Genomic DNA, 41141 nt, shown 5'->3' with positions numbered 1-41141 from the left:
GGCGAACGGGGGCGGGGAGGCCGCGAGCCGTGGGCTGCGAGGCTGGGGAGGCGTGAGGTTGTGGTGCTGTGCGGGCGGGTGGGACTCAAAGGGGCAGGCGGGAGGCGGGCGCAGGCGACGTAAGCACTGGAGGGAGGAGCACCGCGAGCGACTGAAGCGCGCAGCGAGCGTGCGCCCGCCTCCCGGCTGGGGCTTTGGAGAAGTCCACCACCGATCCATGACCACCGATTTATAGGCGATCGACGGTAGCCACGCCGTCCACTCGCGCTCTCGAATCACCGAATTGCCCAATCACTCACTACATGCATTCGTATCCGGACCGACGGGTACACAAGCGGGCCGCGCCCACGACCCGGTATGGACGATATCGACGTCGAGCCGGTGGATCGCGTCGAGGAACCGGAACGCGACGAACACGCCGAGAAAGATCCCGAGAGCGACGAGTCTGAGCTCCCGACCGAGACGGACGCCGCCACGGACCTCCCGGTGGGCGTCGACGCCCCGGACTACGTCCTCTACGGCGGGAAGGGCGGCGTCGGGAAGACGACGATGGCGGCCGCGACCGGGCTCGCCTCGGCGGCGGGCGGGGTCAACACCCTCGTGGTCTCGACCGACCCGGCCCACTCCCTCTCCGACACGTACGAGACGGAGATCCCGGCCGAGCCGGCGCGCATCCGCGAGGACATCCCCCTGTACGCCGCCGAGATCGACCCCGACGACGCGATGGAGGAGGGGATGTTCGGTGCCGACGGCGACCCGCTGGGCGGAATGGGCGAGATGGGGGACGCGATGGGCGGGATGATGGGCGGCGCGGGCGGCGCGGGGGACGGCGAGGGCGACGGCGGCCTCGGCTCTTTGCTCGGCGGAACGATGCCCGGCGCCGACGAGGCGGCCGCGATGCGCCAGCTGCTGGAGTACCTCGACGATCCGCGGTTCGACCGGGTCGTCGTCGACACCGCGCCGACGGGACACACCCTCCGGCTCCTCCAGCTCCCAGAGATCATGGACTCGATGATCGGCCGCGTGATGAAGCTCCGAAACCGCTTCTCCGGGATGATGGACGGGATCAAGGGGATGTTCGGCGGCGGGGAGGACGAGCCGGACCCCTCCGCCGACCTCGACGAGCTCCGCGAGCGGATCGAGCGCCTCCGGAGCGTGCTGCGGGACCCCGCGAAGACCGACTTCCGCGTGGTAACCATCCCCGAGGAGATGAGCGTCGCCGAGTCCGAGCGCCTCGTCGCGCGCCTCGACGAGTTCGGGATTCCGGTGAACACGCTCGTGGTCAATCGGGTGATGGAGGGCGTCGGCGACGTGACCGACGGGAGCGGGGCCGCGATCGATCCCGACTGGATCGTCGAGCCGAACCCGGACACCTGCGAGTTCTGTGCGCGTCGGTGGGAGGTCCAGCAGGACGCGCTGCGTCGGGCCACGGACCTGTTCCGCGGGCGCGACGTGAAGCGCGTGCCGCTGCTCGCCAAGGAGGTCCGCGGAGAGGCCGCGCTACGGGTCGTTGCCGCCTGTCTACGCTAGGGTCGCTCCTCCGACGGGCCGAACAGCCCCTCGCGGACTCGCGCTGCTACGCCCGAGAGGTACGCCTGTCCGAAGGTCGCGACGATCAGCGCTCCCGCGGAGTTGTACATGAGGTCGAGTACCGTATCGTCGAGTCCGAACTGGGCGAGCGGCATCGAGATCCCCGTCTCGTCGGCGACGATGTCGAGCGTGAACTCGAACAGCTCCCAGACGACCCCGAACGCGAGCACCACCACGAAAATGAACACGAAGGCGAAACGCGAGGGTATCTGGATCCGGTCGCTGTGGATGTCTATCGCGCGCAGTGTCGTGTATCCCGCGCCCGCGACCAACGACGCTGAGAGCGCGTGGGTGACGTGGTCCCACCAGCCGATCTGCGCGTAGAACCACGCCGACCCGAGCGTGTGGAAGAACACCGCCGCCGTGATCCACACGCCGAGCCACGGATCGAGCGGAATGTCGTAGTTGCGCTCGACCAGCGCCGGCACGAACGTGACGAACAGCCCGAGTCCGCCGTTAGTGATCGCCTTCGGATGGCCGAACGCGACGCCGTAGGCGACGATGGCGACCAGCAGGACCTGCATCACCCTCGTGAGTCGATTCTGCGTCCGGGTCGGCGGGCGGGCTCGAAGGGCGCCGCGGACGGTCATCGGCGCACCACCCCCCAGATGGCGCCCCGAAGCCGCGCCCCGCGCCGCCGGAAGTACGCGTCGAAGAGGACGCCGGCGGCGAGTCCCGCCAGCGTCACGTAGATCCACTCGATCATCAGCGCCTCGTTCGTCGTCAGGAACGAGGTGCCGAGCAGCCGATCGGCGTTCCACCGGAGCACCGTCCACGCGGCCGCCGTCGCCATCGTCGTCAGCACGACGAACAGGACGGCGAACCAGTGAGTGACCCGCAGCGACGTGAACATGTGGAGCTCGACGGTGACGATCAGCGCGAACGCGGCGATCGCCAGATACGTCGAGAACGTCCCCAGCTCACCGCCGAGAAGCGCCCGCACCAACACCGGCAGCAATGCGAGACCGAGCACCTCCCACGGGAGCATCACCCGCGGGTCGCGCGCCGCGACCGCCGGCGCGACCACGACCGCGGTGATGGCGGCGACGAGGACCATCGGGAGGAAGTCGAACCCGAGCAGGCTCTCGACGAACACCCCAACGAGGACTGCCACCATGGCCCACGCGATCACCGCGTTCGTCCGCCCGCTGCGGAACAGCCGCGCCAAGCGGTCCTCGATGGCGCCGCCGTCGGGAACGTCCGGCTCCGGATCGCCCGGATCGGGGTCGCCGAGAACGCGATCGAGCGGATCGGAACCGTCGGGACCCGGCTCGTCCGGATCTCGCCCCTCGATCTCGCCATCGGACTCCCCGTCGGAGGCGTCCGCCGCGGATCGGTCGGTGTTCATACTCTCCTTCAGGCCGGCCCCCACTATATGGGTTGCCTCCGCGAGAGAGCGAACGGACGCGCTTTTACCCGGCACGCGCCTTCGTCCGGTATGAACTGCAGGCGGTGTGGAACCCCGCTCCGCAAACCCGGGGACTACTGTCTCACCTGCAACACCGCCAACGCCGACGCCGTCGTCGTCGAGTTCTCGGCGGACCGCGCCCGGCTCACGATGCTCGACGAGGACGCGGTCGTCGGCGAGACGACCGTGACGACCCGGCCCGAGACCGACGAGCAGCTGACCGAGATCCAGCTCCGCAACTTCGCCGGGCGCGTCGCCGACGAGATCCGCCGGAAGCGACCAGACACCGTCTACGCCGCCGGCGACCGGGAACCCCTCCGCGAGACGCGCGCGCAGGTCCACCACGAGTTCTACCGCGTTCCCGACGCGGGTGTCGACGAGGGCTCCGGCGGGGACCGCGGTCGCACGAACGATGAGGGTCGCGGCCGCGAGAGCCCGGTCGTCTCGTGGGTGCTCGACCGCCGCGGCGACCGCGCGCTGGAGGTGGTCGAGACGCCGCCCCGCGAGAAGATCGGCGGGTCGCACTCGACGCTGATCGGCGACCGGAAAGGCCGGAAGGCGGTCAGTACGGTCGCGCAGCACCCCCACGTCAAGAAGATCGTCCCCGGTCCGATCGACGCCGGCGGCACCGGTTCGCGGACGGGGTTGCGCGCGAAGGCGACGCGCGCCGGCACGAACGGGAACGTCCGGCTCCTCCTGCGGGACGGCTCCAGCGTGCAGGAGAACCGGATCGTCACCACCGCGATGGACCGCGAGACCGGCGAGCGCGTCCGCGAGGACCTCAACGAGGCGCTTCGGGACGCGGAACTGCAGGACTGACCGCGCCGGCGCGACCGGGGGCGCACCGAGCGACGCCGCGGCGGTAACTCCCGGTAGGTATTTCCGCCGGCGCACGCGATCGCTTATAAATGCTGAGCGACGTGATGGAGGACTACCTGAAGGCGATCTACGTCCTCCAGTCCGAGCAGGGCCCGCCCGTCTCGACGTCGGCGATCGCGGAGTACCTCGACAAGACCTCGCCGTCGGTCACCGACATGCTGGGCAAACTCGAGGAGCGGGGGCTCGTCGAGCGCGAGCCGTATCGCGGCGCGGAGCTGACGGCGGAAGGCGAGGCGGTCGCCCTGGAGATCGTCCGCCACCACCGGCTGTTGGAGGCGTTCCTCGCCGAGCGGCTCGACTACGACTGGAGCGAGGTCCACGAGGAGGCGGACGCCCTCGAACACCACATCTCCGAGGCGTTCGAGCGGCGCGTGGCGGAGGCGCTCGGGGACCCCGCCGTCGACCCCCACGGGGACCCGATCCCGAGCGCGGACCTCGAACCCGTCGACGAGGGGAGCGGCGCGCGGCTCGCGGACCGCGAGGAGGGCGACCGCGTGCTCGTCACCCGCGTCTCGGACCGCGACGAAGACGAACTGGAGTACCTCGCCGACGCCGGGATCACCCCCGGGACAGATATCGAGGTCGTCGACGTCGCCCCGTTCGGGATGGTAACCGTGGCGACGCCGACCGGCGAGCAGAGCCTCCCGGTCGAGATCGCCCGCTCGATCCGGGTCGAGGACGCGGACTGACCGCGGTCCGGCTCCGCCCGACCGCAACACCTGCGCCCCACCGCCCACACTCGTACATCGGTGTCGGTTCCCCGCCCGTAACGCCCACGGTCCGTTCGCGGGACTTTTCACGAAAACGCCCCTCTCGGTCGGTGTGAGTCTCCTCGTAACGCTCGGCGCCGGCGTCGTCTTCGGGCTGGCGCTCGCGGCCCCGCCCGGACCGATGAACGCTGTGATCGCCGAGGAGTCCGTGCTGCGCGGTCGCTTCGCCGGCTTCCGGGCCGGCCTCGGCGCCGCGACCGCCGACGCGATCTTCTTCGTCCTCGCGTACGTCGGCGTCGTCGCGGTCGTGGAGTCGTTCCCGCTGCTCCAGGGCGCCATGGTCGCGGTCGGCGGCGTCCTGATGCTGTACTTCGCCGTCGGCGCGGCGCGCGGCGCCCGAGCGTCGTTCCGGCCGACCTCCGGCGACGAGCCCATCGTCGAAGAGGGGAAGGGGTTCCGCAAGGCGCTGGTGCTCGCCTTAACCAACCCGTACCAGGTGCTGTTCTGGCTGACGATCGGGGTCGGGCTCCTCCGTCCCGGCGAGCTCGACGTGCTCTCCCGGCTCCCCGTCGTCGGCGGGGACCTCGCCGGAACCCTCGTCGTCGCCACCGGCTCCCCGGCGCTCATCGGCGGCTTCTTCCTCGGCGTGTTGACGTGGATCGTCGGGTTCCCGACCGGGCTCGTCGCCGCCGAGCGCCGGATCGAGACGTTCGCGCCGATGGTCGCGGTCGGCTCCGCGATCGTCCTCGCCGGGTTCGGCGTCTACTTCCTCTACGACGCGGCGACGACGCTGGCGGCGCTCGGAGCCTGACTCTCCGACGGGCGAACCTGTCCGGCGTCCCGGCGACCGACATTGACAACGGCTTTCACTCGCGGGCGTGACCGCCCGGTATGTTCGAGAAGACCACGTGGATCAAGCTCCCGCGGAACGTGCTCGTGGGGCACGGCGTCCTCGACGACCTCGGGGAGGCGGTCGGCGAACTGTATCTCACCGGTCGCCCGCTGATCGTGACGAGCCCGACGCCCGACGACATCGCCGGGGACCGGGTGCGCGCCCAGTTCGACGACCCCGCGACCGCCGTCGTCGAGGAGGCCTCTTTCGACGCCGTCGAGGAGCTGAAGGAGACCGCGGAGGCGGTCGACCCCGGCTACCTGATCGCCCTCGGCGGCGGGAAGCCGATCGACATCGCGAAGATGGCGGCCGACCACCTCGGCGTCGGCTTCGTCTCCGTCCCCACGGTCGCCTCCCACGACGGGATCGTCTCGGGGCGGTCCTCGATCCCGGAGGGCGACACGCGCCACTCGGTCGCGGCCGATCCGCCGCTGGCGGTCGTCGCGGACACGACGCTGATCGCGGACGCCCCGTGGCGGCTCACCACCGCGGGCTGTGCGGACATCATCTCGAACTACACCGCGGTGAAGGACTGGCGGCTCGCCCGGCGGCTCCGCAACGTCGAGTACAGCGAGTACGCGGGGGCGCTCTCGGAGATGACCGCGGAGCTGCTCGTCGAGAACGCCGACATGATCCGCCCCGGGTTAGAGGAGTCGGCGTGGGTCGTCGTGAAGGCGCTCGTCTCCTCCGGCGTCGCGATGTCGATCGCGGGCTCCTCGCGGCCCGCCTCGGGCGCGGAACATCTCATCTCCCACCAGCTCGACCGGACCGCGCCGGGGCGGGCGCTCCACGGCCACCAGGTCGGCGTCGCCTCGATCATGACGGAGTACCTCCACAGCGGCGAGAACGGCGAGTGGGCCGCGATCCGCGACGCGCTCGCCGAGCTGGACGCGCCGACGACCGCCGCCGAGCTCGGCATCGACGACGCGGAGCTGATCGCCGCACTCACCAGCGCCCACGAGATCCGCGACCGGTACACGATCCTGCAGGGCGGGATCAACGAGGCGGCCGCGATCGAGGTCGCGACCGCGACGGGCGTCATCGACAGGTGACAGCCCCTCGGTGACCCGACCCGTCGACCGTCGGTGACCTGACCCCCCGACAGCCGGCGACCCGTTCCGCCCTCGAAAGCGAAATAACCGTCCCGCGACAACCCCGCGTATGTCCACCGCCAGCGTTCGCGACCGGGTCAAAGAGCGGGCCGGCGCGGTCACCGTGCTCCTCACAATCGTCGGCTACGGCGCGGTCGGCGGCGTGTTCCTCGTGCCGCAGTTTCAGGCGCTGTTCCCCGAACTGACGCGGAGCACCGTCGACCTCTTCGCGCACGCCATCGCCGCCGTCAACACCGTCACGATCGGCACGCTCTCGCTCGGGTGGTACTGGATCCGCAACGGCGAGGTGAAGAAGCACGCGGCGGCGATGACGACGTCGTTCGCCCTCATCCTCGTGTTCCTCAGCCTCTACCTGCCGAAGGTCGCCGGCGGGGGGACCCGAGAGTTCGTCTTGGAGTCGGCGTACGCGTGGGTCCCCCTCTGGGACTGGATCTACCCGGCGTACCTGATCATGCTCGCGATCCACATCATCCTCTCCGTCGTCGCCGTGCCCGTCGTCCTCTACGCCGTCGTCCTCGGCCTCACGCACTCGCCCGCCGAGCTTCGGAACGAGACCCCCCACCGGCGAGTCGGGCGGATCGCCGCCAGCGCGTGGCTCCTCTCGCTCGTGCTCGGCGTCGTCACCTACCTCATGTTGAACCACGCGTACGACTCGACGTTCGCGGCCGCGGAGGCCGCGACGGCGCTCGTCCCGGTGGTCCCCGGGACGTAACTCGTCCCCCCTCCGCGGCCCCCTTCGACGCCACACCGCGGCGGCACCCACCCCCGTCCGCCGGCACCGAAACGTTTGACCCGCGCCACGGCCACCCACAGGCATGACCGACTGGATCGGCGACGTCTTCACCAGCGAGGCGGGTTGGAACCACCTCGAATCGCTCGTCGACATCGGCGACCGCATGACCGGGTCCGACGGCGAGCGCGCCGGGCTCGAACTGACACGCGACGCGCTGGCCGACGCCGGCGCGCGGGACGCGCGAGTCGAGGCGTTCGACATTCAGGGGTGGGAGCGCGGCGGCAGCGAGATCCGACGCGGCGACGACCCGGTCGCGAGCGGGCGCAACGCCTGCATCGCGCTCCCACGGAGCCCGAGCGGAGACGGGACCGGCGAGTTCGTCGACCTGGGGTACGGGGTCCCGGAGGACTTCGAGGCGGACCTGACGGGGAAGGTCGTGATGGTCTCCTCGACGACGCCCGACTCCGTCGACCGGTTCATTCATCGCCGCGAGAAGTACTACCACGCCGTCGAGGCCGGCGCCGCGGCGTTCGTCTTCGCGAACCACGTCGAGGGGACTCTCCCGCCGACCGGGAGCGTCGGCACCGCGGACGCGCCGATCGGCGAGATTCCGGCGGTCGGCGTCTCGAAGGAGGTCGGCGCCCGACTCGCGCGCCGCCGCGAAGGGGAGCCGCTCACCGTCGCCGTCGACTGCGAGACGGCCGACGCGACGAGCGGGAACGTGACCGCCGACCTGGGCCCCGACACCGACGAGTACCTCGTGGTCTCGTGTCACGTCGACGCCCACGACCTCGCGGAGGGGGCGATGGACAACGGCGCCGGCACGGCGACGCTCGTCGAAGTCGCCAACGCCGTCGCCGCCCGGGAGGACGAACTCGACACGAGAGTGCGCTTCGTCGGCTTCGGCGCCGAGGAGGTGGGGCTGGTGGGCTCCTCCCGGTTCGCCGCCGGTGTCGACCCCGACCGCGTCAAAGCGGTCGTCAACATCGACAGCAACGTGTTCGGTCGCACCCTGAAGCTCGATCACCACGGGTTCGACGCGCTGGCGGCGGCCGGGAAACGGGTGAGCGACCACTTCGACCACCCGATCACGCTCGGCGAGGAGCTGGTTCCCCACAGCGACCACTGGCCGTTCGTCGCGCGGGGAGTCCCCGGCTACATGGTCTCGGGGGAGACGGAGGGGCGCGGGCGCGGGTGGGGACACACCGGCGCGGACACGCTCGACAAGCTGGAGTCCCGAAACCTCCGCGAGCAGGCGATCCTCCTGACCGAACTGGTCGTCGACCTCGCCGGCGACGACGTGTCGACCGCGCGGCGGCCGACCGAGGCGATCGCGACCGCGCTCGAACGGGAGGGGAAGGCGACCGGGATGAAGATCACCGGCGACTGGCCGTTTTAGCTCCGCTCGCTCGCCGCGAACCGGGAAGTTTTCACACGCGCCGGCCACACTCCCGGCTATGGAACCGTCGGAACGCCGCGTCGCCGTCGTCGGCGACGACGATCGCGCGTCGGAGCTCCGAGACGCGGTCCGAAACGCCGGTGGGCGGCTCGCGGAGCCCGCAGACCCGATCGACGAAGCCGAGGCGGACACGGGTCCGGCAGCGGTCGGCGGCGAGCGCCCCGACGCGACCCTCGTCGTGGCGGTCGGCGACGCGGCGGTCCGCGACGCGGTCGTCGCAGCGCCGCGCGGGACGGTGATCCCGGTCGCCGATCGGCGGCTCGGCTTCGATCGCGACGGCGCCGTCGCCGCCCTCCGGCAGCTCCTCGACGGCTCGGAGACCGACGATGTCGTCAACCGCGTCACGCATCCGGTTCTCGCCGTCGACGACGGGGCGGGAACACCCGTGCGGACCGCGTTCGACGTCACCGTCGTCACCGACGAGCCGGCGCGGATCTCGGAGTTCGCGGTCGAGTTCGCTCGCGGCCGAGAGGAGTCGATCCGCGCGGACGGCGTCGTCGTCGCGACGCCGCTGGGAAGCGACGGGTACGCGAACGCCGCCGGCGGCCCCCTCGTAGAGCCGGGCGGCGGCCTCGCGGTGGCGCCGATCGCCCCGTTCAGCACTCGCACGGACGCGTGGATCACTGCGGAGCGCGTGCGGCTCACGGTCGAACGGGAGGGCGAGCCGATCGCGCTCGTGGTCGACGGGGAGCGGCGCGGGGCCGTCGAGCCGCACCGACCGATCGAGATCGAGGCGGTCGACCGGGTCGCGTTCGCGACGCCGAAGGGGGGTCGCGAGCGCGCTGATCGGAAACACTCTAATAACTCGTGACCGGATGTGTGGGTATGGACCCACTGCAGTTCCTCGTTCCGCTCGGCTGGCTGTCCGAAGTCGGACCGATGCTGCCGTACGCGATTCTCGTGATGGCGGTCGCAAACCTCGCGACCCGACACATCGCGCACCGGCACCACGTCGAACAGGGGAGCGACGGCGACAGCGTCGAACCGTACACGCCCCACGCGTTCACGAACATCGGACTGATGCTCTTGACGTTCCTGTTCGTGCTCAACGCCCCGATCAGCGGGACGATCCTCGCAGTGATCGTGATCACGATGCTGATCGCCGACCTGTTCGAGCTTGAGGCGCGCAACGTCGAGGCGCGCAACGACATGCCGATCGAGGCCCCGAAGAGCTCGATCGCCGCGTCGTTGCTCCTGATGGTGTTCGTCGCCTACTACTCGCTGTTCTTCCTCGTCTCGGGGATCTGGAACCAGTTCGTCGTCGCGTAAGGCGACTGCCGCCCCGTATCGAGTTCTGTTCGTTGCCCGCCGTTCTCGAAGAGCGAAGCCTCACTGCGAAAGGCGAAGCCGACCGTCGAAGACGGGGCGTCGGCTGAACGACCGCCGGTAGCGGGCGATGACCCCCGCGCCGAGGGGTCGACGCGTCACGCGAGCCTCCGACCGTCGCCGTGTGCGAACCGTTTCTCCGCCGTGACCTGTCGGTCCCGCCGGACTCGCTGTGTCGGCGTCGACATACGACGGCGATCGGCGGCCTCGACGAACGACGGCAGAGACGGCCTTGACGACCGACGGCAGGATGGCCGAGACGGCCTCAACAGAGAAAGTGCGGCGCCGGCAGTGCGGGAGAAAACGGCGGGCAGAGCGTGAACGTCGAGGAGAGAACGGTCGCGTCCGGTTCGCGGTCAGTTCGCGGCTTCGGCTTCGTCGCTGAGCATGTCGCGGAGCTGGCGACTCACCGGGATGAGCACCCAGAACGTGAGCGCACCGAGGATCATCAGCCAGAACGAGGCGTCGCCGAGAACCAGCCCGATCTCGCCGTAGGCCGTGTTGACCCCTTCGGCCGGGTTGACGAGCTGGACGATCTCGTAGTACGAGGGTGTCCGGTACCAGCCGCCGAAGGTGAGCCATCCGAGACCGCCGAGCGTGAACAGGGTGAACCCCTTCATGAACTCGTCTGCCATTACCTCAGGTTTCGCTGGAATCACCTTGAGGCTTTCCCATCCCTTGCCCGCGGAACCGCGTGCCGAGAACGTACACCGCCGTTCCGGCGACGAGGAACGCGATTCCGGTGATCGCGAGGACCGCGACCAGCAGGTCGTCGGAGGGGTAGAGCCCGGCGTTGTTGAGCAGATAGACGATCGTCGTCCGGACGAAACTGATCTGCAGCGTCGCCGCGTCGATCAGCGTGAAGCCGATCAGATACGCGATCACGGCGGCGAGCGTGGAGAAGACGGTGACGGCCTTGTACAGCCGAAACGGAACGACGATCTCCCGACCGTCGGGACCCACGCGCGGGCCGGTGGGCTCGTTCCGTGGATCCTCGTCGGCGTCCTTCGCGACGGGATCGCCGGTCTCGTCGAACGCCTGTGTGTCGTCGTGGTCGGGTGGTGGTGACATCGGTGACGGAGACCGCAAAATCGAGGTGGTTCAGCCGGCTTACTTCGGCGGCCGCAGCATGTAGTACCGGCGGTTCAGGTCGTACATGTACCCTTCACGCATCGTCTTCAACACCGCGTAGGTGATGATGCCGCCGAGCACCGGCAGGATGAACGTGAGAGTGAGCAGCAGGTCGAGCGAGATCGGGAAGAAGTTCTGGATCGCGAGCGCCGCGAGCGTGAACGCCAGAACGACGCCCGTCACGCCGACGGCGGCCCAGAACGGCTGCTCGACGGGGCGACGCGCGCTCCCCTTGTTGAGGAACGGCACGAGCCCGATGACGCCGAAGATGACCCCGTGAGCGACGATCCCGAGCAGCTCGTTCGACATCACGATGTTGCCGCCGAGCACGGCCAGCTCGGGATTGATCGGGTTGAGCTTCAGCAGCCCGAACGACCAGTAGAGGTACCAGTCGGGGAGGATGATCGCCGGCGTCGCGCCGGGGTTGGCGGGCTCGCCGAAGTGGGCCGGCATCAGCGCCGCGACGAGGATCATGATCCCGACGAAGAAGCTCGTGATCGCGAGGTTCCGAAGCGTCTCGTGGGGCCACGTCGGGAAGCCGAGCACGTCGCGCTCGACGTACGTCGACTCCGTGCGGAGGTCCTCGTCCTCGCGGCGCGAGCGCTCGAAGTACTGGTAGGTGAGCTGTGCGAGCCCCTGCGAGCGCTCTTTGCGGTCCGACCAGGCGGGGGTCTCGTCGTCCGGCGGCACGGTGGCCGGCGGGCCGCCGTCCGTGCGCGCTTCTGCGTCGGTGCCTCCGTCCGTCATGGGAGTGTCGTTGTCGGTCATTGGATTAGTGCGGCTCCGCGATGCCCTGCACCCAGACGATGCCGACGTGGAGGGCGATGAGCCCCGTCACCACGAACGGCAGCACGAAGACGTGCAGGATGTACATTCTCACGAGCGTCGCCTGTCCGAGCGTGAAGCCGCCGAACAGGAGCTGTGCCGCCCACTCGCCCACGATGGGCGTCGCGAGCGCCATCTCGACGCCGATCTGCGCGGCCCAGAACGACAGCTGCTTCCACGGGAGCACGTACCCGGAGAAGCCGAACAGCAGCGTCAGACCGATGAGGACGATGCCGAGGATCCAGTTGACCTCGCGGGGCTCCTTGTAGGAGCCGGTGAAGTACACGCGAAGCATGTGGAGGAACACCGCCGCCACCATGAACTGGGCGGCCCAGCGGTGGATGGAGCGGAGCATGTACCCGAACTGAACGTCCTTCATGATCATCACGAGCGAGTCGTACGCGGCCGTCGGGTCGCCCTGCGCGGCGGCGCCGGCGGTCGACGGGGCGTAGTAGAAGCCCAGTAGCGCGCCGGAGACGGCGGCGACGAGGTACGCGACGATCGACAGGGACCCGAGCGAGTACAGGGGGTACCAGTACCAGAACTTGTTGTCGAGGTCGTACTGTTCGGTGTGGCTTTTCGGCATCTGGAGGTTCGCGCGGTAGTACATCGTCTCCAGCAGCTCGAGGTAGTCGACGATGCGAAGCCGCTTGTCGAGCCAGATGAGCGTGGTGAGGAACGCGGTCTCGATGACCGTCAGGTCCTGTTTTTTGAGCCACGCGTTGTGGTCCATCTCGTCTTGTTTTTTGAGGCTCATTGTCGGGTTACTTCTTGTAGTACGGGTAGACGGCCTGTTTGATCGTCTCGGTCAGGTCTCCGGTGTCGACCTCGACGCCGTCTTTGTCCTCCTCGCGGACGTAGAGGTCCTCCCACTTGCGGCGGCGCTTCTTCACGATCATCACGTCGGGGAGGAACTCCTTGCGGTAGAGGAGGAGGATGAAGGCGAGGTCGATGAAGATCATCGCCAGCAACGCGCCGGCGAACATGTTCCCGAACTCGGTCGAGGCCCACGAGGACATGAGCCCGTACACGAACAGGGAGACGAACACGACCTCGACGACGGTGAGGAGCACGATCGCGATCGCGGCGGCGGTGCTCTCCCGGGCGGGCTCGTACCGGTGGATGTCGCCGTACGAGGAGCCGCCGGAGCTCATTGGTTCCCTCCGTGGCCGGTGTGAGCCGACTCACCGTACTTCAGCAGGTAGAACGTGAACACGAACGTCAGCGCGATGCCGAGGATCGCCGCGATGCCGACCCAGTGGGCGTGCAGCGGAACGCCGACGTGAGCGATGTTCTCCGGCCATCCGGTGTTCCCGCCCGTCTCGACGGTCGGAACGTCCCCACCGACGGCGATCCCGCCGTGCATCCCGACCGCGGTGTGGGGGACGCAGTGATAGTGAGTGATGCCGGCGTCTTCCTCGCTGGTTTCGTACTCGTAGGTGTGCCCCTCTTCGCCGATCGGGTCGCCGCTGTCGAGGCTGGCCGGGCCGCCGCCCTCGACGGTCTGCACGTTGTGGTCGCCACCGCTCCCGGTCCACTCGAAGATGATCGTCGTCCCGGGATCGACCCACAGCAGCGTCGGGTCGAAGGCGAGCCCCTGATCGCCGGCCCCGACTTGAACGGTGACCTCGCTCTCGCCGCGGGCGTCCTGGTAGGACCCGACGTTCCCGCTGCTGGCTCCACTCGGCCAGTCCGGTTCTGCCTCCTGTGCGGAGGCCGTTCCGGTCGCCCCGGCCGAGGCCGCCACCGCGGCGCTGGCACCGCCGGCCGTCCGCACAAATTCCCGCCTTTTCATACAGGTTTACTCGGGACGGGGTGCGCTTAAACCCACCGACTGAATCCGTTGGCGGGGATGGGTTTACAAGGCTTGTGTCCCGCGAAATCGGCAGTTCACTCGTTGCGATCGTTTTCGTTCACGACCCCGCCTTCGACCGGCACGAAGTCGGGACGCTCCTTGGCCTCTCGGAGGGCCCGGAGCCGCTCGCGATACTCCTCCGAACGGAACCGATCGGAGAGCCGCGCGTTCGCGACCATGACGAAAAGCAACAGCCCGATGAGCAGGAACACGATCCCCATCGCCGGCGCGACGATCGTGTTCAGATCGGCGACGAACGAGGCGACGAGCAGTGCCCCCCCGGCGAGCACCTGCACGACCGCGATCACCTGAATCATCAGGTTGCCGAACTCCCCGGACCCCTCCGGAACCGTGTCCGGGTGCGGGAGCGACCAATCCTCGGGGGGTTCGGGCACGTCGTGCGACTCCATCGCCGCCAGCGCGACGACCGGTTCGATGTCGCGGAGCACGGTCCCCTGCCCGGTCACCTCGCCCGTCGGCCTGACGATGGCGTACCCCTCGTCGGAGTAGACGAGGAGCCGCTCCTCCCCGTCCTCGCGGACGCGCTCCAACACGCCGAACACGTCTCGGCGCGCGATCCGAGACTTCAGCTCCGCCTCGGCGCGTTCGAGCAGCCGGTCGCCGGTGATCCACGACTCCGGATCGAACGCGGCGTCCCACTCCTCGGCGCTCATCCGGGCCATGTCCGCGGGGCCGAAGTCGTCGAAGTCGTACTCCTCGTCGACCCGCTGACGGAGCGCGGCGAGATCGTCCGCGCCGTCGGGAGCGTCGCCGCCGTCCCCGTGAGATGCGTCGGCTCGGGGAGACCCGCCGTCGCTATCGGGCCCGTCCGGTTCCCGGTCCGGCCGCGACCCCGGATCCGGTTCCGTCGAGGTGTCCTCCATTGCTCGGTGGTACGTGCTCCGGAGGCTAACTGTTTTCGTCTACGGGCGCGGTGACGCGTGTCGGGACGCCGCGCCCGCGGAGCGCGGATCGCGGGGCTTTACGCGACGGAGACCCAACCGCGGGTAATGGTCGACGAGTCGGTTATCGCGGCGGCGGCCGGGCTGTCGGTGACGGCGAGCCTCCCGTTCCTGCTGTACGGAGCGTGGATCATGATCGACACCGAGACCGTGACGTGGACCGTCCTCATGCGCCACCTGCGGTACATCGGCGTCGGGCTGGCGCTCACGACCGTCCCCATCGTCGGATGGATGCTCCCGCGGCTCTTCGATCGCCTCTCCGGGCTCGCCGTGATCCACGCGTTCCTCGGGGTGCAGGCGTACGCGCTGTTGGCGTTCGCGCTCACCGGCATCGCCAGAATCCTGCAGGCGAAGCGCAACGCCGACGCCTACGAGGACCCCGACGTGGACATCGACGAGATCCACGAGGACATGGGCCACTGGCGCGCCCGGCTCCGAGCCGGCGTGGCCGGCTTCATGCTGCTCTGGCTGTGCGCGTGGGTGACCGGGCTCTACCGGTTCTATGCGATCCACGTCGCACCAATGGTCTGAGGGGGCGGTTTGGCGGGCGCTCGCCTCCCGCGTTCGGGCGAGCGACGGGGCGCCCGAAGCATCGATCGCACCGATCGACAGGTTCAATCCCGTTTTCGCCGTAGGAGGGGGTATCGTGGCAGTCACCTTCGACCTGTTCGGGACCCTCGTCGACGTCGAGTACCCGTCCGACCCCGCGGAGATCGTCGCGCGCGAGCTGGAGTCGCGCGGCGTCGAGGTGCCGGACGACTGGCACGTCGCGTACGGCGAGCGACACGTGGACGCCCCCTCGGGCGCCGAGGTCCCCCTCCCCGCTCACGTGGCACACGCGCTCGACTCCCGCGGCGTCGAGGCCGCCGACAACGTCGTCCGGCACGCCGTCGTCGCGGCGTTCGACCCGGACGTGAGCCGGCGCGACGGCGTGCTGGAGGCCGTCAGCGACGTGAGCGACCGCGGGCCGGTCGGGCTCCTCTCGAACTGCGCGGTGCCCGAACTCGTCCCCAAGACGCTGATCCGCGCCGGGCTCCGCGGCGAGTTCGACGCGGTCACGACCAGCATCGGCTGCGGCTGGCGGAAGCCCCACCCGAAGGCGTTCGAGGCGGCGTCCGAGGCCCTCGACATCGCGCCCGGGTCGCTGGTTCACGTCGGCGACGACCCGGCGGCGGACAGCGGGGTCGAAGACGTTGGCGGCCGGTTCGTGGACGTGACGGAGACCCCGCTCGACGAGTTGGCGGCGCACCTCGAAGCCGAGCCCTGAAACCGGCGAACGCGCTATTCGTCGCCCGAGTCGCTGCCGATCCGATCGCTCCACTCCGGAGCGATCCGCTCCTCCGCGAGGAGCTTTTCCAAGTGCGCGACGACCGTCGCCCGCGCGAGGTCCGCGACGCCGGTCAGGTCTTTCTCGTAGGCCCCCGCCACCACGGCGTCCACGCCGTCGGCGCCGGCGTCGACCGCGTCGAGAACCGCCCGCTCGCGGTCCGCCCGGTGGTCGATCAGCCGCTGACAGGCGGACTCCGCGTCGTTGATGGCGGGGCCGTGTCCGGGGTAAAGGCGCCCGTAGCCGGTGTCGCGGACCCGCTCGAGACTCCCCAGGTACGCTCGGAGGTCGCCGTCGGGAGCCCCGACGACGACGCTCCCCTCGGCGACGGTGAGGTCGCCACAGAGGAGGTCGCGGGGACCGCCGTCCGCGGCGTCGCCGTCGGCGCTCTCGTCGCCGCGCTCGCCCGCCGACGCGACGGCGAATGCGACGTGATCCGGCGCGTGTCCGGGCGTCTCGACCGCGCGGACGGGAGTGTCGCCGACGCGGTCGCCGTCGCGGAACGTCCCGTCCGGCTCGACGCCGGTCGCCCTCGCGAACCGGTCGACGTGGTCGGCGTGCGCGAACACGGGCACGCCGGTCTGCTCCGCGTACGCGGCGACCGCGCCGACGTGGTCGGGGTGCGTGTGCGTGACGGCGATCGCGTCGACCGCGACGGACTCCGGTTCGCCGTCGCCCACTCGCTTTCGGCCCCTCTCCCCCGCACCGCCGACGCCGACCGCCGCGTCGAGCGCGTCCGTCCGCGCCGCGGGGTCGACGAGGAGGCCGGCGGCGAGGTAGGCGTTCGTCGTCCCGCCGGGCGCGCGGGTGTCGACCGGGACCTCGACGCGGGCCACGCGCGGGCCCGAGTCCGGCGCCGTCATTCCTCAGTCCCCGCGTCCGACGGAGGAGCCGTCGCGTCGGTCGAGCCCGGAGCGCGCGGCGGGACCCGGCCCCGATCCGGCGCGGTCTCGTCCCGGGATCGGGACGTTCGTGTCGTCGGCGACGGCGAACCGCGAGAGGTCGGCGACGCCGGCGTCGACCGCCTCGACCGAGCCGTACGGGCGGCCGACGACGATGTCGCCGGCCTTGCTCCGGTTGATTCCGGGGATCGCGGTCAGCTCGTCCATCGACGCCGCGTTGACGTCGAGGGGGTACGGAACGCCCGTGACCGAGCGGTAGCCGTGGTCCGTGATCGCCACGTCGATGGCGGTGCCGAGCTCCCGCTCGCCGGGGACGGCGACGAGGAGCGCGTAGGTGCCGAGCTGGCGTCCGAACGTCTTGCCGTCCTGGTGGTACTCCAGGTGCACGTCGGGGAGCACCGTCCCCGGCGGGACGACCCGGTCGAGCATCGGGTTGTCGACCGTTTCGCGGACCTCGCGTTTGTACGCCTGGAACTGGTCTTTATGCTCCTGTGCCACCTCGGCGCCCGTCTCGGCCATCTCCGTGCCCGCGAACGCCATCACCTGTCGGATGTTGATCCGCCGGAGCATGAGCCCCTCGTCGTAGACGCTCTGGAGGAACGCCTTGTTGTGCTCGTACGTCTCCGGGCGCTCGCCGGTGAGGCCGTGAACGAGGTTGATCCCGGGGAGGAGCTTCGGCAGCCGCGGGGAGGCGTCCGGGCCGGTCGAGGGGCCGGTCACCCGGTCGTCGCCGCCGGGCGTCGTCGCCGGCGCGTCGCCCGGCCGCCACCCGCCTTCCTCGTTGACGACGCGGACCGCCTCCAGGCACTCCTCGGCGGTGACGAGCAGGTTGTTCTCCTCTTGGACCACCGGATCGGCCGATTCGAGCCCGAACGCCGCGGTGTCGCCGGGCGTGTTGTGCGCGGCGATCACGCGGATCGCCTCGCGAGAGGCCTCGGGGTAGTCCGTGATCGTCACCGGGTTCATGTTGTCGAGGTGGAGCGTCCGCAGGTCGGGCGCGACCTCGCGGATCCCGCCGTACAGTTCGCGGAGCGCGTCCGGATTCGGCGCCTCGCCGTCGCCGCCGAACGCGAGGATGTCGGCCTGCCGGCCGAGACGGAAGTGCCTCACGCCGCGGTCCGAGAGCGCGTCGACCTCGTCGACGACCGAGCGCGCCTCGCGGAACGCCGGACTCCCGTACAGCGGCTCCGTGCAGAACGAACAGCGGTAGGCGCACCCGCGGGAAGTCTCCATCTCGCAGATGAGGTAGTCGGGGTGGTTGGGGTGTTGCTCGACGACGAACGCCCCCTTCTCGGCCCACCGGTCGATCTCGGCGTTGTCGCGCATCCGGTTGCCGAACCCCTCTAACCCCTCGCTGACGAGGTCGTACGCGGCGGCCTCCACGTCGCCCATGGCGACGAAGTCGTAGTCGAGGTCGTCGCGCTCGGTCTCGGTCGCGCCCGCGTTCTCCTCGCCGACGCCGAACCGCACCGGCCCGCCCAGCAGGGTGACGCCGTCCGCGGTCCACCCCAGCTCGCGCACCTCGTCCGGCTCCGCGGGGGTCCCGCCGACGTACTTCCCGGGGACGGTCATCCCGCCGACGTACACCATGAGGTCCGCGTTCGCGACGGCCGCGTGTTTCCCCCGATCCTCGCGAAGTTCGTCGATCGTGTGGTACGTGATCTGCGACTCGGGGACGCCCGCGTCGACGAGCGCGCCGGCCGTGTACCGCGGGTACGTCGAGATGTACGGCGGCACGCCGAAATGCGCCGGCTCGTCGACGTAGCCGTCGACGATGGTGACGGAGAGGTCGTTCGGGTCGGGAGGGAGCGAACCCCAGCCCGACGCGGGCGAATCGGTCATGTTACGCCACCGTAGTCGGCCGAGACGGGAAAAGCGTGCGGAACGTCGGGGGAGCGAGCCGCCGGCGTCGGGAGCGGGACGCTGGCCGTGTCCCCCCGCCGAGCGTCCCGCCGCCCGGACGGTGCCGGTCCCGAGAGGACCGAACCGACACTCCCGCAAACATTATGATAGCGACAGTTAACAAGCGAATATGTCGGCCCCCACCGAGGAGACCGTCCGCGTCCTCAGCGTTCCGGAGCGGGGCGAGAGTCGGATCCTCGACGGGGACTGGGTGGACGACGGGTTCGATGTCGCAGTCGAGCCGAGCGCGGAGTCGGCTGCCGAGCGACTGCGTCGAGAGCGGTTCGACTGCGTCGTCTCGGGGTATGACCTCCGGGAGAGCGACGGGCTCGAACTGCTCAGAAACGTCCGCGACCGCGACCCCGGAGTCCCGTTCGTGCTCGCGACCGCATCGGGGTCCGAGCGCGTCGCGAGCGAGGCCGTCGCTGCCGGCGTCGCCGACTACGTACCCCTCGGGCAGCGGGAGACGGACGACGACGCCACCGGCGGCGGGGGCGACCCGGCGCCGGTCACCGACGGCGAGACGCTGCGCACCCGCGTTCGCGCGGCCGTCAAACGGGTGCGGGACCGCGGCGAGGGCAGCGAGCGCGAACGCGACAGGCGCCGGTTGGAGACGCTCATCGGCAACCTCCCCGGCTTCGTCTATCGCTGCCGGAACGCGCCGGGGTGGCCGATGGAGTTCGTCCGCGGCGAGAGCGAGCCGATCACCGGGTACACCACGGAGGAACTCGCGAGCGACGCGGTCGTCTGGGGTGAGGAAGTCATCCACCCGGACGACAGAGAGCAGGCGTGGGAGACCGTCCAAGCGGCGATCGACACGGGCGAAGAGTTCGAGGCGGCCTACCGGATACGAACGCGCGACGGCGAGGTCCGCTGGATGTGGGAGCGCGGCTGCCTCGTCGAATCGACCGTCGACGGGACCGCGGTGTTGGAGGGGTTCATCACGGACGTAACCGAGCGGAAGCAGTACGAGGCCGAGCTCGAACGGCGGAACCAGGAGTTAGAGGCATTCACGAGCGTCGTCTCGCACGATCTCCGGAACCCCCTGTCCGTGGCGAAGGGGCGCGTCGAGCTGGCGCGGGAGCGGCACGACGACCCCGACCTCGACCACGCCGCCCGCGCGCACGACCGGATGGAGACGCGGATCGAACAGCTCCTCACGCTGGCGCGGAACGGCGAACGGGTGACCGACACGGAGCCGGTCGACCTCGACGCCGCCGCCGCGCGCTGCTGGTCGGGGGTCGCCACCGACGACGCGACGCTCGACGCCGACGTGGACCTGACCGTCGAGGCGGACCGCGATCGGCTCGTCCAACTGCTCGAGAACCTCGTGCGGAACTGCGTGGAGCACGGCTCCACTGGCAGCCGGGCGGAGTCCGGCGACGCCATCGGCCACGGCGGCGACGCCATCGACCACGGCGGCGACGCCGTCTCCGTGCGCGTCGGCGAACTCGACGACGGAGAGGGGTTCTTCGTCGCCGACGACGGCCCCGGGATCCCGGACGGGGTGCGCGACCAGGTGTTCGACGCCGGCTTCACCACCGCCGCGGACGGGACCGGGTTCGGGCTCGGCATCGTCTCGCGGATCGCGGAGGCGCACGGCTGGACCGTCGAGGCGGTCGACGGGGCCGACGGCGCCCGGATCGAGGTGCGCACCGAACCCGCCGCCTGAGGCGGGGAGGAGACCGCCGCCGCCACGCCGTTTAAGCCCACGCCGCCACAACGTCTCCGTATATGCCATCGACGATGGAGGTCAAATGCGAGAGCGACGACTGCGAGCTCGACATGTTCGAGAACCACTACACCTACGACGTGCCCGACGACCACGCGGTCGATGACCTCTCGTGCCCGTACTGCGGCGGGAGTAACCTCGCCGAAATCGAGGTGTAACTCGTGAGCGGATTCGTCGAGACGGGCCGGTCGGTCGTCCGCCGCGCCCTCGAACGCGTCGGCCGCGGGTGGAGCAAGATGCAGGAGCGGCGGCCGCTCTCGTGCGATCTGCTGGAGAGCGACGACGCTTACCTCGTCGTCTTCGACGCCCCCGGCGTCCGCGGTGAGGACCTGAAGGTGACGTTCCTCGATCACACCGTCGAGGTCGAGCTCGACCGGTTCCGCGACTTCTACGACGGCTACGAGATGCTGTTTCCCGGGCGGGGCGTCTCGCTCTCCGGAAGTGCCGAGCTCCCCCGCGACGCGAACGTGACGCCGCAGGGCGCGAACGCGACGCTCACGCGGAACGGCACCCTCCAAGTGGAGATCCCGAAGAAGGACGACGGCCGCGACGTGGCCGTGGTGGAGGAAGATGAGGAGGCGGACCCCGACGCGGAGGCCGACCCGGCCGCCGACGCCTGATCCGGAGTTCTCGGCAGCCCCTCGCGCGGACGCTCTCGCGTACCCCCTCGTCCTGTCCCAGTCGCTCGTTCTCTGCCGCTCGCTCTCAGTCGCTCACTCCCTCGCTCGGCTCTCGACCGACATCCCCTCCGCGATGTCGAACGCCTCGTCGCCGTCGAACCGGTCGGGATCGAACGCGTCGATCCACGGGGATTCGGGAGAGTCCGCGTCGACCCCCTCCAGCGACGCCAACACGCCCTCCGCGACGAGCTCCCCGGTCGCCGGCGCGCGCATGAACCCGTGGCCCTGCCAGCCGGCGGCGACGAAGACGCGGTCGGCGGGGTCGCCGACCGGCCCGACCAGCGGGTCGCCGTCGGGCGTGGCCGTACAGAGGCCGGCCCACGCGCGCTCCACGCGGAGGCCGTCCGCGCCGTCTGCCCCGCCCTCGCCGACCGCGGCGAGCCGCTCGCGGAGCGTCGCCGAGACCGACTCGACGAACCAGTCGTCGCCCGTTCGGTCGTACTCGTCCGGATCGGCCGGGACCGGCTCGGTGCCGTCGCCGGCGAGCAGCCCGGTCGGGTGCGGTCGGACGTACGCGCCCGCGGTCGCGTCGTACACCATCGGCCCGTCGTAGCTCGCCGCGCCGCCCGCACCGAGCCCGGCGGTCAGCGCCTGCACGCGGTAGGGGACCACGGGGACCTCGATCCCGGCGCCGCCGAGGAGGTCGGCGGTGTGCGCGCCGGCGGCGACGACGACCGCGTCGAACCCTCCGCTGTCGGCGGGTCGATCCACGGCGCCGACCCGCAGCTCGGGACCGTCACCCGCGAGCGAGACGGCGGTGTCGGTCTCGACGGCGACGCCCGCCCGGCGTGCGCGCTCGCCCATCGCGGCGACGTAGCTCGCGGGGTCACACCAGCCGGCGCCGTCGGCCACCGCGGCGACGGCGAGGTCGTCAGTGACGAGGGGAAACCGGTCGGCGAGGGCCGCGGGGTCGACGAGCGAGACGGCGCGGTCGTGTGCGCGCATCCGGTCGACCATCGCCGGCACGGCCTCGGCGTCCGCGTCGCCCTCGCGGACGGCGATGACGTAGGGGCACGACGTGAACGAGAACTCGGGGAGCGAGCGGTCGAGCGCCCGGAACCGCTCCATCGCCCGGGCGGCTAACGCGGCGTCGACGTCCTCGGCGTACGCGTCGTACAGCACGCCCGCGGCGCGCCCGGAGCTCCCGGCGCCGAGGCCGCCGCGGTCGTACAGCGTCACGTCGGCGCCTCGGGCCGCGAGGTCGGCGGCCGCGGTGACGCCGACGGCGCCGCCGCCGACGACCGCGACCGCCGGTCCCTCGCCCTCGCCGTGGCGGGCGCTCCCCGACGGCGTGTCTCGGCTCATGCCGACGCGTCGCGGTGCGTCGTGTTAAAAACGGCGGCGCTCGCTACGAGAGGAACTCGTCGATCCCGCGCGCCGGGTAGCCGACCACGTGGTCGACGCCGGCCTCGCGGAGGTCGGCGACGCGCTCGCGGACGGTGTCGGGCGACCCGACGAGCGCGAAGTCCCGCGCGGCCGCCGAGAGCACCTCGCGGGTGCGACCGGTCGCCGAGGCGTCCGTGGGAGGCGCGTCGTCGGCCCCGTCTCCGTCCGGAAGTGCGCGAGCGACCGGCCGACGACGGGAGACGTACGCGCCCACGGCGTCGAGGACGGCGTCCTCGTCGTCGGTCAGGACGGTCGGCGCGTAGACGGCCAGTTCGCCGTCGAACCCGGCGGCCCGGAGCGCGCGCACGTCGCGGTCGGTCGACCGGGAGAGCAGTTCGAACTGGGTCCCGCCCGCGGCCAGCGCAACGCGCTCGACGCCCTCCGTGCCGACCCACGCGTCGGGGGCGTCGCGCCGCGCGGCACCCAGCCGCGGTGCGACCGCGCGCGACGACTCCGCCTCCGAGAGGTAGGCGCCGTGGCCCGCGACGAGCACCCGGCGGGCCGCGTCCGGGATCCGATCGACCAGCGAGTCGTCGCCGAGCGGGTCGAACCCGTCAACCCGGACCGGCGTGGTGACGTACAGCTCCGTCTCGTCGGCCACGTCGGCCAGCGTCTCCGCGTCCGGGAGGTGTTCGCGGCCCTCGTAGTCGATCGTCACCCGGTCGACGGGGAGTGCTGCGGCCCGCGACACGTCGCACTCGGCGGGCTTCAGCGCCACGGCGTCGATGCCGGTGCGAGCGACCGCCTCGCGGCCGGTCAGCATCGGGCGATCACCTCGATCGCGGGCGCGGCTGCTCTCGGGTGCGAGGCGTCGGTTCGGGGCGCGGTGTCGATACTCACGGAGAAGACCTCATCACGATCGCGGAACGCGATCCATCGCCTGTGCGGCCATGACTAGCAGCGAGTAATCGCGTGCGTCTGATAAACCCGTCGCGACGCAGCAATATTTCCGTCGCCGCGCCGTCGCCGCTGGGACGAGGAAAGCCGTATCGGGAGGAAAGCCGTATCGGGAGGAAGCGGGATCGAGGGAGGCCGGTTACACGCAGGGTCACCGGTGACACGCGCGTCCCCGCCCACGTTATGGGGCTCGCGTCCGTACGGGCGAGCATGAATCAGCTCGTCGACGGCGAGTGGCGGACCGACACGTACGAGGCGACCGACGAGGAGGGCTCGTTCCAGCGCGGCGAGACGGCGTTCCGGAACTGGATCGCCGGCAGCGACGTGCCCGACCACATCGACGCCGAGCCGGACGACCGGTTCCAGCCCGAGGCGGGCCGGTACCACCTGTACGTCTCGTACGCCTGTCCGTGGGCGCACCGGACGCTGCTCGCGCGGTCGCTGCTCGGGTTGGAAGACGCGATCGGGGTCTCGGTCGTCGACCCGTACCGGGGGGAGGACGGCTGGCAGTTCTCCCCGGAGAAGGAGGGGTGTACCCCCGACAGGCTTCACGGCAGCGACTACCTCCGCGAGCTGTACGTCGAGGCCGACCCGGACGCCACCTGCCGGGTGACCGTCCCCGTGCTGTGGGACACCGAGGAGGAGACGATCGTCAACAACGAGTCCCGCGAGATCCTCCGAACCCTCTCGACCGCGTTCGATGATCTCGGCAACGACGCGTCGCTTCTGCCCGGCCCCGACGACGAGGCGACCGTCGAAGCGGTCGACGAGGTGATCACCGAGATCTACGAGCCCGTCAACAACGGCGTCTACCGCGCCGGGTTCGCGACCTCGCAGGCGGCCTACGACGAGGCGATCGACGACCTGTTCGGCGCGCTCGACCGCTGGAACGACCACCTCGCGGAGCAGCGCTACCTCGTCGGCGACTCGCTCACCGAAGCGGACATCTGCATGTTCACGACGCTGGTCCGGTTCGATCAGGTGTACCACACGCACTTCATGTGTAACAAGAAGTTCATCCACCAGTACGAGCAGCTCTGGCCGTATCTGCGCGACCTCTACCAGACCGAGGGGGTCGCCGAGACGGTGATGATGAGCCACATCAAGGAGCACTACTACACGACTCACCCGGACGTAACTCCGACGGGTATCATCGCTCGCGGGCCGGACCTCGACTGGGAAGCGGGGCACGACCGCGACCGGCTCGGGGGCGAGGCGCCGACGCCGGACGCGGCGGACTGAGGCGAAACGGGGCGGGCGGCGCGGATCGCGAATCGAACGTCGAGAAGGCGGGCCGGGTCAGGCCACCGCAGCCGCGATCTCCTCCTCGGTGAGGAACACGTCCTCGCCGGTCTCCGCGTCGAACAGGTGGATGTTCGCTTCCTCGAACACCACGCCCACCTCGTCGCCGGTCTCGGGCAGGATGTCCGGGGTCGACCGCGCGAGGAAGTCCTCGTTGATCGCGAGGTGGACGTAGTTGTCGGAGCCGATCGGCTCGACGACCTCGACCGTCGTGGTCAGGGTCTCGTCGCCGGTCGGGTTCTCCACGATCCGGATGTTCTCGGGGCGGACGCCGAGCGTGTACGGGGCGTTCTCCAGCTCGTGGCCCGCGACGTACTCGTCGCTGAGTTCGAACGCGAGCCCGTCGTCGTCGCTCCGGATCGTCGCCGACGAGCCGTCGGTCTCGACCTCCACGTCGACGAAGTTCATCGAGGGCGAACCGATGAAGCCGGCGACGAACTTGTTGACCGGGTTCTGGTACACCTCGGTGGGCTTGCCGACCTGCTGGAGCTTCCCGTCGTTCAGGATCGCGAGGCGGTCGCCCATCGTCATCGCCTCCTCCTGGTCGTGGGTGACGTACATCGCGGTGACGCCGAACTCCTTCTGGAGCTTCTGGATCTCGGCGCGCATCTCGGTGCGGAGCTTGGCGTCGAGGTTCGAGAGGGGTTCGTCGAACAGGAACACTTCGGGTTCGCGGGCGATGGCGCGGCCGAGGGCGACGCGCTGTTTCTGTCCGCCGGAGAGCTCGTCCGGCTTGTCGTCGAGCAGGTCCTCGATCCCCATCATCTGGGCCATCTCGGTCACGCGCTCGCGGCGTTCGTCCGGAGCCATGTCGGTGCTCATCTTGAGCCCGAACTCCATGTTCCCCATGACCGTCTTGTGGGGGTACAGCGCGTAGTTCTGGAACACCATCGCGACCGGACGCTCCTTCGCGTGGACGTCGGTGACGTCCTCGTCGTCGAACCTGACGGCGCCCGACGTGGGTTCCTCCAGACCCGCGACCATCCGGAGCGTGGTCGTCTTCCCGCACCCCGACGGCCCGACGACGGTCACGAACTCGCCGTCCCCGATCTCCAGGTCGATGTCGTCGACGGCGACGATGGTCCCCCGGTCGAACTCCTTCCGGAGCGTATCGAGCGTGACTCGTGCCATTTCCCTGAGAACGGTCCTACTGGCATATTAGTTCTTTGCTGTTTTTTCGATATGTGAGGAACGATCTCATCCCAAATATTTCTATCAGGCGCATCGCGGAGTACTCGGGCGTCAAGCCGCGTTTATCGGGGTTCTGCGAATCCGACCCAAAGTACTAAATGTATGAATATGTAATTCATCGTTTGTTGTGAACACATGAACGAGAAACGTAGAACGCTTCTGAAAGCGGTGGGGGGATCGACGGCGCTCACGGCGCTCGCGGGCTGTATCAGCACCGGCGGGGACGGATCGGACGGCTCCGACGGGTCTGACGGGAGCGACGCGTCCGACGGCAGCGACGGCTCCGACGGCGGAAGCGGGGGCACCGCCCGGCTGTGGGTCGACCTTTCCGACGCCGAGGACGAGGCGATCACCGGCTACATCGACCAGTACGAGTCGGAGTCGGGGAACACGATCAACAAGGAGGCGCCCGGCGGCGAGCTGGACCAGCAGCTCGAGACGGCGATTCCGGCCGGCGACGGTCCCGACTCGTGGATCTGGGCCCACGACTGGGTCGGCCGGTTCGCGGTCCGCGAGGACCCGCCGTTCCTCTACGACGCGAGCGACGACGTCGACGTTTCGCTCGACAGCTACACCGAGACCGCTCGTCAGGCGGCCCAGTTCGACGGGTCCCTCTACGGGCTTCCGTTCGCCTCGGAAACCGTGGCGCTGTTCTACAACGAGGACATGGTCGACGAGCCGCCCGAGACGATGGAGGAGATGGTCTCGATCATGGACGAGCACCACGACCCGGAGAACGGACAGTACGGGCTCTCGTACCCCGTGACGGACCCCTACTTCGTCAGCGGGTTCATCCAGGCGTACGGCGGGAACATCTTCGACGAGGAGGAGCTGGAGGTGACCGTCGACAGCGACGCGTGTAAGCGAGGCATGGACGCGCTCGAAACGCTGTCCGAGTACGTCCCGTCCGACCCCGGCTACGAGTCGCAGATCGTCGCGTTCGCGGACGGCCTCGCGCCGTTCGCGATCAACGGTCCGTGGGAGCTCGGCAACCTGCAGGGTGAGATCGACAATCTGGGCGTCACGACGCTCCCGACCGTCGACGGGAACAACCCGCGCTCCTACTCCGGGATCCAGCTGTTCTACTTCAGCGCGATGCTGGCCGACGCGGAGCAGTCGACGGTCGACGCCACGACCGGCCTCGCCGAGTGGTACACGACCAACGAGGACGTCATCCAGACCAACGCCGAAGAGCAGGGGTACATCCCCGTGCTCGCCGACGTGGTGAACAACGACGACCTCTCCAACGAGGTCCAGGCGTTCGCCCAGCAGGTCGACCACGGCGTCCCCATCCCGACGCACCCCGACATGGACAGCGTCTGGACGCCCGTGACCGAAGCGTTGGAGCGCGTCTTCAACGACGAGCAGGACAGCGACGCCGCACTCGACCAGGCCGCCTCCGAGATCCGGGAGGCGCTGTAGGCCCCGTTCGGGACCATGGCCTCTTCGCAACTCGGCACCGACGTCAGCGGGCTGTCGCGCCTCCGGGCAGCGCTGCCCTTCTCCACCCGCGACTGGGGGCTCCTGCTCGTCGCTCCCGGCGCGATCCTCTTCTCCAGTTTCATGCTGTATCCGATCATCTACCTCTTCTACATCTCGCTCACCGACGCGACGTTCGCCGGGTCGGTGATCGGGGGCGGCGCGCAGCTGATCGGGCTGGAAAACTACGTCCAGCTGATCGCGGACCCGCAGTTCCGTACGTCGATGTTCACGACGTGGCTGTTCGTCGCCGTCTCGCTCGTGTTCAAGGTGTTTCTGGCGGTGGGGATCGCCCTGCTGTTGAATCACGTGCGCGTCGCCGGCAAACGGTACATGCGCGCGGCGGTGATCGTCCCGCTGGGGTTCCCCGGCATCTTCACGATCACCGTCTGGCGCGGGATGTTCAGCGACGCCCGCTACGGCGTCTTCAACACGATATTGGGCCGGTACAACGAACTCATGTCGTCGGTGTCGGCGCCGGAACTCCTCCTCTTCGACGTGCCGATCGGCTTCCTCAGCGGTCGGTGGGAGGCGTTCTTCGCGTACGTCACCACGGAGGTGTGGCTGGCGTACCCGTTCATGGTGATCATCATCGTGAGCGCGCTGCAGGACGTGCCCCGGTCGCTCCACGAGGCCGCGATGGTCGACGGCGCGGGGGCGCTCCAGCGGTTCCGCACCGTGACGCTCCCCGCGATCAAGGGGCCGGTGCTGTTCGCGTCGATCCTCACGGCCGCGACCTCGTTCCAGCAGTTCCTGATCCCGTGGGTGTTCAACCAGGGCGGTCCGTCGCGGCAAAACGAACTGATCATCGTCTACGGCTACCGCGAGGCGATCACGTTCAACCAGTTCGGCTTGTCGGCCGCGATCCTGATCGTCGGCATCGCGTTCGTCGGGCTGTTCATGTACGCCGCCGTCCGCTACGGCGGCCTCGCGGAGGGGGTGGGTGACGAATGAGCGCGATCCGCGCGTTCGCGTCGTTCGTCGCCGCCAAGCTGATCGCGCTCGCGACCGCCCCGCAGCGGTTCGCCGTCATGGTCCAGCGAGCCGTGTACGACGTTCGAACCGGGAAGCGCACCGCGTGGGACGTGACCAAGAGCGTCCTGATGACGCTGTTCGGGCTCGCGATGGTGCTCGTCCTGCTGTTCCCGCTGTTCTGGATCACGACCGCGTCGCTGGCGGAGGGGTCGCGGCTGTTCAACACGAGCGGGATCTTCCCCGATCCGACGACGTACAACCTCGGCGCGTACCGGTGGGTGATCTTCGAGTCCGACTTCTTCTTCGTCGACGGCGACTGGGGGTACCCCCAGCTCGTCCTCGGCGGGGAGAGCGGGCTGGTCAGCTTCCGATGGGCCGGCACCGAGACCGGTCCCGGCGCGCTGTTCAACAGCCTCTACATCGTCAGCGTGACGCTCGTCGCCGGCTTCGGGATGATCGTCCCGGCCGCGTACGCGTTCTCGCGCCGACAGTTCGTGGGGCGCAAGCGCATCCTCTACGGCTACGTGCTGTTCACGCAGATCGGCGCCGGGCTGTCGATCGCGACGCTCGTCGCCCTCTACTCGCTGTTCAGCACGTACGGACTCACGAACAACCTGTTCATCCTCGGGCTGTTCTACGCCGCGTCGGCGATCCCGTTCAACACGTGGCTGTTGAAGACGTACATGGACAACATCCCCGTCTCCTACGAGGAGGCGGCGATGGTCGACGGCGCGAGCTTCCTGGACACGATCCGGGAGGTCATCCTCCCGCTGACGAAGCCGGGGCTCGCCGTCGTGCTCATCTTCGTCTGGCTCGCCGGGTGGAACGAGTTCATCATCGCCCAGACGCTGCTGCGCCCCGAGAACTACCCGCTCTCGGTGGAGCTGTACAACATCGCGACCGAGGGGCGGTTCTCCACGCCGTGGACGCGGTTCGCGGCGTTCGCGAACCTGTTCGCGCTCCCCGTCGCGATCGTCTACTTCGCGGCGCAGCGCTCCGTCGAGGACGGCCTCTCGTTCGGCGGGATGGAAGGCTAAGCGGCTCCGTCCCGGTTCCGCCTCGGCTCGCTTTCGGTTCGCTTTCGGTCCGCTTTCAGTCCGCTTTCGGTCCGTTTTCTATCGGCTCGCCGTGCGACACACCTTCCGTCCGGCGTCGCCGCCGCCGACAACGGGTTCAAGTGCGCGCTCGGCCCACCAACGGGTAGCAATGGAGCCGCCGAACATCGAGCGGTTGGACGAGCGGACCGTCCAGCGCATCGCGGCCGGCGAGGTCGTCGAGCGCCCGGCCAGCGTCGTCAAGGAGCTGATCGAGAACAGCCTCGACGCGGGGGCGACGCGCGTGGCCGTGTCGGTCGAGGCCGGCGGCACCGAGGGGATCCGCGTCCGCGACGACGGCGTCGGCATCCCGGAAGGGCAACTGGAGGCCGCGGTCGCCGAGCACGCAACCTCGAAGATCGGCGACATCGAGGACCTCGACCGCGGCGTCGGCACCCTCGGCTTTCGCGGCGAGGCGCTGTACACCGTCGGCGCGGTGTCGCGGCTCACCGTCCGGTCCCGCCCGCCCGGCGCCGACGCGGGGGCGGAGATCGCCGTCGAGGGCGGCCAAGTGGGAGAGGTGCGTCCCGCCGGCTGCCCCGAGGGGACGACCGTCGAGGTCGACGACCTCTTCTACAACACGCCGGCACGCAAGAAGTTCCTCAAGCGGACCGCCACCGAGTTCGACCGGGTCAACACGGTCGTCACGGGCTACGCGCTCGCCAACCCCGGCGTCGCCGTCTCGCTCGAACACGACGGGCGAGAGACGTTCGCGACCGAGGGGAACGGCGACCTCCGGTCGGCCGTCCTCGCCGTCTATGGCCGCGAGGTCGCCGAGGCGATGGTCGACGTTGAGTGGGAGCCGAAGGGGAGCGACCCGGACTCCGCCGGTGACCCCGCTTCCGCCGCCAGCCCGCCCGTTCGAGGTGTCAGCGGGCTCGTCTCGCACCCGGAGACGACCCGGTCGACGCGCGAGTACCTGGCGACCTACGTCAACGGTCGGTACGTCACCGCGAGCGCCCTCCGTGAGGCCGTCCTCGACGCGTACGGCGGCCAGCTCGCGCCCGACCGGTACCCCTTCGCGGTGCTCTTCGTCGAGGTCCCGCCCGGCGACGTCGACGTGAACGTCCACCCCCGGAAGCTGGAGGTCCGGTTCGACGAGGAGCCGGCGGTGCGCGAAGCCGTCGAGGACGCCGTCGAAGAGGCCCTCCTAGACCACGGGCTGATCCGGTCGACGGCTCCGAGGGGCCAGTCCGCCCCGGACGAGACGGCGGTCGCCCCCGAGTCTCCGGAGACCGAGGCCGTCGGCGGCGCGGGGACCGACCACGAACGCGCCGCGCTCAGCGATCGGAGCGGACGGAATCGGAACGGGGGCAAGTTGGGGAGCGGCGAGGCGGGGCGCGGCGACGGTCCGAACGACGGCGACGATCAGAACGACGACGGCGGCGGTGAGGCCGCCGCGTCCGCGACCGGCGCGTCCGAACTGGACCCCACGGACGAGGAGGCGTGGGCGGTCGGCGACGTCGGGGCGGAAGCGGCCGAGTCGGTCACTCCCAGCGAGTCGGTTCCCCCCGACACGTCCGGCGGTTCCGCGACCGACCGCCCCTCGCCGCGGAACTGGCAGTCGGAGCCGGACGAGAGCGGTGGGGGCGGGAAGGACGACGACGACGGTTCTGACGCTTCCGGGCCCGATGCCGCCGACTCCGCGACGGACGACGCCGCCGACTCCGCGACGGACGCCGCTGTCGACACGTCGGGGGGACAACGGAAACTGGGGGCAGCGGCGGACTCGGGCTCGACCCCGACCGCCCAGCGGACGCTCGACGGCGAGGCGACGACCGCGGAGCGCACGTACGACTCGCTCCCGCCGCTGCGGGTGCTCGGCCAGCTCCACGAGACGTACGTCGTCGCCGAGGCGCCGGACGGGCTCGTGTTGATCGACCAGCACGCCGCCGACGAGCGCGTGAACTATGAGCGCCTGCAGGCCGCCTTCGCCGGCGGCGCGGACGCGCAGGCGCTCGCGGAGCCCGTCCGAATAGAGCTCACCGCTCGAGAGGCGGCGCTGTTCGAGGAGTTCGTCGAGGACCTCGCGGGAGTCGGCTTCCGGGCCGAGCGGGCGGGCGAGCGCGAGGTGATCGTCGAGTCGGTCCCGGCGGTGTTCGACGCCGCGCTCGATCCGGGCCTCGTTCGGGACGTGCTCTCCGCGCTCGTCGACGACGCGGCCGCCGGCGACGAGCCGGTGACCGACGTGGTCGACGAGCTGCTCGCCGATCTCGCCTGCTACCCCTCCGTAACCGGGAACACCTCGCTGACGGAGGGGGCGGTCGTCGACCTGCTCGACCGGCTCGACGCGTGCGAGAACCCGTACACCTGCCCGCACGGGCGCCCGGTCGTGATCCGCCTCGACCGCGACGAGATCGGCTCCCGGTTCGAGCGCGACTACCCCGGTCACGCCGGGCGACGCGGGGAGTGAGCCGCGAGGACGACGGTCGATCGGTCGCTCGCCGACCGCAGAGAGGTACGCTTTAGGCGGGCGCCGTGGACCCACGGGTATGGAACGCGTAGCGATCATCGGCGCGTCGATGACCCCGTTCGGGCAGCGTGACGCGTGGGTGCGAGAGCTGCTGGCGGAGGCGGGCGCGGCCGCGCTCGACGACGCCGGAATCGACGGCGACGACCTCGATCACCTGTACGTCTCGAACATGGCCAGCGGCGAGTTCGAGGGGCAGACCGGGGTCCCGAACGCCCTCGCCCACGATCTGGCGGCACAGCCCGCCTACACCGCCCGCATCGACCAGACCTCCTCCTCGGGGGGCGCCGGCGTGTACGCCGCGTGGCAGTCGGTCGCCTCCGGCGCGTCGGACCTCACCATGCTGGTCGGCGGCGAGAAGATGACCCACCGGACGACCGCCGAGGCGACCGACGTGATCGCGTCGCTCACCCACCCGGTCGAGTACAAACAGGGCGTGACGCTCCCCTCTTTCGCGGGACTCACGGCGCGGCTCTACCTCGACGAGTACGACGCGCCGCGCGAGAGCCTCGGGAAGGTGGCGGTGAAGAACCACGCGAACGGCGTGGACAACCCCCACGCGCAGTTCCGGAAGGAGGTCGACCTCGACACGGTGCTCGACTCGCCGATCGTCGCCGACCCCCTCCGCCTGTACGACTTCTGTCCGATCACGGACGGCTCGGCCGCGCTCGTGTTCTGTCCGGAGTCGGTCGCCGCGGAGTACGTCCCCGAAGACGAGTACGCGGTCGTCTCGGGGATCGGCGGCGCGACCGACACCCACGTCGTCCACGAGCGCGCGGACCCGACGACGATGGGCGGGGTCGTCGACTCCTCCGATATCGCCTACGAGATGGCCGGGATCGGGCCGGACGACATCGACGTGGCGGAGCTCCACGACATGTTCACCATCCTCGAGTTCCTCCAGAGCGAGGACCTCGGCTTCTTCGAGAAGGGCGAGGGGTGGAAGGCGGTCGAGGAGGGCGTCACCGACCGCGACGGCGACCTCCCGATCAACACGTCCGGCGGCCTCAAGTCGAAGGGGCACCCCCTCGGCGCCAGCGGGGTGGCACAGGTGTACGAAATATTCGAGCAGGTCACCGGCAACGCCGGCCCGCGGCAGGTCGAGGCCGACACGGGGCTCGCCTGCAACGTCGGCGGGTTCGGGAACTGCGTGACCACGACGATTCTGGAGGGTAACCAATGAGCGACAACGACGCGACCGACGACGCGAACGCGGGAGACGGGAGCGAAGAGACCGCCGAACCGACCTTCGAGGCCGCCGAGTACGCGGACGGCACCGTCACCTACCCGCCCCACACCGTGAGCCCGAACGGTGCCGAGCGCGTCGGAACGGTCGACCTCCGCGAGTACGAGGGGCACGTCCTCACGTGGACCACCTCGACGGCGACGCCGCCGGGCGTCCGCGAACCCAACACCCTCGCTATCGTCGAGTTCGAACTGGGCGACGAGTACGACGGCCCGGCCGTCCGCGCGCTCGGACAGATCGCCGGACGGGAGGACGACTCCGGGGAGACGTTCGACGTCGACATCGGCGACCGCGTCGAGCCGGTCTACGCCGGCGAACTGCGCGAACCGGGCGCCGGGATCCGCGAACCCGAGAGCCAGGCGTGGGACGGGTTCCGGTTCCGGCCGGTCGAGTAGTCGGCGACGCCGCGAGCCGCCGGCGCTGTCGCCGGCTCAACCTCTGAATCGCGCCGAGCCCGAGTCGGTGAGGGGGCCGAGCCGCGTTTCGTGGACGCCCTCAAGCGTGTACACGTCCGGGCGGTACCGGATCTCTCGAGTCACCCCGTGGGCGTCCCTGAGCCGGCGTCGCACCCGATCGACGTCCCTCCGGTCGAAGTAGTTCGGCGTGAACACGAGCACCGCGTGCTCCGTCTCGCCGAACGCCTCGCAGCCGGCGCGGGTCGAGACCTTCGCGTCCCAGAAGCGCCCCGCCGCGACATCGTCGACCACCGCCTCCCAGAGGTCGTCCACCGCCTCTGGCGGGCGCTCGACGAGCCACTTCCCGCTCAGGTACGTCGTTTCGAGAGCGAGCCGGTCCGCGTCGGCGACGGTCTCGGCGTCGGCCGGGAGCGACTCCTCGTCGGCCTCGATCGCCGGGAGGTGCGCCTCCGTCGTCGCCGCCGGCCGCGTCACATCGTGTTCCGGGAAGTAGCCGTCCCGGGCGTCCCGCGGAAATCCCGTTACGTGTTTGACCCGGAGCCAGTGCCACCCCGCCTCGTCGATCTCGGTCGGCGCGCGGTCGACGGTCATGGGCGTCGTTTCGTCCCGCGAGAGAAAAACGCTCCCGGCGCGGGAGGGCGGCGAGCCGGGGAGGAGCGTCGCCCCTTCAGATCCGTCGGAAGTCGCCGAGTCGCGTCCCGTTCAACAGGTAGGCGTCGCCGGACGGGAGGGCCTCCGGGAGAAACGGCGCCAGGAACGACTGGCCGTCGACGTTGATCCACGTCCCCCCGGAGCGCTCGTTGAACGCGGGAAAGACGACGAGTTCGGGCGGTTCGGAGGGAGCATGCTCGTCCCCCTCCACGAACGCCGCCGGATCGAGGGGTCCGCGGAGCCAGGCGCGCTCCACGCGCGACCCGCCGACCGCGTCTTCCAGCCGCAGTTGGGGATGCTCGTGGCCCATACACACCACGTCGGCGTCGAGGAGTGCGGGATCGGGCCACGTGTGGCCGTGGAGGACGCCGATTCCCGTGTCTCCGCGGGGGGACGCGCCGTTGGCGCCGCGGCTGCCGTCGCCGAGAATCCCGCCGCCGGCCCCGATCACGTCCAGATCGTCGGCGAACGCCTCCGCGACTCCGGCGTCGTGGTTGCCCTCGACGAGCGTCATGGGGACCCGGTCCGTCACCGCCCGGGCCAGCTCGACGAGCTCCTCGCGTTCGTCGCCCTCCGGCGCCGCGATCCGGTGTGCGAGGTCGCCGAGAACCACCAGTCGGTCGGCGTCGGTCTCGGCGATCAGATCGCAGAGGCGCTCGCGGCGCTCGGCGGCGCGGCTGTCGAGCTCGACGCCGCGCTCGTAGCGGAGCCCGACCTCGATGCCCGCGTGCACGTCGGCGACCAGCAGGGCGCGCTCGCTCCCGAGGTCGGCCACGGCCGCCGGCTCGCCGACCACCGGCTCGACGGCGGGCGACGCCCCCGGCGTCATCAGATCGGTTTGAGCATGCCGTCGCCCGGCTCGTAACACTTCCCGCTCATCAGCGCGTCCTGGATCGCGTCCTCGACCGCGTCGGCCGCGACCCCGTGATCGTCGGCGACGGCCTCCACGACCGCCTCGCGGTCGGCGCCGTCGCCGTCGTCGAGCGCGCCCATCGCGTCGACGACCGCGGCTTCGAGGTCGATGTCGGCGGCCGTTTCGCCCGCCTCGTCGCCCGCCGGCACCTCGTCCGCCGGCTGCGCGCCGGCGTCCGACTGCCCCGCGGCCGTGTCAGCGCTCTCGGCCGCGGCCGGCTCCTCCATCTCCTCGGGGTCGGGAACGTCGATGTCGGCCTCGCCGGGCTCGTCGACTTCGCTGCCGGTCGAGAAGTCGGTGCCGAACTCCGACTCGATCTCCTCGCGCTCCGCGTCGTCGAGTTCGTACATCTCGTCGGCGGCGGGCTCGGTCGGCGGCTCGTCGAGGTCGACGTCGGCGCTCTCCGCGCCGGCTTCGCCGGCGTCGCCCGCTCCGGCGTCGAAGTCGCCGAGTCCGTCGCTCTCGTCGGCGGGCTCGGAACCGAGGTCGGGTTCCGGCTCGGCGTCGAGGGACTCGGACTCCGTCTCCGAGGGGTCGGGCACGGACGCGGCGGACTCGGTCCCGGTGGGTGCGGAGTCGGAGTCGACAGCCGCGGCGTCGGCGGCGTCGGCGGCGTCCGCAGTGTCGACAGCATCGGCAGCGTCGGATGCTTCGGAGCCGATCGAGGCGGACTCCGTCGATTCGGAGTCGATCGTCTCGGTCGCCTCGGCCGTCTCGGTCGCTTCGGTCGCCTCGGCTGCCTCACTCGTCTCAGTCGTCTCGACCTCCGCGGCCTCGGAGTCCGTCTCAGAGACCGGTTCGGGCTGTTCGGAGTCGGACACCGCCGGATCGGCCGCCGACGAGTCGGCGACCGCGTCGGTCGGCGCCTCGATCGTAACGTCGGTCTCCGGGAGCGCGCCGATCGCGGCCTCGCCGCCCTCGTCGGGCGCGGCCTCGAGGGCGCGCACCTCGTCGCGGTCGCCGGCGATCAGCTCCAGGGCGTCGACGGCGAGCCGCCGGAGCGCCTCGACGTAGGCCGTCGAGGTGTCGTAGTGGGCGATCGCCTTCGGGATTCCGGCCGCCAGCGAGGCGGGCGCGCCGCCCGATTCGAGCGCCGCGCGGAGCGCCTCGCCCCGGAGGTCGGAGTCGAGCGCCGCCGCGAAGACGGCGAGCCGGTCGAGCGTGGCCTCCGCGGCGGAGACGACCCACCGGTCGCGAGTGTCGGCGTCGACCTCGTTGAGGCTCTCGGGCCGGACCGAGGTGAACACGCGGTCGGAGTCCTCGGGTTCGAAGGTGCGCGCCTTCCCCGTGAGCGCGACGAACGACGGCGGGTCGGCGCGCTCTAAGAAGGCCTGCGCCTCCGGCTGGTACTGCCCGGCGTAGGTGACGAACGCGCCGGTGGGATCGACGACCCGCCCGCGGCGCGTCTCGTCGTTGACGCGCTCGACCTCGGTGAGCACGCCGGCGACGAACAGTCGGTTCACGCGCGCGCCGGTCGGCGTGACCACGTAGTTCGGGGCGCGCTCCTCGTCGCTCTCGGAGTACGAGAGGGAGGCGTCGTCGAACTCGGCGGCGAACAGCCGGTGGGCGACCTCGCGGGCGCCCGGCCCGTCGTCGCTCATTCGCCCACCTCCGCGAGCGCGGCGCGGGCGTGGTCGGCGGGGTCGTCGTCCGCGAGCGCGAACTCGGTCGCGTCGAGGTTGGCGCCGTAGTCGTCGACCGAGAGGTTCCCGCGGACGCGGTACGCGCGCCCGACCAGCGAGTCGGCGATGTCGTCCGCGACGACCGCCTTGTCCATCGCGTCCTTCGCGGCGTCGAGGGCGTCGTCGAGCCCGCCGCCGTACACCTCGGCGGTCAGTTCGTCGTCGAGGACGACGGTGACGGTGTCGGTGCCGTCGTCGACGATCGCCTTCACGCGGAGGTCGTCCTCGCCGTCCACGTCGCCGTGGCTCCGACACTGGCCGTTCTGGACCACGCGGCCGCACTCCGGACAGCGCTCGATGAGCCCGGAGCCGTCCCGGATCTCGAGGACGTTGCCGACGATCTCCACGTCGAACATGCCGCCGGAGCCGACCGCCTCGGCGATCGACAGCCGGGGCGCGTCCTCGGCGACCTCGACGGGGTCCGGGAGCGGCGTCACCGTCGAGAACTCCGTGAGGTTGAGCGAGGGGACGCCGCGGAACTCGCGGACGTACACGTCCTCGATCCGGAGGTCGGTGCCCGGCTTCAGCTCGGAGCGGGGCTGCCAGTCGGTGAACGGCAGCTTCGCGGTGGCGTCGCCGACGACTCCTTCCAAGATCTCCGTCTCGCCGTCCCGCCCGGAGATCGTCTTCTCGTCGACCTCCAGCACGCGGACCTCGACGTTACGCCCGCGGTCGCCCGCGTCGATGTCGACGAGGCTCCGGTCGCCGCCGACCGCCCGATCGACCTCGACGGGCTCGTCGGCGATGGCGACGGTGGTGGAGTCGTTGAGGTTGAGTTCGGGCTCGCCCTCCCACTCGCGGACGCCGGCGTTGCCGATCGTCAGCGAGTCGCCCGGCTCGAAGCCGAAGTCCTGCCACGCGGTGTAGGAGATGACACCGGTCTCGTCGGCGATCTCCCCCTCGCGGATCGTGAGGTCGTCGCCCTGATACCGGATCGTGCGGGTCCCCTGCGTGAGCACCCTGACGGTGACCGTCACGCCGTCGTGGTCGGTGGTGATCTCGCCCACGTCGACGGCGTCGGGCGTCGGCGTCGAGCCGCCGCCACCCCCGCCGTGTTTCCGGCGGACGCTCTGTTTGGCCTCGTCGATCGGGACGCTGTACTCCAGCAGGTTCTGCAGGTCGGCTTTGACCTCCTCTTTGTCGACACCGAGGTCGGAGGCGAGCTCCTCGGCATGGCTGTTGACGTCCATCGGGTCGGAGTTCGACGCGACCGCACAAAAGGGTTCACCACCCCTCCCGGATCTCGGATCCGCGGTGCCCGTCGCCCGCCTCCGGGACCTCGTCGGCCGCGGGCGCCGGTAGTGCTAAACCGCCCCCGTCCGCAACGTGGGGCATGGACGAGATCGACATCGACGCGCGCGTCACGGGAGAGCGGACCGTCATCGACGTGAGCGGAACTCGTGACATCGCGGTCGTCGTGCGCTCGGCGAGCGGCGAGCGGATCTACCTCCCGCCGGAGGACTTCGACGAGCCCGTCTCCGAGTCGCCGTACACCTCGCCGTATCAGGGCGGGAGCGGCGTCGACGGCGAGGAGAGCCCGTACGGCGGCGAGTCCGGAAGCACACGGGGCGTGATCGACACCGCGGACGGCTTCCGGATCACCCACCCGGAGGCGGCCACCGAGTTCGACGTGTACCGCGGCGACGGCAGCGCTGTCGACGGCGACGCGGGCGACGCGAGCGGCGGCGACTAGCCGGCGAGTAGCGCCGGGCAGACGCGGTGAGCCGCGGTCGATACCAGTGGAAACGAGTTGAGAAACGCCGAGCGGAGTGCCGAGCGTCTTACGCCACGTCTTCGTAGACGGCGAGCGTGTCCTCGGTGACGTCCGACCACTCGCGCCGCTCGTACGCCGGGGGCTCCTCGCGGTCGAGCGCGGTCGCGATCCCGTCGACGATCGACTCCGAGTCGACTTCCACCTCGACGAGGCAGTCGTCCGGGAGCACCTCCGCGACGCCCGAGCGCGTGGCGACGACCTGCGTTCCGGACTCCAGCGCCTCGGTGATCGTGATGCCGAACGGCTCCGCGTACGAGGGGGAGACGAACGCGTCGGCGGCGGCGTAGTAGTCGCCCAGCTCCGCCTCCGGAACGTAGCCGACGAACTCGACGCGGTCCTCGATGCCGAGCAGCTCGACGAACCGCTTCAGCTGGTCGGTCTGGTGGCCCGATCCGCCGACGACGAGCGTCACGTCGTGGCGGTGGAGCTTCCGCATCGCGTACAGCAGGTGCGAGATCCCCTTCTGGTCCGTGTGTCTCCCGACGAAGAACAGCATCTCGCCGTGGATTCCGAGGTCTTCGCGGATGTCTTTCCCGGAGAACTTCGGCGTCGAGAAGCCGTTGTACACGACGCGGGAGTCGGCGTCGTACAGCTCGCGGATGTCCTCGCGCACGAGTTCGCTGACCGCGATGTTGGTGTCCGCGGCGTTCGCGAGGCGGCGCTCGGTCTCGACCTCGCGGGTCGGCGGGTCGATGTTGCGGTCGCTCGCCAGCGAGTGGAACGACGACACCCACGTCGCGTCCGACGCGCGCGCGGCCTGTCGGCCGGGGCCGTAGCCGAACCAGTCGTGCGTGTGGATCACGTCGTGGTCCGGAGCGAGATCCGCGAACCGGTCGCTGAGGCGGTCGACGCGGGCCGCAACGTCCCCCTTCCCCGTCTCGACCGGCTCGATCCCCGGCTCGTCGTCCGGCGCGAACTCCGCGGGCAACACGAGGGTGGCGTCCACCCCGAAGTCGTCGCGGAGCCCGGAGAAGAGTTCACCGACGTGAACGTCGAGCCCACCGGTGATGTTCGGCGGATATCCCCATCCCAGCATGAGTACGCTCGGCGGCATACCTCCCCGTTTCGGGAGTCGGCACTTAGGTATGCCCCTCGTTCGGCCGGGCGGCTCGCGGGAAAGAGCGGAGGGTGAAGGGCGAGAAAGCGGACGAAAAGACGCTCCGAAACGCTCGTCGGTCCCGGTTCAGGCCGCCTTCACGGCGTCGCGCAGCGCGTCCGTGCGGTCGGTGATCGACCCGGCGGCGTCGGCGAGCACGTCGAGCGGATCGCCGGACTCGGCTTTCACCGTCAACACCGGCTCCGTCTGGCCGCCGGACTGCTCGGGGTTCATGTCGTAGGTCGCGGCCGCGACGTCGTCGGTCTCCAGCAGGACGCCCTTCAGCACGTTCATGAACGTGTGGTCCTCGCCGGCGATCTCGATGCGGAGCTCCGTGTCGGTTTTCTCGATGACCCGCAGTTTCATGTTTGTCAGGTCGAGCGAGCGGCGTTTCAAGCTTTCGTCTCCCGAATATCGAGAGGTGCGACCGGTCCCCACGCGACCCGAAAGCGTATGCCGCCGGCTCCGGTTGCCGCCGTATGGAGATCCGACGCCTGCCGGCCACCGAGGCCGCCGTCGAGCGGTACGCGGCGGAGCTGTGGCTCCCGTATCACCGCGACCTTGCAGCGAATGTGGCGAGACACGCGCTCGCGGACCGACCCGACGGAGAGCTGATCGCCGCGGAGACCGAGTTCCAGCTCGGCCTGCTGCGGGAGAACCCGGACCGCCGGGTGTGGGTCGTCGCGGCCGGCTCGGACGCCGATCCGGGTGCGACCGACGGCGACGCCCTCGCCCCGACCGACCCCGCGCCCCCCGGCGTCCCGGAGCCGGACCGCGAGCTCGTGGCGTTCGTCTCGACGAGCGTCGACGAGTGCCCCACGGTGTTCGACCGTCCCGACCGGCTGGTGGTCGGCGACATCTACGTCCGGGAGCCGTACCGGGGGAGCGGCGTCGCGAGCCGGCTCCTGGAGCGCGCGGCGGCCGACGCTCGGGAGCGGGACTGCGGCGAGCTCCGGCTCGACGTCGACGTCGACAACGAGCGAGCGATGGCGTTCTACGAGAAACACGGGTTCGAACCGTACCGCGAGCAGCTGACGCGGGAGGTGGAGTAACTGTGTGACCGCCGTTTCGGTAGTACGGGATCGACGGTTAACGGTTTCAAAGCCCCACCTGCGAGGACTCGCGGTTGCCCCTTAGTCCCGCC

General features: G+C 70.2%; 43 protein-coding genes. 23 read left to right on the top strand and 20 right to left on the bottom strand.

All coding sequences use genetic code 11. The features are described from left to right. Positions 1-357: 357 nt before the first annotated feature. Positions 358-1530, top strand: a complete 1173-nt coding sequence (locus tag DJ69_RS06740; protein WP_099254914.1) for an ArsA family ATPase — start codon at positions 358-360, stop codon at positions 1528-1530. Here the strand turns inward: DJ69_RS06740 and DJ69_RS06735 are convergent. Further along, positions 1527-2114, bottom strand: a complete 588-nt coding sequence (locus DJ69_RS06735) for a hypothetical protein (protein ID WP_394338353.1) — start codon at positions 2112-2114, stop codon at positions 1527-1529. The genes DJ69_RS06740 and DJ69_RS06735 overlap by 4 nt on opposite strands. A 62-nt stretch (positions 2115-2176) precedes the next feature. Next, a complete protein-coding gene (locus DJ69_RS06730) occupies positions 2177-2938 on the bottom strand; it encodes a hypothetical protein (RefSeq protein WP_180271740.1) in 762 nt (253 codons plus the stop codon). A 90-nt stretch (positions 2939-3028) separates the two neighbouring features. Here DJ69_RS06730 and DJ69_RS06725 point away from each other — a divergent pair, with 90 nt between their 5' ends. The 8 genes from DJ69_RS06725 (at position 3029) to DJ69_RS06690 (ending at position 10052) form a co-directional block, all read left to right on the top strand. After that, complete coding sequence (locus DJ69_RS06725; protein ID WP_099254912.1) at positions 3029-3817, top strand: DUF2103 domain-containing protein; 789 nt, start codon at positions 3029-3031, stop codon at positions 3815-3817. Positions 3818-3906: 89 nt separating this feature from the next. After that, positions 3907-4566, top strand: a complete 660-nt coding sequence (locus DJ69_RS06720; RefSeq protein ID WP_099254911.1) for a metal-dependent transcriptional regulator — start codon at positions 3907-3909, stop codon at positions 4564-4566. Between the two features lie 133 nt (positions 4567-4699). Continuing rightward, positions 4700-5398, top strand: coding sequence for a LysE family translocator (locus tag DJ69_RS06715; RefSeq protein ID WP_099254910.1), 699 nt, complete (start codon positions 4700-4702; stop codon positions 5396-5398). Between the two features lie 80 nt (positions 5399-5478). Beyond that, positions 5479-6531, top strand: coding sequence for an NAD(P)-dependent glycerol-1-phosphate dehydrogenase (locus DJ69_RS06710; protein WP_099254909.1), 1053 nt, complete (start codon positions 5479-5481; stop codon positions 6529-6531). Between the two features lie 109 nt (positions 6532-6640). Next, positions 6641-7303 carry a DUF420 domain-containing protein gene (locus tag DJ69_RS06705; protein WP_099254908.1) on the top strand — a complete coding sequence of 221 codons (663 nt, stop codon included), beginning with the start codon at positions 6641-6643 and terminating at the stop codon, positions 7301-7303. A 103-nt stretch (positions 7304-7406) separates the two neighbouring features. After that, positions 7407-8723: a M28 family peptidase gene (locus DJ69_RS06700; protein ID WP_099254907.1), complete on the top strand. Its 1317-nt coding sequence runs from the start codon at positions 7407-7409 to the stop codon at positions 8721-8723. Between the two features lie 58 nt (positions 8724-8781). Continuing rightward, complete coding sequence (locus tag DJ69_RS06695; protein ID WP_099254906.1) at positions 8782-9594, top strand: NAD(+)/NADH kinase; 813 nt, start codon at positions 8782-8784, stop codon at positions 9592-9594. 14 nt (positions 9595-9608) lie between these two features. Beyond that, the gene (locus DJ69_RS06690; protein ID WP_099254905.1) at positions 9609-10052 is read left to right on the top strand and encodes a DUF7313 family protein; all 444 of its coding nucleotides are present in this window, start codon (positions 9609-9611) and stop codon (positions 10050-10052) included. Between the two features lie 413 nt (positions 10053-10465). Here DJ69_RS06690 and DJ69_RS06685 read toward each other — a convergent pair whose 3' ends face one another. The 7 genes from DJ69_RS06685 to DJ69_RS06655 form a co-directional block, all read right to left on the bottom strand. Then, entirely contained in the window at positions 10466-10744 is a 279-nt protein-coding gene (locus tag DJ69_RS06685) for a DUF7314 family protein (RefSeq protein ID WP_099254904.1), read from the bottom strand. A gap of 4 nt (positions 10745-10748) precedes the next feature. Further along, on the bottom strand, positions 10749-11180 hold the full coding sequence (locus tag DJ69_RS06680; protein ID WP_099254903.1) for a DUF7315 family membrane protein: 432 nt from the start codon (positions 11178-11180) through the stop codon (positions 10749-10751). Positions 11181-11219: 39 nt separating this feature from the next. Continuing rightward, positions 11220-12008 (bottom strand): cytochrome b family protein, encoded by a 789-nt coding sequence (locus DJ69_RS06675; protein WP_099254902.1) that lies wholly within the window; start codon positions 12006-12008, stop codon positions 11220-11222. A gap of 4 nt (positions 12009-12012) precedes the next feature. Next, a complete protein-coding gene (locus tag DJ69_RS06670) occupies positions 12013-12822 on the bottom strand; it encodes a cytochrome b (RefSeq protein ID WP_099254901.1) in 810 nt (269 codons plus the stop codon). A 7-nt stretch (positions 12823-12829) separates the two neighbouring features. After that, positions 12830-13219, bottom strand: a complete 390-nt coding sequence (locus DJ69_RS06665; RefSeq protein ID WP_099254900.1) for a DUF7318 family protein — start codon at positions 13217-13219, stop codon at positions 12830-12832. Continuing rightward, a complete protein-coding gene (locus tag DJ69_RS06660) occupies positions 13216-13860 on the bottom strand; it encodes a halocyanin domain-containing protein (RefSeq protein ID WP_099254899.1) in 645 nt (214 codons plus the stop codon). The genes DJ69_RS06665 and DJ69_RS06660 overlap by 4 nt, the downstream gene beginning before the upstream one ends. Positions 13861-13955: 95 nt before the next feature. Then, positions 13956-14804, bottom strand: a complete 849-nt coding sequence (locus tag DJ69_RS06655) for a DUF7319 domain-containing protein (RefSeq protein ID WP_099254898.1) — start codon at positions 14802-14804, stop codon at positions 13956-13958. Between the two features lie 126 nt (positions 14805-14930). On the opposite strand from DJ69_RS06655, the gene DJ69_RS06650 reads away from it, so the two are divergent. Next, positions 14931-15413, top strand: coding sequence for a DUF7321 family protein (locus tag DJ69_RS06650; RefSeq protein WP_099254897.1), 483 nt, complete (start codon positions 14931-14933; stop codon positions 15411-15413). 115 nt (positions 15414-15528) lie between these two features. Continuing rightward, positions 15529-16149 (top strand): HAD family hydrolase, encoded by a 621-nt coding sequence (locus DJ69_RS06645; RefSeq protein ID WP_099254896.1) that lies wholly within the window; start codon positions 15529-15531, stop codon positions 16147-16149. A gap of 14 nt (positions 16150-16163) precedes the next feature. Here the strand turns inward: DJ69_RS06645 and DJ69_RS06640 are convergent, their stop codons facing one another. Together DJ69_RS06640 and DJ69_RS06635 are read right to left on the bottom strand one after the other, a co-directional pair. Then, positions 16164-17072 carry an MBL fold metallo-hydrolase gene (locus DJ69_RS06640; protein ID WP_099254895.1) on the bottom strand — a complete coding sequence of 303 codons (909 nt, stop codon included), beginning with the start codon at positions 17070-17072 and terminating at the stop codon, positions 16164-16166. A 3-nt stretch (positions 17073-17075) separates the two neighbouring features. Continuing rightward, positions 17076-18953: a radical SAM protein gene (locus tag DJ69_RS06635; RefSeq protein WP_099254894.1), complete on the bottom strand. Its 1878-nt coding sequence runs from the start codon at positions 18951-18953 to the stop codon at positions 17076-17078. Between the two features lie 190 nt (positions 18954-19143). Between DJ69_RS06635 and DJ69_RS06630 the strand changes: the two genes are divergently transcribed. The 3 genes from DJ69_RS06630 (at position 19144) to DJ69_RS06625 (ending at position 21365) form a co-directional block, all read left to right on the top strand. Further along, a complete protein-coding gene (locus DJ69_RS06630) occupies positions 19144-20685 on the top strand; it encodes an ATP-binding response regulator (protein ID WP_099254893.1) in 1542 nt (513 codons plus the stop codon). Positions 20686-20747: 62 nt separating this feature from the next. Continuing rightward, a complete protein-coding gene (locus DJ69_RS18270; RefSeq protein WP_180271739.1) occupies positions 20748-20903 on the top strand; it encodes a DUF7559 family protein in 156 nt (51 codons plus the stop codon). A gap of 3 nt (positions 20904-20906) precedes the next feature. After that, the gene (locus tag DJ69_RS06625; RefSeq protein WP_099254892.1) at positions 20907-21365 is read left to right on the top strand and encodes an Hsp20/alpha crystallin family protein; all 459 of its coding nucleotides are present in this window, start codon (positions 20907-20909) and stop codon (positions 21363-21365) included. A 93-nt stretch (positions 21366-21458) separates the two neighbouring features. Here the strand turns inward: DJ69_RS06625 and DJ69_RS06620 are convergent, their stop codons facing one another. Together DJ69_RS06620 and DJ69_RS06615 are read right to left on the bottom strand one after the other, a co-directional pair. Next, on the bottom strand, positions 21459-22730 hold the full coding sequence (locus DJ69_RS06620; RefSeq protein WP_099254891.1) for an NAD(P)/FAD-dependent oxidoreductase: 1272 nt from the start codon (positions 22728-22730) through the stop codon (positions 21459-21461). A 43-nt stretch (positions 22731-22773) separates the two neighbouring features. Next, the gene (locus tag DJ69_RS06615) at positions 22774-23574 is read right to left on the bottom strand and encodes a DUF7388 family protein (RefSeq protein ID WP_099254890.1); all 801 of its coding nucleotides are present in this window, start codon (positions 23572-23574) and stop codon (positions 22774-22776) included. 344 nt (positions 23575-23918) lie between these two features. On the opposite strand from DJ69_RS06615, the gene DJ69_RS06610 reads away from it, so the two are divergent. Further along, complete coding sequence (locus DJ69_RS06610; protein WP_099254889.1) at positions 23919-24950, top strand: glutathione S-transferase family protein; 1032 nt, start codon at positions 23919-23921, stop codon at positions 24948-24950. A gap of 57 nt (positions 24951-25007) precedes the next feature. On the opposite strand, the gene DJ69_RS06605 is transcribed toward DJ69_RS06610, so the two are convergent. After that, entirely contained in the window at positions 25008-26141 is a 1134-nt protein-coding gene (locus DJ69_RS06605) for an ABC transporter ATP-binding protein (protein WP_099254888.1), read from the bottom strand. A 195-nt stretch (positions 26142-26336) separates the two neighbouring features. Between DJ69_RS06605 and DJ69_RS06600 the strand changes: the two genes are divergently transcribed. The 6 genes from DJ69_RS06600 to DJ69_RS06575 all read left to right on the top strand — a co-directional run bounded on the left by DJ69_RS06600 (position 26337) and on the right by DJ69_RS06575 (position 33860). Next, positions 26337-27623: an extracellular solute-binding protein gene (locus tag DJ69_RS06600; RefSeq protein WP_180271738.1), complete on the top strand. Its 1287-nt coding sequence runs from the start codon at positions 26337-26339 to the stop codon at positions 27621-27623. A 15-nt stretch (positions 27624-27638) separates the two neighbouring features. Then, positions 27639-28634: a carbohydrate ABC transporter permease gene (locus DJ69_RS06595; protein WP_099254887.1), complete on the top strand. Its 996-nt coding sequence runs from the start codon at positions 27639-27641 to the stop codon at positions 28632-28634. After that, on the top strand, positions 28631-29692 hold the full coding sequence (locus DJ69_RS06590; protein ID WP_099254886.1) for a sugar ABC transporter permease: 1062 nt from the start codon (positions 28631-28633) through the stop codon (positions 29690-29692). Before DJ69_RS06595 ends, DJ69_RS06590 begins: the two co-directional genes overlap by 4 nt. 169 nt (positions 29693-29861) lie before the next feature. After that, positions 29862-32162, top strand: a complete 2301-nt coding sequence (gene mutL / locus DJ69_RS06585) for a DNA mismatch repair endonuclease MutL (protein WP_099254885.1) — start codon at positions 29862-29864, stop codon at positions 32160-32162. 79 nt (positions 32163-32241) lie between these two features. Continuing rightward, positions 32242-33402 (top strand): thiolase family protein, encoded by a 1161-nt coding sequence (locus tag DJ69_RS06580; protein ID WP_099254884.1) that lies wholly within the window; start codon positions 32242-32244, stop codon positions 33400-33402. Further along, positions 33399-33860: a Zn-ribbon domain-containing OB-fold protein gene (locus tag DJ69_RS06575; protein ID WP_099254883.1), complete on the top strand. Its 462-nt coding sequence runs from the start codon at positions 33399-33401 to the stop codon at positions 33858-33860. Before DJ69_RS06580 ends, DJ69_RS06575 begins: the two co-directional genes overlap by 4 nt. A gap of 36 nt (positions 33861-33896) precedes the next feature. On the opposite strand, the gene DJ69_RS06570 is transcribed toward DJ69_RS06575, so the two are convergent. From DJ69_RS06570 to DJ69_RS06555, 4 genes are all read right to left on the bottom strand, one after another. Continuing rightward, complete coding sequence (locus DJ69_RS06570; RefSeq protein ID WP_099254882.1) at positions 33897-34472, bottom strand: putative phosphothreonine lyase domain-containing protein; 576 nt, start codon at positions 34470-34472, stop codon at positions 33897-33899. 76 nt (positions 34473-34548) lie between these two features. Then, the gene (locus DJ69_RS06565; protein WP_099254881.1) at positions 34549-35361 is read right to left on the bottom strand and encodes a metallophosphoesterase; all 813 of its coding nucleotides are present in this window, start codon (positions 35359-35361) and stop codon (positions 34549-34551) included. Continuing rightward, a complete protein-coding gene (locus tag DJ69_RS06560; protein ID WP_099254880.1) occupies positions 35361-37046 on the bottom strand; it encodes a hypothetical protein in 1686 nt (561 codons plus the stop codon). Before DJ69_RS06560 ends, DJ69_RS06565 begins: the two co-directional genes overlap by 1 nt. Continuing rightward, positions 37043-38317, bottom strand: a complete 1275-nt coding sequence (locus DJ69_RS06555) for a Single-stranded DNA binding protein (RefSeq protein WP_099254879.1) — start codon at positions 38315-38317, stop codon at positions 37043-37045. Before DJ69_RS06555 ends, DJ69_RS06560 begins: the two co-directional genes overlap by 4 nt. A 143-nt stretch (positions 38318-38460) precedes the next feature. Between DJ69_RS06555 and DJ69_RS06550 the strand changes: the two genes are divergently transcribed. Continuing rightward, positions 38461-38820 carry a DUF7510 family protein gene (locus DJ69_RS06550; RefSeq protein WP_099254878.1) on the top strand — a complete coding sequence of 120 codons (360 nt, stop codon included), beginning with the start codon at positions 38461-38463 and terminating at the stop codon, positions 38818-38820. An 88-nt stretch (positions 38821-38908) separates the two neighbouring features. Here the strand turns inward: DJ69_RS06550 and DJ69_RS06545 are convergent, their stop codons facing one another. Together DJ69_RS06545 and DJ69_RS06540 are read right to left on the bottom strand one after the other, a co-directional pair. Continuing rightward, positions 38909-39937, bottom strand: a complete 1029-nt coding sequence (locus tag DJ69_RS06545; RefSeq protein WP_099254877.1) for a glycosyltransferase family 4 protein — start codon at positions 39935-39937, stop codon at positions 38909-38911. Positions 39938-40084: 147 nt separating this feature from the next. After that, positions 40085-40363 (bottom strand): DNA-directed RNA polymerase subunit L, encoded by a 279-nt coding sequence (locus tag DJ69_RS06540; protein WP_099254876.1) that lies wholly within the window; start codon positions 40361-40363, stop codon positions 40085-40087. Positions 40364-40476: 113 nt separating this feature from the next. On the opposite strand from DJ69_RS06540, the gene DJ69_RS06535 reads away from it, so the two are divergent. Then, complete coding sequence (locus DJ69_RS06535) at positions 40477-41049, top strand: GNAT family N-acetyltransferase (RefSeq protein WP_099254875.1); 573 nt, start codon at positions 40477-40479, stop codon at positions 41047-41049. The last annotated feature ends 92 nt before the right edge of the window (positions 41050-41141 follow it).

Origin of the sequence: Halorubrum persicum, from assembly GCF_002727125.1 — an archaeon.
In the GTDB taxonomy this organism is placed as follows: domain Archaea; phylum Halobacteriota; class Halobacteria; order Halobacteriales; family Haloferacaceae; genus Halorubrum; species Halorubrum persicum.
This window is presented reverse-complemented; position numbering and strand designations above follow the sequence as displayed.

What these genes read in the sequence shown, in the direction of transcription:
- DJ69_RS06740 (WP_099254914.1), top strand. Translation starts at nt 358, where the DNA reads ATGGACGATATCGACGTCGAGCCGGTGGATCGCGTCGAGGAACCGGAA.
- DJ69_RS06735 (WP_394338353.1), bottom strand. Translation starts at nt 2,114, where the DNA reads ATGCAGGTCCTGCTGGTCGCCATCGTCGCCTACGGCGTCGCGTTCGGC.
- DJ69_RS06730 (WP_180271740.1), bottom strand. Translation starts at nt 2,938, where the DNA reads ATGAACACCGACCGATCCGCGGCGGACGCCTCCGACGGGGAGTCCGAT.
- DJ69_RS06725 (WP_099254912.1), top strand. Translation starts at nt 3,029, where the DNA reads ATGAACTGCAGGCGGTGTGGAACCCCGCTCCGCAAACCCGGGGACTAC.
- DJ69_RS06720 (WP_099254911.1), top strand. Translation starts at nt 3,907, where the DNA reads ATGCTGAGCGACGTGATGGAGGACTACCTGAAGGCGATCTACGTCCTC.
- DJ69_RS06710 (WP_099254909.1), top strand. Translation starts at nt 5,479, where the DNA reads ATGTTCGAGAAGACCACGTGGATCAAGCTCCCGCGGAACGTGCTCGTG.
- DJ69_RS06705 (WP_099254908.1), top strand. Translation starts at nt 6,641, where the DNA reads ATGTCCACCGCCAGCGTTCGCGACCGGGTCAAAGAGCGGGCCGGCGCG.
- DJ69_RS06700 (WP_099254907.1), top strand. Translation starts at nt 7,407, where the DNA reads ATGACCGACTGGATCGGCGACGTCTTCACCAGCGAGGCGGGTTGGAAC.
- DJ69_RS06695 (WP_099254906.1), top strand. Translation starts at nt 8,782, where the DNA reads ATGGAACCGTCGGAACGCCGCGTCGCCGTCGTCGGCGACGACGATCGC.
- DJ69_RS06690 (WP_099254905.1), top strand. Translation starts at nt 9,609, where the DNA reads ATGGACCCACTGCAGTTCCTCGTTCCGCTCGGCTGGCTGTCCGAAGTC.
- DJ69_RS06685 (WP_099254904.1), bottom strand. Translation starts at nt 10,744, where the DNA reads ATGGCAGACGAGTTCATGAAGGGGTTCACCCTGTTCACGCTCGGCGGT.
- DJ69_RS06680 (WP_099254903.1), bottom strand. Translation starts at nt 11,180, where the DNA reads ATGTCACCACCACCCGACCACGACGACACACAGGCGTTCGACGAGACC.
- DJ69_RS06675 (WP_099254902.1), bottom strand. Translation starts at nt 12,008, where the DNA reads ATGACCGACAACGACACTCCCATGACGGACGGAGGCACCGACGCAGAA.
- DJ69_RS06670 (WP_099254901.1), bottom strand. Translation starts at nt 12,822, where the DNA reads ATGAGCCTCAAAAAACAAGACGAGATGGACCACAACGCGTGGCTCAAA.
- DJ69_RS06665 (WP_099254900.1), bottom strand. Translation starts at nt 13,219, where the DNA reads ATGAGCTCCGGCGGCTCCTCGTACGGCGACATCCACCGGTACGAGCCC.
- DJ69_RS06660 (WP_099254899.1), bottom strand. Translation starts at nt 13,860, where the DNA reads ATGAAAAGGCGGGAATTTGTGCGGACGGCCGGCGGTGCCAGCGCCGCG.
- DJ69_RS06655 (WP_099254898.1), bottom strand. Translation starts at nt 14,804, where the DNA reads ATGGAGGACACCTCGACGGAACCGGATCCGGGGTCGCGGCCGGACCGG.
- DJ69_RS06650 (WP_099254897.1), top strand. Translation starts at nt 14,931, where the DNA reads ATGGTCGACGAGTCGGTTATCGCGGCGGCGGCCGGGCTGTCGGTGACG.
- DJ69_RS06640 (WP_099254895.1), bottom strand. Translation starts at nt 17,072, where the DNA reads ATGACGGCGCCGGACTCGGGCCCGCGCGTGGCCCGCGTCGAGGTCCCG.
- DJ69_RS06635 (WP_099254894.1), bottom strand. Translation starts at nt 18,953, where the DNA reads ATGACCGATTCGCCCGCGTCGGGCTGGGGTTCGCTCCCTCCCGACCCG.
- DJ69_RS06630 (WP_099254893.1), top strand. Translation starts at nt 19,144, where the DNA reads ATGTCGGCCCCCACCGAGGAGACCGTCCGCGTCCTCAGCGTTCCGGAG.
- DJ69_RS18270 (WP_180271739.1), top strand. Translation starts at nt 20,748, where the DNA reads ATGCCATCGACGATGGAGGTCAAATGCGAGAGCGACGACTGCGAGCTC.
- DJ69_RS06620 (WP_099254891.1), bottom strand. Translation starts at nt 22,730, where the DNA reads ATGAGCCGAGACACGCCGTCGGGGAGCGCCCGCCACGGCGAGGGCGAG.
- DJ69_RS06615 (WP_099254890.1), bottom strand. Translation starts at nt 23,574, where the DNA reads ATGCTGACCGGCCGCGAGGCGGTCGCTCGCACCGGCATCGACGCCGTG.
- DJ69_RS06610 (WP_099254889.1), top strand. Translation starts at nt 23,919, where the DNA reads ATGAATCAGCTCGTCGACGGCGAGTGGCGGACCGACACGTACGAGGCG.
- DJ69_RS06605 (WP_099254888.1), bottom strand. Translation starts at nt 26,141, where the DNA reads ATGGCACGAGTCACGCTCGATACGCTCCGGAAGGAGTTCGACCGGGGG.
- DJ69_RS06600 (WP_180271738.1), top strand. Translation starts at nt 26,337, where the DNA reads ATGAACGAGAAACGTAGAACGCTTCTGAAAGCGGTGGGGGGATCGACG.
- DJ69_RS06595 (WP_099254887.1), top strand. Translation starts at nt 27,639, where the DNA reads ATGGCCTCTTCGCAACTCGGCACCGACGTCAGCGGGCTGTCGCGCCTC.
- DJ69_RS06590 (WP_099254886.1), top strand. Translation starts at nt 28,631, where the DNA reads ATGAGCGCGATCCGCGCGTTCGCGTCGTTCGTCGCCGCCAAGCTGATC.
- mutL (WP_099254885.1), top strand. Translation starts at nt 29,862, where the DNA reads ATGGAGCCGCCGAACATCGAGCGGTTGGACGAGCGGACCGTCCAGCGC.
- DJ69_RS06580 (WP_099254884.1), top strand. Translation starts at nt 32,242, where the DNA reads ATGGAACGCGTAGCGATCATCGGCGCGTCGATGACCCCGTTCGGGCAG.
- DJ69_RS06575 (WP_099254883.1), top strand. Translation starts at nt 33,399, where the DNA reads ATGAGCGACAACGACGCGACCGACGACGCGAACGCGGGAGACGGGAGC.
- DJ69_RS06570 (WP_099254882.1), bottom strand. Translation starts at nt 34,472, where the DNA reads ATGACCGTCGACCGCGCGCCGACCGAGATCGACGAGGCGGGGTGGCAC.
- DJ69_RS06565 (WP_099254881.1), bottom strand. Translation starts at nt 35,361, where the DNA reads ATGACGCCGGGGGCGTCGCCCGCCGTCGAGCCGGTGGTCGGCGAGCCG.
- DJ69_RS06560 (WP_099254880.1), bottom strand. Translation starts at nt 37,046, where the DNA reads ATGAGCGACGACGGGCCGGGCGCCCGCGAGGTCGCCCACCGGCTGTTC.
- DJ69_RS06555 (WP_099254879.1), bottom strand. Translation starts at nt 38,317, where the DNA reads ATGGACGTCAACAGCCATGCCGAGGAGCTCGCCTCCGACCTCGGTGTC.
- DJ69_RS06550 (WP_099254878.1), top strand. Translation starts at nt 38,461, where the DNA reads ATGGACGAGATCGACATCGACGCGCGCGTCACGGGAGAGCGGACCGTC.
- DJ69_RS06545 (WP_099254877.1), bottom strand. Translation starts at nt 39,937, where the DNA reads ATGCTGGGATGGGGATATCCGCCGAACATCACCGGTGGGCTCGACGTT.
- DJ69_RS06540 (WP_099254876.1), bottom strand. Translation starts at nt 40,363, where the DNA reads ATGAAACTGCGGGTCATCGAGAAAACCGACACGGAGCTCCGCATCGAG.
- DJ69_RS06535 (WP_099254875.1), top strand. Translation starts at nt 40,477, where the DNA reads ATGGAGATCCGACGCCTGCCGGCCACCGAGGCCGCCGTCGAGCGGTAC.